A 51,775-nucleotide genomic window follows, 5' to 3' on the forward strand; every position below is an offset into this window, starting at 1 on the left:
CTTCTTTGAGATGCTCTATCTTACTAGCACCAACAATCGGAGCCGTCACACCCGGTTGATGCAATAGCCAAGCTAGGGCGATTTGCGTTGGTTTAACACCGCGTTTTTGGGCTAATTCTACGACGCGATCGACTATTTGGAAATCGGAATCTTGATAGTAGAGATTGTGAGCAAATTCATCGGTTTTAGCCCGTAGTGTCTCGCCATAACTTTCCTTGCTGCGATTCCCCGCCAGAAAGCCTCGTGCTAGCGGACTCCAGGGAATAATCCCAATCCCTTGGTCTAGAGATAGAGGTATGATCTCTCTCTCTTCTTCTCGATAAACTAAGTTGTAATGGTTTTGAATAGATATAAAGCGAGTCCAGCCGTGTTTGTCAGCCGTGTAGAGAGCTTTGGCGAACTGCCATGCGTAAACACTTGAGATTCCCAAGTAACGAACTTTACCTGATTTGACTACATCATGCAGCGCCTCTAGGGTTTCCTCAATTGGTGTCTCGTAGTCCCAACGGTGAATTTGGTACAAATCGACGTAATCTGTTTGTAGCCGCCGTAATGAGGCATCAATGCTATCAAAAATATGTTTGCGAGACAGTCCCCGATCATTGGGGCCATCACCGATTTTACTAAAGACTTTGGTAGCAATGACGACCTGATCTCTTTTTGCAAAATCCTTAAGCGCCCGTCCCAAAATTTCTTCGCTGGCACCTAAAGAGTAAACATCGGCGGTGTCAAAGAAGTTTATCCCCAATTCCAAAGCTAGTTGAATAAACGGGCGACTCTCTTCTTCTTCCAACACCCATTCTCGCAATTTACGAGAACCATAGGTCATAGTACCCAGAGCCAGGCGTGATACTTTCAGTCCACTTTTTCCGAGATTTACGTATGTCGTCATACTGTTTGCTCTACTTTTTGATAACGTTGTGAAAGTTCTAAAGCAAGTTGAGAAGCTCGATGTGCTTCATCGATGTGTCCTAGCTGGCTGTAAGTATTAGCTAATTCCCGCTGTATCACGGGAATATTGCCAGCGATCGCTTGAGCAATATCTCGGTTTACCCATGCTTCAATTGCGGCAACATAAAGCTTTTGGCGATCGTTAGCTCTTTTCAGGTTTGCTTTCGCCACATTGAGATATGATCTCGCCTGGGTTAAGGCAACAGAGCCACCAGCAAACAAATAAAAGGCGGCAATTTGAGTATTAGCGATGGCTACGCCCGCCGTTGGCGTTCGCGTTAGCGTCTCTGAAAGAGAAGCCTCTCGTAGAGAAGGCATCGCACTAGCCGGATCAGCCTCAACTGCTTTGAGAACAACTTGGGCATCGTTACCAACACACAGTAACTGATCAACAAAGCTATTGATGGCATCTACCCCTGCTGATGAATCACTAGTAATTTCGAGTCCAGATAAATCTTTTACCATTGGTTTCCCACAGCATTGCACTGCGACAAGCATTACTTTGCTAAAGCTAGGCTATAAACTACTGTATCTCAATCGTGTTACCGGATTTTAAAATAATTAGATTAAGAATTTCATCCAAAATATACTGTCATGGCGATCGCTTTTCTCAAAATTGAGCAGTTTAGGAGTTGCGATCGCCTCTGAAAACGCCAAGACACACAACTACTTTTGTTGGTATTAGTTTTTTCCAGAAGTTAATTTTTCACCTTCGTAAGCGAGAGCGCGATCGCCTGCTTGGGCAAATGTCTGGGCAAGTTCAATCAACTATTGTCGCTCTTGATCATCAAAAATACCAGCCGGAGGAGGCATCCGTTTCTCTTTGATTTGGCGCACAGTTTCGTGCCGTAAAGAGAGTGCCTGATTGGGATAACTCAAGATTAATAAGGGATTCTGCTTACTGGCGTTGTCAGGACTGTGGCAGACAACACAAGCATTCTGCCGCAGCTTGACCTCAAATGCACGATAAGCAGCATCAACTTTGGCGACGTGTGGATTCGATGGAGAAAATAAACGGGTATAGAGTGTCACATAGGGCTGCTTCTTGCCACGAGCATCAGTCCAAATCCACTTACGATTAGGCATGATATAACCACTAACAAAATGCCAATTACCAAAGTTGGTATAGTGCTTTTCTAAACAGTGAAAGTTTTAAATCGTGACTTTTGTACCATCAAATTTGGTGAATGTGAAACCTTCAAATTTTTCGCGGAACGTTAGCTTTTCATCCTTAAGAATGCCGATAGCGATCGCTTCGCCAAGGGCCAACGACGCTGCTGCATCTGTGCGCCAATGAATCCCAGCACTATCACGACCCAAGCCAATATTCGCCGCTAGTTTGTTCAATTCCCCGCCTACTGTCAGTGGTGGCCCTTCATAGGGAATCAACTTGGTGGGATCTTTGGGATCGGGCACCACTGGATTCGGAATCACATAACTCTCATCAAATAGCGCCTTCAAGATCGTGACGCTGGCACCTGCTGATACCGAAGCGCCCCCTGGATAAGAAGAGTGCAACGGTGCCCCTTCGGGAAAAGCTTGCGGTAGCAGATAGGATTTGTTTTTGCTGAAGAAGCGATCGAGTGCTTCTGACTTGAAAACTTCAGGGTGAATCGGATAGTTCGTTTTATTCACTTTGTTGTTGTGAACCAATCCCCCATAAGCCTCCGCTCGCAGACGACGGTGAACATAATACTTTTGCCAATAAGCCGCTCTAATTGCATGTGGACTAACCCAAGCGATCAGAGATTGTGAATACCCCGGGCCAAATGTCCCAGAACCAGCCGCTTGTGTCTTCGACTTGTTGTAAGGATTACCGGGATTGTAAGGTGAGCCAACGCCACCAACTAGGGGGTCATCCTTAACTGGCTTGGCGAGTAGAATTAGAGCCGCATTTGTATAGACTGGTGGTGGCGTGTGGGCAATCTCTGACTGGTCGCGACCATTGATAAAGTAGCGATGGGTCGAGTCAAACTTAATCGTTCGACCAGAATCACCACCATTTTGTACTAGCAACCACTCGTCATAGTTGGTTTGAAAACTGTTTTCGGGAATAGCTAGGGGAACACGGTTAAGTTGAGCATAACTATGTGTTCCTGCGGGCACAGGACGCAGTAAAAACTGGGAGACGTATGGCCCCACATCTACCCCTGGTAAAGTGTGGTAAATCGTTTGACCAGAGGCATCAACGTAAATCGCGGTGCCTCGAAATAGGAGTTCGGGTGTAACCTGTCCGTTTTGTTTCGGCCCTTTGAATGCTGACAATCGATTCAGATCCTGAACTGCTGCCAGAATCAGCGGGTTAGTTGTATCATTGCGGAACTCGCTAAAGGGTACATCCTGCAAGAGTTGTTGCCAAGCAATTTCGAGGAATTCAGCCCCCTGCTCTGCACTATCGAGGGTGGGTGGCACTGGAATCGTCAATTGGCAAGTATTCACCCCACTCAAGCTAATTGCTAATGGAGTGAGCGGTTGTACCAACTTCCGTTTGCCGCCCAGGATGATCTTTTCATACTCGTTGGGATCACCGGAGTTCAGCGCATTAATCAAAGATTGATAAGCCTTCAGATCGACTTCGCCCAGCTGATTATGGGGCAATCCTCGTGTATCCGTCGCAATTTTGTTGGTATACTTCGCCTCATCTTCGTTGGTGGGATGAGGAGGAATGGGAATTTCCCGATTAACCTTTGCTGCTGTTGTGCGTATTTGAAAAGCTTTTTCACGTAAATTGTTGCCATAGTTAGACTTTGCAGCAGGTTCTTGGGCCCGGACAACATTTCCTCCTTTCTTCAAGGAAAGGGATGAGCTGAAAAACCCTGCCACAACACTAGCCGCACTAAACAAACCGACGCGACCGATAAATAAACGTCTGCTGGTGCGACCGAGGAATAATCTTCTACTACCTGCACTAGTTTGAGGTTGCTTAGTTTTTGTTATTTCACCATGAGCTTGAGCATTTTTTTCAGAGTCTTGATGAGAATTGGGATCTGCTTGCATCTAAGTTGTTCTCCACTGGCAAAAAATAATTCAAAAATCCAGCCATGAGTAAATACATGAACGGCTAAAAGCTAGAATGACTTTGAGCCACACATGGAATATCCACCTCTAGAAAAAGAGGGCAATCTCACTGAATTTGGGATGAAATCTAGGGTTGTTCTACTAGAAGCTAACTTGCGCTGGAGATGCTTCTACTGACAGTCATGTAGGTATTTAGTGCTAATATTCAAGCTTTCATCACATGGCTATTACACTTCCGTAGTCTTAATCAGTCCTATAGCGTGTTGCCAGGATTCAAGCCCAGCTATATTAGCTGTACTTTCTTCCAGTCAAACTGTTAAAATACGGTAACTCGATAGATTTACCGTATTTCTAGATATTAAATCAGACTTTCTCACAAATGGTGATGAAAATCAAGAGGTTTTTACAATCAACTTAGCAAGAGCCGCAGCAATTACGGCAGTGCAAGATGAAGAGTGGGGGAATAAATTTTCATGCCCTCGTTGTGGGCGAACCGCCCGTGGGGGTCTAGCTTGAAAAGACCTTGTTTTTTGCTGCTAGCTGTGTGATACTTTCGTTTAACTTAGAAAATAACATAAATCTCTTACAAAAGGGAAAAAATGATGATATTCAAGAGATTTAGAACGTGGGGTTTCTTGATTGGATTAGGACTATTGACGTTTGTATTTGTAGCTTGTGCTTCTGGTAATCAAACTGCTTCACAAGCACCAGAAAAAGTAACAATTGCCTATCAACCTGGAATTAATTACGCTAATCTACTTATCGTTAAGCAGCAGCAAATTTTAGAAAAAAAATTTACCAAGACACAATTTGAATGGAAAGAATTATCGAATGGTGGAGCTATTAGGGATGGAATTATCGCTAATCAAATACAAGTTGGTGCCGGTGGTCCTGGGTCGTTTCTCGTAGGTTGGGATAAAGGTGTGGGCTGGAGAATATTAGCTTCACTTAACTATAGTGAGTTTTGGCTAATAACGAAAAACCCCAATATCAAAAGTCTCAAAGATTTCAAACCAGGAATGAAAATTGGTTTACCATCTCTAGATGGGGTACAGGCAATTGTACTGCGGAAGGTGGCACAAAAAGACTTAGGAAATCCCGCAGCACTTGATCAAAACCTGCAAGTGATTGCTCACCCTCTAGGGTTGCAGTCTCTGTTAACTGGTCAAATTGATGCACATTTTACAACGCCACCTTTTCAATTTCAGGAAGTTGAAAAAGGTGGTAGGGTAATTATTAAAAGCTCTGATATTTTTGGTAAGACTAGCATAGCAAGTGTATTTACAACTGAAAAATTCTACAATCAATATCCTGAGTTTGGTAAAGCTTTGTATACCGCAATTGCGAATGCTACTAAACTCGTAAATGAAAAACCTGATGAAGCGGCCAAAATTCTCTCAGAAATAGATAGTGGAAAAATCTCACAGGAGCAATATAAAAAGTGGCTCACGAATAAGGCGGTGGCATACGGTATTGAGCCAAGAGCCTTCCTCAAATGTGGAGCATTTATGCATGAAATCGGGATGTTAAACAAGCAGCCCAAATCAATTGATGAATTGATTTTACCGCCGCTTAAAGGTGCTGGGGGAGATTAAATTGATGGTTAATTTAGAATCGTTAATATTAGCAAAAAATGTATACATTAGCTACAGCGAAGGTAAGAATAAATTTCCGGCTGTGGAAGATGTTAGCTTTGCTGTCAAACCAGGAGAAAAGTTTGTAATTATTGGGCCATCGGGTTGTGGAAAGAGTACGCTGTTAAAGGCGATCGCTGGTTTTCAGTCTATCAGTAGCGGAGAATTACTGATGGCAGGTAAACGCATCTCTATTCCCAGTCCAGATCGGATCGTTGTCTTTCAGGATTTTGAACAACTCCTACCTTGGCAGACTGTGGTGCAAAACGTTGTTTATGCCCTTGAGACTACAGGCAAAGCTGCTGGTAAAGCTGCCATTGCTGAAGCTGTAAGATATCTCGACTTGGTGGGAGTCTCAGCAGCTGTCAATAAGTATCCCCATCAGTTATCAGGCGGGATGAAACAACGGGTAGCGATCGCCCGCGCTTTGGCTGTAAAACCTCAAGTTCTCCTGATGGATGAGCCTTTTGGCGCTTTGGATGCGCTGACACGGACTCAACTGCAATACGAACTCAATACTATTTGGCAGAATACAGGGTTGACAATCATTTTAATCACCCATTCCATACAAGAAGCTGTTTACCTGGGACATCGAGTTTTAGTGATGACACCAGTACCGGGAACTGTCAAAGAAATTGTTGATACCGCAGAGATTAATGAGATCAACACTAATAAGTTTGTCGAAGTTGCTGCCTATTTAGAAAGTTTACTCGGTAATGATTCCCGTCGTGAGGCTTTTCGAGTATGAGATTTGTGACTCGAACAACAGCAAATTCCCATAAATTTGAGAAGTTATATGCTGATCTCCAAGCCAGTAGTACTTTCAGGCGCGGAGTAATTTTTTGCGGTCTATTGATTTTTTGGCAATTGTATGTGTGGTTTACCCAAGTTCCCGCCTTACTGATTCCAGGCCCAATAGCAGTCCTAGAAGTACTGTGGCAAGATTTATTGAGTCAAAAACTGCTGCAAGCAACACTCAGCACTTTGTCCGTGTTATGTACTGGTATGGTCTTGGGTGTGATTGTGGGTACGACTTTAGCAGCTTTCGCCAAAGTTTCTCGTTTTGGTCAAGATTTGCTAATTGTGCTGAGTTCGATGCTGAATCCCTTACCTGCGATCGCTATTTTACCCCTAGTGATCATTTGGTTTGGGTTCACTTCTGTTTCGATTATCGTAGTTACTGCCCATGCTACAACTTGGCCCATTGCCCTGAATACAGAAATGGGACTCAGTACCATCAACCCAACGGTTCTGATGGTGGGGAAAAACCTGGGTCTAGATGGTTTTAGACTGATTCGAGAAATTATGCTCCCTGCTGCATTGCCTTACATCTTAACAGGCTTGAGAACTGCTTGGGCTTTTGGTTGGCGCACCGTGATTGCATCTGAGTTAGTGTTTGGTTCAGGGGGTGCTACTAGCGGTTTGGGATGGCAGATTAATAACAGTCGCTACTTCCTGCAAACCGATCGCGTATTTGCCGGATTAGTGGTGATTGCAATTTTGGGTTTAGCTGTCGATTATATTTTTCGATTAATTGAAATCAGAACAGTGCAAAAATGGGGTATGAAACGTAGTTAAAAAGTTGAGAAAATTAGGCCGCAGCTACGCCCGTCGTAGACATCGCTTCCAGACAACATCCAATAAAAGCGGATTTAGCCTTTATTTGACTGTGGAAGTAAGCCCAACTCTGCATAAATTGGATGCACTATTTTTCTTATTTGGGGCAGTTGTCTACTAAAGAAATATGCTCCTAAAATGCAACAAATACCGCCAAAGAATAAAGCATTAGTAACACCAAAATGACCTGCTAATACTCCGAAAAATAAATTGCCAAAAGGCAAGATTCCTAAGAAACCAGTTGTAAATATACTAGTTACTCTACCTCTTTTATCTTCATCAAGAAGAATTGATTGCATAAAGTTACTAATTGAAGCCAAAGTTAGACTATTATTCATGCCAATGATAAACATGAATACTAAACAAATCTCTAAATTCGTTGAGCGAGAAAAAACTATTAAACCTAAACCTAGAATTGCGGCAGAACTTGCTATAATCTTTCCCAATCCTATGACATTTTTTCTAGAGATGAGATAAATACCTGAAACTATGGAACCAAGTGCCGAAGCTGTCATCAAAAATCCCATAGTTTCAGCATTACCTTTCAAAACTTCTTGAGCAAAAATGGGCACTAAATTGACATGAGTCATTCCCATAAAACAGATAATAATTTGGAGTACTAATAAATATTTAATCGGCAAAAATTCGTATGCGTAAATAAACCCTTCTTTGAGGTTTTGCCAAATTTGTGATTTTTGAGTAGATGAATTATTTATAACTGGGTTTACTTTGACAGTTAAAATTGCAGATACAAAGGGTAAATAACTAATACTATCTACTAAAAAACAGGAAGCTGCACCAGACCTAGCAATTAGTAAACCCGCAATCATCGGACTAACAAACTTCGCTGTATTAATCAAGAATGAATGGGAAGCCATCGCACTATAAGTATCTGATTTCTTATCCAAAAGTCTGGGAATAATTACCTGACGGGCTGGTAAATCGAAAGCTTTTACTGTTCCCTGAAGCGTGCCAATGACAATAATCCATGCAACATTAATGTTATCGCTAAGAGTTAGAAAGGTTAGGGTAGAAGATAGCACAATAGATACTAGCTGAGTAGTTAATAGGACATATCGTAAGTTCCAGCGATCTAGCAAGACTCCTACCAAAGGAGTAATAATCAAACCCGTAGCTTGATTTGTAAATCCAGCCACACCCACTAATACAGCCGAATTAGTTAATTGATAAACTAACCATACTAAAGCAATTTGAGTCATCCAAGACCCAAAAAAAGATAAGCTTTCTCCGATAACGAAACAAGAGAAATTTACGGATTGAAGCGCAGACGGAAGTTCAAAAGAAACAAACTTTAGTTTGTCTTTTTGGAAGTTTTCTCTATTACTTGGTAGCATGAGCGTTTCCCTGTTTTGTCAAAATAGACTTAACTTAAAAATATGAACTAGTGGTTCGTAGTGAGTGATTTATCGCTCAATTTCAAGGGCTAGAGCTACTAATTTTTTTGATGGAAAGAGTGTTAGTAAAGCTTAATGTTAGTCAGACAGAAAGTTTGTATGCTTACTATTAGAACAAAAAAATAGCAGCAGTATGAATAGACTACGTATCATACCATGTCTGGTCGAATACCCACAATTCTTGCAAATCAACCCATAACCCCTACCGCCAAGCAGCAAGGGTTTGAGGTGATTGATGCTCAATGAAGCATAGGTTAAATCACAGCCAAGCTCGGTCGTATTGAACAGGCCAGAGTTTATCGTGTCCCAGTTGTTTGGCTGCCAGATGTGGCCAGTAAGGATTGCGGAGTAGTTCACGTCCTAACAGCACTATATCAGCTACTTCTGTGCGAATAATCTCGTCAGCTTGTTCAGGAGATGTAATTAAGCCCACGGCTCCTGTATGAATATCGGCTTCGCGGCGGATGCGTTCGGCAAATTGAGTCTGATAACCAGGTTTAATTGGTATATTAATGCCCGGTATAATACCGCCTGATGAAGTATCGATGAGATCAACTCCTAGAGACTTGAGTTTGTCACTTAAAGCGATAGTTTGCTCAATGTCCCAGCCTTTGTCTACCCAATCGGTGGCGGAGATGCATACCCAAAGTGGATGTGTCTGGGGCCAAACCTCTCGGACTGCTTGAACAACTTCTCTAAGCAGACGAGTCCGGTTTTCAAAGCTGCCACCATAATCATCTTGCCGTTGGTTAGAAAGGGGTGAGAGAAACTGGTGCAGTAGATAACCGTGGGCAGCATGAATTTCCACTACGTTGAAACCAGCTTGCAGAGAACGTTTGGCAGCTTGAACAAAGGCGTCAATAACTTGTTGAATTCCTTCAAGACTGAGGGCTTCTGGAACTGGGCTATCTTTGCTAAAAGCGATCGCACTACTCGAAACCAAGGGACGCCAACCTTCCTGAGATTCATCCAGCACTTTCCCTCCTTTACTCGGTTTGGCAGTGCTGGCCTTTCTACCTGCATGAGCAAGTTGAATACCTGCAACAGATCCAAAGTTATGAATTAATGCTACAGTTTTGGCCAAAGTTTCTATGTGTGCATCTGACCAGATTCCCAAATCTTGGGGGCTAATGCGTCCGCCAGCTTCTACAGCTGCTGCTTCTGTTAGCACTATACCTGCACCGCCAACTGCGCGAGAAGCTAGATGAATAACGTGCCAATCATTAGCATATCCATTTGTACTGGAATATTGACACATCGGTGAAACGGCGATGCGGTTGCGAAAGGTAACTTCACGAATCTTGAATGGTTCAAACAGATGTGCCATTGATATTGATTCCTTCTCTTGCTAGGTAAAAGAAATTGGGGACGGATTTGCAGCATGAACTCCGAATTTGCATTAAACGGCTGTAGATTTTCTGTTACGTACACTGAAATGAGCGATAAACGCCACAGCCAACAAAAAGAATCCCAAAGCACAAACGCCGTTCCACTGCCACAATCCCCAGGTATAAGTACCAAGAAAAGAGCCGAGTGCGCCGCCAGTGTAGTTTGTAACCATGTACACGGTATTCAAACGGCTCTCAGCATTTGGAACTAAGTTGTAGACGCGGATTTGGTTTGAAATGTAACCAGTGTGCATTCCTAAGTCAAGAATAAGCATCCCTAATATAAGACCCATAAAATGAGTTCCACCAGCTATCCAAAGGATCACAAAAGCTGATAGAGATAGAACAACAGCTATTCCAACTAACATTCTGGGGCCTTGCTTGTCTGCTAGCCGTCCAACAATGGGGGTGGTAAAGACGCCAATTAAGCCAACTAAGCCAAATAGACCTGCAACTCGACTGTCGTAATTATAGGCAGGAGATTCCAGCAGAAAAACTAGAGTGACCCACGTAGCATTAAAGGCTGCAAATACTAGTGCAACGTTCAGCGCCGCTTCACGTAATACAGGCTGCTCACGAACGAGTTGTACAAGACTCTGCATCAGTTGCTGGTACGACAGTGTAGACGAAGGCTTGCTTACAGGTATCCGCCCTTGGATCACAAAAGCTAAGACAAGCATCACACCTGCCGAGATGCCATATACGGCTCGCCAACCCAGATATTCGCCAATTATCCCACTGACTGAACGGGCAAGGAGGACGCTGAGGATCATCCCACTGAGTAGCGTTCCGATCGCTTTTCCTCGCACTGAGGGGTGTGTCAGATGGGCGACGAGTGGAATAACTAGATGTGCCACTATGCTACAGAAACCAACTACGAAACTCGACACAGATAACCAGAGGAGATTAGGAACTGTAGCCTCCACCACCAAGGCACAGGCCAGCAAAACTAGCATAGTGACAATTAACCACCGGCGTTCCATCATGTCGCCCAAAGGAACTAACAACAGTAGCCCCACTGCATAGCCAGTTTGGGTGAGAGTGGGAATAAATCCCACCTGCTGGACAGAGATATTCAAGCTACGTCCCATATCAGCCAGTAGCGGCTGATTGTAGTAGACATTTGCCACTGCTAAACCACAAGCGATCGCTAAAGTTAAAACGGTACTTCGCTGCGTCAGCGAATTGCGATCAGTGGTCACAGTGTGCTCTTTAGAACTCATTATGATGCACCAAAATATGGAATAGTAGCTTAAATACTTGTTGAATGAATAGAGTCCTGATCAAGACTTGGATGAATAGGCTGATCATCAGGCTCTTGGGTCTGGAATTCCCAGATATCGCGTTTTCCTAGTTCTTGATCCACTAATAACTGTAGATGATCTGGTAATTTAGTTTTTTGCCAAATTGACCAAATTTCTCCACAAAATAATTCTTTTTCAATTTGTCCGAAAAACATTGCTTGATTCTCCAGTCATGTAACAATTTCAGTTTAGTAACTCCTAATTTAGAAAAGATGAAGTAGCAAAATTTTCATCCTTCATTCTTTCGCCGTCTTTAAAATACAGGTACTATTCGCCCCTGATACTGCTTGTTAATAAAATCTCTCACCTGTGGAGCGTTAAGCAGCTTGTTCAGCTTCTGAATTTTGGGTTCATTTTCTCGACCCTGTAATGTGACTAATGCCAAGACATACTTTTTATCTTTAGCTGTCTCCTGTCCCATAGATTGCGGTATTATTCCTGCTAGAGCAAAAGTCTGAGCCGAGGAAACAATTAAGTCTACATCATTAATAGCTCGAACTACTTGGACTCCTTCTAATTCCTTGATTCGCAAGTTTTTGGGATTCTCAGCTATGTCTCTCTGAGTTCCAAATCCCTTGGTATTTTCCTTTAGTTTGATTAAGTCATTGCTTGCCAGTAACCTTAGTCCTCGATCGTTATTAATCACATCATTGGCAATTGTGACGGTGGCATTTTGGGGAACTTCATTCACAGATTTAAGGTTTTTTGAGAAAAGACCCAGTGTGCTTAAGGAAACTAGATTTAATGGGAATAAATTTATTTTGAGTTCCTTGACAGCATTATTCATGAAAGGTCGATGTTGAAAAAAATTGGCATCGATTACTTTGTCTGTTAAAGCTGTATTCGGTTGTATCCAGTCATTAAAAGTAACAACTTTTACTTCTAATCCTTCCTGATGTGCCAGCTTGGTATTTACAAACTTCAAAATATCTTCAGATATGATTCCCGTCACCTCGACTTGAATGACTTCTTTTTCTGAACCTCTTTGTCCTAAAACACTAAAAATCTCACCTGGTTTAAAAAGCTGCTGTACCACTATTACCTGCTATTGGGCAATTTATTTGTATACTACGATAAATCGATAGGTTTAATGCAGTATTGACTATAAGATTTGCATAGATGAAGATAAAAAACAAGGGCGTTGCTGAATAAAAATATGAATTAAGCGTCACCGATAGCGAAAGCGTTGCGGTGGCGGCAAAACGCACCTCAAGGGAAAAGCTGCTCCGGCAATTCGTGCTTGTTTCTTGTGGTATTACAAAGAAAGGCAGTCTTGCTGAGAGCAGAAGGCAGCTATGTAAGAAGTATTAATAAAAACTTTAGCTCTGAGTATAGAGCCACGTATAAAAAGAAGAATTGTATCGAGATTTGAGCGCGAGATACAAAGCCTAGCCAGTGCGGTCTTGGGATACATCCCAAGACCGCACTAGCGTCGTCCTTGCTTACTTTAGTGGAGTTTAGCTATTAGCCAAGAAATAAATTTCTTGGCGGGAGATGGAACAGATGCAAGATTTGAGTATCAGGTATTTCGTGAAATGGTATCACTCTAGCTTTGTTTCATTCTGAAGTGCGCCCCGCACATGGACTGCTGATAATCAGGCAAATAAAGCATATACACCTAAAACTACAGCGTTAACCTTTATACCTGATTATTCTCTCCCTATATCTAACTGTACTTGCAATCCATCATTGTCATTCCCAGACTGAGCGGGCGCTAAGAAAACAGAAGTGTCTGGCAGTGATAATGATTCGTTAAAGCGGATTTTGACTGGAGTTTTATTGTCTCTTCTATTATTGTTGGAGATGCTTGCTGGATTAGTTTGCTCAAAAAAGCTTTTAAAGTCATTTTGAGATGTTCTCTGATCAATTCCAACTAGAGAATCACCAGTTAATCTGTATTGTTGTCGATTTGAGCTTGATGCAGGTGACTGGGCGTACACCTGGCTTCCTAAGCTTGCAAAGGCTGCCGTAATCCCCAAGAAAGCAATAATGTTGGCGTTCATTTATTTTATCCAAATTATCTTTAATATTGCTTGTCTTTATTCTGTGATCAAATTTTTTTAATTAACTCTATCGTTAGGTTATACAATAATAATTTTATTGCGTATATACTTAGGTTGTCAATGATTCCTGCTCTGTACAAACCTTTAATTATTCGCGCCCACCTACTTATACCAATTCTATGTGAGGCTGCGCTTTATTCACGTAGGGGCAATTCATGAATTGCCCCTACAGCGCGGTTTTGGGTAAGTTCTATAGGCGCATCTTCAAAAAGAAATGGTATTAGTTTGTTGCAGATAACTTAACAACCAATTTGCCGCCGTCGCCCTGCGAGTTTGACGAGGCCCAAATTCACCAATTTTGTAACCTTTGAAACCCAGTTTTTCTTTTAGGATTTGTTTATTTTCAGCAGGAATGGAACGAGTCAACTTGACTGTTGCAGGGCGAGATTCAATGAAATCTGGTGGTTGTGGGTACTCATTCTGCCATTCTGGTGCAACTTGGGTAGTGTCCCATTGTGCAGTTGAGGAATCATAGCGATAGCCTAAATAATGCCATAGCAACTGATTAACTATGGCATCATCAAGTTTCTCGTCAAGAATTGCCCAAATTGTTTCTGTATTGAGTGGGGGCAGGTTAGACATAAACAATTCAAAATTCCAAGTGAAAAAACTGACTACTGATTAAATTACAGCAGTTTTCAGGTATTTAGACTACGACTGGTAGGTGGAATAGGGAGTAGGGAGTGGTGTAGTTCAATTACTTGAAAAGCGCTGTAAATGTATAAAAATTAGTAGGTAGTAAGAAAGACTTTATCATTACTCTATTGCACTCCCAAAGATAGGGATAACTTTATTTTTATCTACACCTGCTGGAAGATTTATCTGCCACAAGCATTAGACGCAGGACTTACGCAAAAAGGTAGTAAAGCCTTGATTTACCGTAGGGGCAATTCATGAATTGCCCCTACATTTCGTAGTTGATGCGTAAGTCCTAAGACAAACTATTAAAGTGACCCTAAATAAGGAGATTCGCCAACTCAAGAGGAAGATTATGAGAATAGGGGATCTGTTCAGAAATATAGTCGGTCGCAAGCAGAAACGACGTGATCAAGAGTAGGATAATCGCGATCGCTAGTACAGAAATCACAATGACGAAGACTAAGATCGAGAGTACAGACATCGCGGCGATGAAGGCGATGACGAAGACCGGGATTAATTTCGCGAGTTAGAGTTAAAAACAGGTTGTGCATACACAAACTAGGTAGACTGGAAATCGTAAAGATTAGACCAGTCTATGCAGAATTCCACAGCACTGCCAAAGATCATCCGCGCCCATGTATTCATTTCTGGCCGAGTCCAAGGAGTGGGCTATCGCTACGCCACAGTGGATACAGCTAGCCAGTTGGGATTAACTGGTTGGGTGCGGAATCTCCCCGATAGTCGAGTAGAAGCAGTCTTTGAAGGGGCGCGAGAGGTTGTAGATGACATGGTTCGCTGGTGTCACTCTGGGCCACCTGGTGCTGTGGTGAAAGATGTTGTGGTTGAGTATGAAGTACCGGAAGAGTTGCGGGGATTTGAAGTTAAGCGGGTTGAGTAGGGAGTTAACAAGGGAACAGGTTATAGGTTACAGGGCACAGGAAAGAAAAACTATCCCCTGCTCCCCTGCCTTCTGTGAATACAGCTAGCCGGTAATGAAGCTAATGATTTTGATCCAGTTGGCTCGTCCAAAGGTATAATCCCGTCTTACAGTACTCCTGAAATCCGATCCGGCGATATACATTTACCCCCATTTCCGTGGCTTGCAATGTTGCAACATGGTATCCAAGAGCATAAGCTCTCTGTAGTGCAGTTAGCACCAGTGCTGTTGCGAATCCATTTCTTCTTGCTTCTGGGATTGTAGCAACAACGTAGATACCTGCTACTTGTGGATCTAGATACAATGCTGATGTTACCACGGGCAAACCTTTCCACCAGCCAATAAAACGGATATATTCTTTGGAATCTATTCCCAAGCTTAACTCTAGGTCATAATAGGCATTGTATTCCCTATCAGGAATTTCAAAGCCCACCGTTGCAACTCGCACCCAATGCTTCAGGGTTTCGTGATCTTTAACCTGTGCGATCGCTAAATCTGCTGGCACAGACAGATCCTTAGCTAAAGCCGACAAATCAATCGCCATCACAGGCAATTCACCTAAACGGCTTAATCCATGAGCTTCTAAATACTTTCCTAAATCCGCTGGTTGGGTTGCTGGCCCTGTCCACCAAAACATTGGTATCTGCTGCGCGGTAAAGTAATTGAGAGTTCCGGTGATGGTAGCATCAATTTGGTCAGGGTAGAGTTGGGCACGGCAAACACCGTTAAAAAACGGAAAAGAAATGCCAGTAGAAAAACGAATCAGGTTAGATTCAGAGTAGAGTTGGCGATGTGGCGCCCGCCCATAGTTCGTCAAGAATGCGAACATATTGTTTTCGAGCGCTGTCACTAAGTTAGGTGTCGATAAATCCTGTAAAACCTGGTTCATATTAAAAGTTTGAGTACAGAATTACACGAGTGAGCCTACCATTTTTAGCTAGACTAACGGTGTGTATATTTCTGTAGAGCAGTACTAGTCAACTACCAAAACCGCTGAACCTGCAATTTTGCCACTACGAAGCGCATCTAAAGCCTCATTTGCTTGAGTTAAAGGAAAAGCATTTACTTCTGTGCGAATCGGAACTTTGGGCGCTAAGGTCAGAAATTCTTCACCATCTTTGCGAGTCAGATTAGCAACAGAACGCAACACTCTTTCTTGCCAAAGAATGTCATAGGGAAAAGAGGGAATATCGCTCATGTGAATCCCAGCACAAACTACGATACCGCCTTTGGTAACTGCACGCAAAGCATCTGGTACTAGCTTACCTACGGAAGCAAAAATAATCGCTGCATCCAAAGGTTCTGGGGGTGATACATCTGAGCCACCCGCCCAAGTTGCACCCAATTGACGGGCAAACTGTTGTCCTTCAACATCACCAGAACGGGTAAAAGCAAAAACTTGACGTTTTTGATAACGAGCCAGTTGTATCAAAATGTGAGCGGCTGAACCAAAGCCATAAAAACCCAGTTTTTGTGCATCACCTGTCATTCTGTAAGCACGATAGCCAATTAAGCCAGCACACAACAGGGGTGCAGCTTGCAAATCAGCATAGCTAGGGTCTAGGGGAAAGCAAAAGCGGTAATCGGCAACAGTGTATTCTGCATAACCGCCGTTAAGATTGTAACCAGTAAACTCAGCATAATCGCAAAGATTTTCACGACCAGAGAGACAGTAACAGCAGCGATCGCCGCAAGTATAACCTAGCCAAGGAATGCCAACTCGTTGACCGACATTAAAGTTATCAACGCCTTCACCCATCGCCTCTACAGTACCCACAATTTGATGTCCAAGTACTAGAGGTAGTTTGGGGTGCGTTAATTCTCCATCAACTATATGCAAATCTGTGCGACAGACACCGCAAGCGTGAACACGAATCAGTACTTGCTCAGAGTTAGGTTTTGGTATCGGTAACTCTGCTAGCTTTAGGGGTTGACGCGGTGTCTCTAAAATCATTGCACGCATAAGCAATTCAAAGTTTTTTAACTAAATGGTAGCAAGTATTATGGCTTTATACAAAATCCAATGTTTATCAAGTGAAAAATTAATCTCGGTTGAAACCACAGCCTAAACAACGCATACAAACAAAGAAAGCCGCTAAAACTGAGATAATCTCAAATACCAATTGAAATGACAAGGGAGCTAGAGAAAATCCCCAACTCAGAGAAATTGTCCCAGTTACCATAGCCGCAATGCGATGAATTTCGTCTTTAGTTCTCAAGGCAAATAAAAAAATTCCTAAACCCAATAGTAATAAGACTAAACTACTCATAAAGATATTCATTACTTAGAAGCTAAAAGTCAATCATCCAAAGCTGCAATGCTGACAAAAATTGTATATGCAATTTTTTGACACTCTCCTTATCTATATTATCTGTACTAACAACCTCTGGACAGCTATGCCTTTACGCCGGATTCCAATATTCACTTTGACAGATGTTACCTCTATCTTGCGGGTTTGGATCTTCACTCCCGCCCCTCAGTGATTATACTCCCTAGCGATCCTGGGGAGCGATCGCAGATCGAATTACCTCGAATTATATTTTTCCTGATGTGAATATTCTACAAGTTCAACTGGTTGCAGCGATCGCGAGCTAATTTGAGTCTGCGATTGTCGGAGTTTCCCACCAGTAGTGCAACTTTTATTACAGCATCTGTGACAATTTTTATTTAGTCTGCATTTGATATTCGGTTGCCACTAGCTAGAGGTCTTACCATTTTTAATTGCCTGTGGCAGTATGTCAATAGTTAACAAAAATATCTTTTCATTTTGCTAGTATCATCTCACAGAGGTAATGCAGGTGAGTTTGGATGGAGAAATTAACTAAACCAGTGCGATTTTGGCTTTGTGCAACTATCATGATTTTGGGTTTGATAGGCTGCGATCGCTTTGTCGGTACTTCTGGAGAACCAGTTGAGCGAGTGAGTGATGGCGATACTTTAGTAGTCAAAGATGCTGATGGCAAAAATTTTAGTGTGCGCTTTGCTTGTATAGATGCGCCAGAAATAGCTCATACTAAGAAAGAAAAGCAGAGTAAAAGCGCTAGCGATCGCAATCAATTTACTTGGGGTGTGAAAGCCCAAGAACGGGTGCAAGAACTGGTGCAACAAGGAGGCGATCGCGTGACTTTGAATATCACTGATAGCGATCGTTATGGGCGTAAAATTGCCGAAGTCCGTTTAAAAAATGGCACTTTTGTACAACAGGTATTGTTGCAAGAAGGTTTAGCAAAAGTGTATCGTCCCTATTTAAACAAGTGTCCTAGTAAAGATTTAGTTCAACAAGCCGAAGCTAAGGCGAAGGAACAACGGCTTGGCGTTTGGAGTGATACTAAATTTGTGAATCCTTGGGAATATCGCAGCCTATATAAGAAGTAGAAACTTGAAAACTCCTACTCTTCTCCCCAAGTTTGCAGTTGCAAATACACTAGTACCAGCGTCACTGCTAGTAACACCGTCGCTGCTGCTGCTGCATAACCAAAATCAAATTGAGCAAAAGCCTCTTGATAAATGTAGTAAACTAGCAAATTAGTCGAATTCAGTGGGCCACCGCCCGTCATCACATAAACTTGCTCAAAACTTCGTAATGTAAAAATCGCGGTAGTGATGATTGCAAATATGACAGTAGGGCGCAATCCAGGCAGAGTAATATACCAAAATTGTTGCCAAGCATTTGCTCCATCCAAATCTGCTGCTTCATAACGACTGGGAGGAATTGCTTGCAACCCTGCTAAAAAAACCACCATATTGAAACCTAATTGTTTCCAAATACTCATAACAATAAGTACCGGCATTGCCCAAAATGTGTCTCCTAGCCAGGGTATGGCTGGAATGCCAAAAAAATCTAAAAGTCCGTTAACTGGCCCTGATGTTTGGAACAGCCAGCGAAATCCCAAACCGGCTGCCACAAGTGAGATAATTGAAGGTAGAAAATAAGCACTTCGCAGGATGCCCCGCAAGGGAATGGAGCGGTTTAATAGTACTGCCAATCCCAAGGAGATAACTAAACTGGGAATGATGGTAGCAACAGTAAAATAAAAGGTGTTACCCAGAACTTGCCAGAAGTCGGGGTTGAGTAGCAAGCGCCAATAGTTTTTTAAGCCTATCCAATAAGTACCTTTTAATGTGAAACTACCAGCAGTGAAACTGAGGTAAAACAAATAGGCGATCGGCCAAATGATAAAAACGCCCAGTAAAATCAGTGCTGGTGTAAGAAAAGTCCACGCGGCTACTGTATCATTATCCAACCACGACTTAGTATATATTTTTGGCATCTATAATTAACCCTCTTAGCTGTTATGACCCTCCGCCCTGATTCTACCCTTAGCTTGGTTTCTCCCAGCATTAGCGAGCGCCAACAAGTCGCCCCTTTAAAATTGGGAATTATGGCTTCTGGAAATGGCAGCAATTTTGATGTAGTTGCCCAAGCTATCCAAGATGGACAGCTAAATGCCCAAATTCAAGTTTTAATTTACAATAACCCCTCGGCGAAAGCAGCCGTAAAAGCAGCTAATAGAGGTGTAGAAGCTGTTTTATTAAATCACCGCAACTATCAAAGCCGAGAAGAGTTTGATGAGAAAATTGTGCAGACATTGCGGCACTACGATGTAGATTGGGTGATTTTGGCAGGTTGGATGCGATTGTTAACGTCAGTTTTCATTAATGCCTTTCCTGAGAGGATTATTAATATCCATCCTAGTTTGTTACCTAGTTTCAAGGGAATCCATGCTGTAGAACAAGCCTTGGCATCTGGGGTAAAAATCACTGGTTGTACAGCACATATCGCTTGTTTAGAAATGGACAGTGGCCCAATATTGATCCAAGCCGCAGTACCAGTGCTGCCGGATGATACAGCAGAAACACTCCACGCCCGGATTCAAATTCAGGAACATCGGATTTTGCCACTGGCGATCGCTCTGGCAGCTTATTCGTCAAAAGTTACACTAAGCCTAACGTAAAAATACATGATGTTGTTGGCGAATTCGTGAGGGGTCAGACCCATGCTTTTTATACTCGAAAGTCACTATCCCCAATCCTAAGACAACTATCAATGCTCAACTGAATGCGCCTAGAAAAAATAATCTCCTTTAGAAATCTTCTAAAGGGGTATTATTTCATATTTACAATAATATAGATAGACATAATTAAACATACAAGAAAATCCTAGTTTGTAGTGAGCGATCAATCGCTTCTTCAGATTTATCAGGACTAAAGTCTTGACTACAAACTTTAATTTATTTATGCCTAACAAGCAGCAACAATGCGCTGTTCACCGGAGTTATGCCGAGATACCTGATCAGGAAGTTGCAACTGAATTTTAAGCTAGAGCTACTACTGGTTGCTGCCAGCGTCCCACCGCTTTACCAATCACTGCTAATTCTTGCATCAAGTTATCAAAACGGTCTGGTGTCAGAGATTGGGGCCCGTCGGATAAAGCTTTGGCAGGGTTGGGGTGAACCTCTATCATCAGGGAATCTGTGCCAGCTGCGATCGCAGCCATTGCCATTGAAGGCACAAACTCAGACCAACCTGTACCGTGGCTGGGGTCAATCATGATTGGCAGGTGAGTCAGCTTTCGCAACACTGGCACTACTGATAAATCCAGGGTATTTCGCGTATACTGGCGGTCAAAGGTGCGTATTCCCCGTTCACACAAGATTACATTGGGATTGCCAGCTGCCAAAATATACTCGGCTGCCATCAACCAATCTTCAATAGTAGCCGCCATTCCCCGCTTCAAGAGAACTGGTTTCGCCTGCGCTCCCACTTTTTTGAGCAAGGAGAAATTCTGCATATTTCTTGCCCCCACCTGGATTACGTCAGCAATTTGGGCAATTTTATCCAGGTCGGCGGCATCCATTACTTCTGTAATAATACCTAGTCCGCTGACTTCCCGCGCCCTTGCCAATAAATCCAAAGCACTCTCGCCGTGTCCTTGGAAGGCGTAAGGTGAAGTCCGGGGTTTGTATGCTCCTCCGCGCAAAAATGTGGCTCCAGCCGTCTTGACGCGCCGCGCTGTCTCCACAATCATTTCTTCATTTTCTACGGAGCAGGGGCCGGCAACGACTACCAAAGGGTGGTGTTCACCAAATACCACCGCTCCATTGGGAGTATTAACCACCACTTCCGAAGCTTCGCCGTGGCGGTACTGGCGGCTGGCGCGTTTGTAAGGCTGCTCTACCCGCAACACCTGCTCAATCCAGGGGCTAAGTTCCTGAATTTGTAGTGGATCTAAGCTGGCGGTTTCACCTACTACACCAATGACTACTTTGTGTTGACCAACAATTTTTTCTGGAGTTAGCCCCCAGCTAATTAGTTCCTCATCAATGCGGTTTATTTCCGCCTCTGGGGAACCACTTTTCATTACTATAATCATCTGAAAGTTCCTGATTAATTGAGTAAAATTTTCTGTAAACGGGTTAATTTTATTGTTGTCTATTGGTCTAATTACGAATAGTTAAAAATAAAATTTATTTACAAAATAAATAGACAAAACATAGCGCTCAGTCAGTAGTTTTACTACTAAATAACTGGATATGGGGTATAAAAAGGATTAGATAATTTTAATTAGTAATGTTGAAGTTATAAAATTTCAACTTCAACATTCACTTCTTCATTTACCCAATATCGCAGTTACGTAATACCTGAGCGCCGTTCATTAAGAGTTTTTTTGCCGAGTTTCGCGCCAAACTGCCACCATTCGTCCCCAATTGGTGTTGAACTCACCCAAACCCAGCAAACTTCCGACTCTTTCTTCATCCCAAGAGGCAGAGAGAACGCCATAAGTTATCCCTAAGACTCCCAAACCAAATAATCCCATGTTCACCAATAACACGGCGATGGGAGGTAGTTGGATGTCGGAGTAGATAGCAAGCAGATAGCTGACAACTAGGGTGCTAATGCCCAAAGCTGTTGGTACACCACAGAACCCAGCTACCCGTCGGATCATCCGCTGGCTGACTACTTGGGGAATAGTCATCTCTTTTTTGGTGTAACGCGTCCTTCTATCAGCCTGTTTGCCAGATTCTTGTGACTGTGCTGCTGGTTTACTTTGACTTTTTGCGGGTTTTTGGCGCTTTTTGTTTGGTTCAAAGGGCAAGCGACTGCGTTCAGATTCTTCAGCAGACATAAGCGGTAGTCCCTATCCACGAATACCGAGGCGAGCAATCAAAGCTTGATACTTTTCCCGACTTTCCTGCGATATATAGGCTAGAAGACGCTTGCGCTGACCAATTAGCTTCAACAGTCCCCGCCGGGAAGAATGGTCTTTTTTATTTGCCTGAAGATGTTCGCTGAGGCGGTTAATGCGCTCAGTTAGCATGGCAACTTGGACATCGGCCGAACCAGTGTCGGTTTCGTGAACTTGGTAGTTGGAAATTATTTCTTGTTTCCGCAGTTGCGTCAGAGCCATGATCGATTCAATTTCTAGTTTTTCTAAATGTATGCAGCAGTCTCCCATAATATCACAGCCCTCAAGCTGGATGTGGAATCATCTTTACTGCTACGACTTGCACTTTAGGAGACTAAGTAAGTCAGGAGCCAGACTCCAGTATCTTCTGGTAGTAGACGCGGTGAATATAATCCATAACTAATTGTATTTGCAGCTGCAACCGCTTCACAATGCTATACCTGCCGGAATCCTGCTATTGCGATGTTCACAGGAATTTATGGACGCTATTAAGTTTTGTAAATTTTGTTGCGCTTCAATTATAGTCTCAACGTCAGGGTGAGAATGCATTACCCAATAAGACACCAAGGGTTATCGTAAATCAAAGGGTTTAAGACCCCAACAATACAGGTAGCGTTATTTTCAGTCGCGGTTTAAATAAGAGTCTGAAAATGTCTTTAATTTTGAATTTTGTTAGCGTAGCGTAAAGCCTTCGGCATAGCTTCGCTTAGAGCGAGTCTGCGAGCGTCATTTTGAATTTTGAATTGTTAATGTCTTTCCTGATGATATTTCACTATTCACGTTGCGATTTAAGCTAGCCTTCCCGGTGGGTAACTGCAAGTTGAAAATTAGACATAGGAGTGAAAATGGCGTAGGCACAATTCATGAATTGTGCCTACCAAGGATTTCGGGCAACGCATAATTAATTTCACCAGATGTCTATTTGGGAAGCGATTCCCAAAACTTCTTGATCCAGCTAAAGGCGATCGCGTAGTGCGTTCGCTTCATTTTTTGCAGGGCAGCCGCGATCGCGCTGTAGGGAATATTGCGCTGAAATTGATCAAATTTACCAGAGATAAAAGCGATCCTCTGCATTTTTCGCCATCAGTTTCAGAATGATATCTGAAACTGGTTTGGGAATTGTTGCATCCCGTTTAAATCACAAATGGTTCAAGTTCGCTATTATACCACTCATCTTCAACACGTTCCGCGATCAGTGGTCTAATGATAAACTTGGGTGGGCTACCATCCAGAACATCAATCCGCACACATGAGTAAGGCAGTCGGTTCTGGAGATTGTAATCATGACGACCCACAAAAAGCATTGAATCTGCAACTTTTCGAGTGGGTTTACCTGCAATTTCCGCAAAAGTTTCCATCAATTCAGTCCCCTCTCGCCGTTGATAGCGGGGACGATGACCACTACCACCAGAGATAATACAGTTAATGTGGGAGTCAGCAAATCCGGTATCAGTTGTGCAAAGATGCTCGAAACAGTGAGCGTGACCATTTAAAATCAAATCGACTATGGGACGCTCTTTAATTAGAGAACCAAGAGTTTGTGCGACTTGTTCAAACACCCAGCGCAAGCGGTGGCGAATCGCCAAGGTTTGTGCCTGATCCCACTTAGTAGCTTCTGTGACGTAGGGTGGATGGTGGAAAAAGATTACACGTCCGCGCACCTGGGAAGTGTTCCAAGATTCGATTAGTCTGCTTCGCAACCATTCAAGTTGTTCAAAGTCGATCGCAGGCATTTTCTCAGATGCCAATTGTTTTTCAATGTCGATTTTGATCTCATTTATTTGGTCTAATTTAGCACTAAGCTCATCAAGTTGTTCTGCGTCGGTGGGTTTATCTGGGTTGAGTTCATCGCATATTCCCAAAATCTGCAATTCTTCTTGATCTATTTCCTGGCGACGCTTTTGCAATTCCCGGCGGTAAATTTCCCCCTCTTGAGTTGCAGGTAGGGGTGATGGTGTATTAAAGGTATTAGAATCTAAAGCGAAAAAATCAATCCCGCCGTAACGGAAAGTGTAATAACGATTGGGTAAGCGGGTAAAATGTCCAGGTTCGTAACGCAAACAGCGCCCTGTGTCAGTCTTAGCAGTATAGTGTTGATCTAAATGACGTTCTAATTCTGGGGAAGCGATCGCCCCTGTATAATCCAAAAACGCCCGTGCATAGGCATTACCTTGATACGATCCATGCCAGCCAATCTCGATATCTTTGTAGCGCAACAGGCGACGTAGTGACGATGTTGTTCCAGTAAATAAACGGTACATCAACGGCACATCGTAGTAATCATGATTACCAAGTACTGGCAAGAATGGCAGATTAAACACCATGCGATCGTAAAGAATGCCTTTCGGGTTGTCGCCACCGACAAGAAATTCGCGGTAAGGCTCAATAAAGTTTGTCGAGTAATATTCTTGGGAACCCACCACATAAATTACATCGCCTGTATGCAACACAAAACTGCAATCATCGTGGTGAGTCAGCATCAATTCGGCAACTTTTCGTTGGGGGTGGTGTCGAGAATGGGATTTCGTGCCGGAATCACCGATAACCATAAACGAAAATTCTGGACTATCCTGCCTGCGATCGTCAATCACCATGCTGGTTTGGTCAATTCCCCGTTGCACAAAACTTGGATGCATCCACCGCACCCGTTCCTTCATCTTTTGAATTTTTACAGGAATCGGTGGATCGGAAATCAATTTCATGGCTGATAACTCTTGAATGCCTAACGCACATGCCGATTGTAACGAGATAATAAGGGTTTTATTTTAAATCTCGTTTCTAGACACTGCTAAACACAAAGTTTCTCTTAGTGCCTTTGCACTTTAGCGTCAAATTTACTACTCATAAATGTATTACAAACATAAGTAGTCTACCTTCAAGCCGAAACGGTCTACATTTAAACAACTAAGCGAGATAATAAAGGGCGATCGCACTTGGACAATCTTATGAATCACCCCAACTACTCAAAAATTCCACTTGATTCTGCATATTTTATGCTGGTTTAGGCGCAATTAACTTTAGCAAGCGGCGCATTTGTTCGCCTACGGAGTAACCTGGCTGTGCCAAAATAATTCCTGCATGGAACTCTCCACGTTCCAACAAAGTCGTATGCAACTGATAAAAATCCTTAAGATTAAAGCTGTAAATTACTCGCTGATTCTCTAATGCCCAATTCAATTGTTCTTCGTCACTCCGAGATAGCATTCCCGCTTCAGCAACAGTAATCACATCTACACTACGAGCGCGTAAAGCTGAATAAAGCTTATGACTGCATCCTCATCTAGGTACAAACGAATATTGCTCATTAGGAACGTGGATTAAATAAAATGCAAAACTTCATTCTGTCTCTAGCTTCCCTCTCCAATATATCGGAGAGGGATTGAGGGTGAGGTAAGCCAGGGACATAAATTGGATGTTATTTAATTCTTATTCCTTATTGAATCTGAACTTTCTTTGCGTGTAGTGCTGCTAATCGTTCATACTCTGCTTGTTCTGATGCTAAATCAGCCTCAATTTCCTCTCGGTTCGCGTGATAGTAGGTTAGTGCTGCATAAATCTGTACTAAGGTTAGATGATCCAGATCAGCTGCAATTTCTTCTGCGTTGTCACCTTGTTTATATAAAGCAGCTATGCGACGGACTGATGTACCTGTCCCCGCGATAATAGGACGACCCGCACGCAGTTTAGGATTTCTTGTGATTAGTGTACCGATATCGGTAATAGTCGCCAAAACTTCTTCTCCCAAATGTCTTACACTAACTATTATTGTATGGGCTTGTATTGCTACTAAGCTGATTAAATCTGCATTTCGTAAAGCCTACGTTGAACAATATCATAGAGAACCACCCCAAGTAACCGCTCAAGCTTTTACTGCCTTACAAGTATTTAACCGAACTGTATTGCGTGTAGTTGCGGTTTCTAATCGCCCTTTTAACGTTAAGTTGACTATTTGGTATTACTCATCACATATTTTTTGGCAACTATATGTATTGATATTACCGAATTTTTTCGCTTCACAGTAGAAACAAGCCGTATTTTTCAAATGCCTTGATAAATTCAGATTTATTTGCTACTTTCGACCATCAACTACTCACTAAGTAAAAAAAATTAAAGCCAGATGATAAATATTATTCTATATATCCTATAATCCTTATAATTACGGTATTCGCCTAGAAATACCGTAGATTTAGGGGTGAATTCTGATGAGCGAGTCGCAACAACCAACACAAGTGGGTAAATTTCTAATTGAAGGGATGCAAGTTTATGCTGTGAAAGCTTTGCAGTCCATACAGCTTTGGTATCAACACACAATTAGAAGTTGGTTGAATGGACGCAGTGTGCAAAGCTTTGTGAGTCTGTTTCTCATCGGTACTTTTTTGAGTGTAGCAGTTGCCTCCTGCTCTGGAAGTAGTTCAGCTACCAAGGGTGATGTCAAGCTAAAACTCGTTTCTTTCTCTGTCACCAAAGCAGCTCATGACCAGATAATTCCCAAATTTGTCGAAAAGTGGAAGCAAGAACACAACCAAAACGTCACATTTGAGCAAAGTTATGGAGGTTCTGTAGCTCAAACGGCTGCTGTCATTGCAGGTTCGCAAGAAGCAGATATAGTACATTTGGCACTTCCCCTGGATGTCAACAAAATTCAGCAAGCGGGTTTAATTAAATCAGGTTGGGAAATAAAATCACCGAGAAGTGGTATTGTTAGTAGATCGGTTGCTGCGATCGTCACGCGCGAAGGCAATCCCAAAGGTATCAATACTTGGGCAGACTTAGCAAAAGATGGCGTGAAAGTAATTGCGGCTAACCCAAAAACTTCTGGTATTGCTATCTGGGAATTCTTGGCTTTTTGGGGTTCGGTCAGTCTGACAGGCGGTGATGATACGAAGGCATTAGATTATGTCACCAAAGTTTATAAAAACACCCCTATTCTGACAAAAGATGCCCGTGAAGCAAGCGATTTATTCTTCCAAAAAGGTGAAGGAGATGTCTTAATTAACTACGAAAACGAGGTAATTTTGAGCGGGAAAAATGGCACGAAGTTGCCTTATATTATACCCCAAGTCAATATTTCTATTGATAATCCTGTTGCAGTAGTCGATAAAAACGTTGATAAACACCGTACAAGAGAAGTTGCACAAGCATTTGTTGATTTTCTTTACTCCACAGAAGCTCAACGGGAATTTGCAAAATTACAATATCGTCCTGTTAACCCCACCGTTACCCAAGAAGTCGCATCACAACATCCCCCAATTCAAACTTTATTCACATCTCAAGATTTAGGTGGCTGGGATATTATCCAGAAAAAGTTTTTTGCAGATGGAGCAATTTTTGACAAAGTGCAAGCTGCGAAGAAAGCATGATATCTTTTTTCTAATGCAGGATTCTCTACTTGCAGATAGGCAAGCATAAGCAATTCACAGTAACTTCATCTCAATTGATAATTTATGAGCTTTCGTCGCAGATTTAAGAATAGTATTTTCCTGACATTTTTAATGATTATTGCCAGCAGTATCACTGCTTGTAGCAGTAATGAGGAAAAGAAAAGTCAGGTGAGTATTGATGGTGCAGCTGTAGGTTTTCCTATTTCTTTAGCAGTTGCAGAAGAATACGGTAAAGTCAAACCTGAAGCGAAAGTAAGCGTTGCCTCAAGCGGTACTGGTGGTGGTTTCAGTAAATTTTGTAATGGCGATCTTGATATAGCTGGTGCTTCTCGTACCATTAGAGATGAAGAAATCAAAAAATGTAAAAGCAAGAATATTGAATTTGTCGAGTTGCCTATAGCTTTAGATGGCATCGCTGTGATTGCTAACCGTAAAAATAACTTCGCCAAATGTCTAACTATTAAGGAACTGGGTACGATTTGGGGTGGCAAATCAGACGGCAAAATCTTGACATGGAATCAAGTTAATCCCAAGTTTCCTAACCAAAAGCTGAAGCTGTATGCACCATCTTCTGATACGGGAACATTCGATTATATGACTCAAGCGGTGACTGGTAAAGCCAAGAATGGCCGTACAGACTACACTGCCACTCAGAATCAAAACCTTCTCGTACAAGGAGTGTCAGGTGATGTATCAGCTTTGGCTTATGTAGGGATATCTTACTACATTCAAAATCAAGATAAACTCAATCTAGTTGCTGTAGAAAGTCTTAAAGGGAAGTGTGAAAAACCAGTTCCAGTGGATAATGTAATTAAAAATATCTATACACCTTTGTCTCGTCCTCTGTTCATCTATGTCAGTAAAAAATCCTTAGATACTAAGCCAGCAGTAAAAGAATTTGTGAATTTTTATCTAGAAAATTCTTGGAAGTGGGTAGATAGTGTTGGTTATGTAGCATTACCTGATGAAGCTTACGTCAAAGTCAAACAAAAATTTGCTACTGGTGAAACTGGGACAAAGTTTAAAAAAGCAAAACCAGGTGAACCGATCACAAACTTTATTTAAATTAAGTCTTAGGCATTGTAGTCTGAGTGTAGTTAAAACTTAACTGTTTATGCAAAATACCAATTTTCAAGACGATCCTTATCTATTATCCAGACAGTCACTAGAGAAAAATGCATCTGAAGATATCTCAGAGAAGATTGTTGCGGCGATTTTATTTGCTTGCGCTTTAGTCTCGGTTTTGACTACCTTTGGTATTGTCGTAATTATCTTTCAGGAGACATTCGGTTTTTTCCAAGAAGTTTCCTTTGCCCAATTCTTTCTTGATACTAAATGGACACCGTTATTTGCCAATAGACATTTTGGTGTTTGGCCGTTGATTAATGGCACTTTCTTGACTACAGCTATTGCAATGGCAGTTGCTATTCCTCTAGGTTTATCTTCTGCGATTTATTTAAGTGAGTATGCCCAACCCAAAGTAGCAGCAATTTTACGTCCAGCAGTGGAACTTTTAGCGGGAATACCTACAGTAGTATATGGTTACTTTGCGCTGTTGTTCCTTACACCATTGCTGCGGAATTTTATCCCTCTGGAAATATTCAACGCTTTGAGTGCAGGGTTAATGATGGGGGTAATGATTACTCCTACTGTTGGTTCTATCAGCTTAGATGCTATTCGAGCAGTTCCACGCTCTTTGCGAGAAGGATCTTATGCTTTAGGTATCACTAAACTGGAAACCATTTTTAAAGTAGTTCTACCAGCCGCGCTTTCTGGAATCATCGCTTCAATTATATTGGGTATTTCTCGCGCTGTGGGTGAAACAATGACAGTCCTCATTGCCGCCGGACAACAACCAAGACTAACTGTTAATTTTGCGGAATCAGTAGAAACAATGACAGCCTATATGGCACAAATTTCTGGGGGAGATAGTCCGCGTGGTAGTCTGAATTTCAAGACATTATATGCTGTAGGCGCTGTTCTGTTTCTACTTACCCTTGCTTTGAATATTGTTAGTTACTGGATTGCTAATCGCTTTAAAGAAAAATACGACTAAATAGATATGGCTACAAGTTATCAACAAGATGATTCTCTAGATTCTGCGGCAGAATTTACCGATAATGTTGAGAGTAGGGAGACATTAGGGAAAGTATTTGAAGGACTTTTTTTGTTAGGATTGCTGATTGGTTTATTTATCCTAGCATTGCTACTTTTTGATATTTTTCGAGACGGATTAGGCAGATTTTTGTCACCCGGCTTTCTCACGGAAACTCCTTCTCGTTTTCCTGACCAAGGTGGTATTCGTCCTGCGATTATCAGCAGCATTCTTTTGGGATCTGTTGTAATTTTCGTCACTGTCCCCATTGGTGTTGGAGCAGCTTTATATCTAGAAGAGTACGCACCTAAAGCTTGGTGGACAGCGATTATTGAAATTAATATCAGTAATCTGGCGGGTGTGCCTTCTATTGTCTATGGATTGCTGGGTTTAGGAGTTTTCAATTATTTGCTTGGGTTTGGCCCCGCTTTGATTTCTGGAGCGTTGACTTTATCTTTGTTGTCTTTGCCAGTAATTATTGTGACAGCTAGAGAAGCAATTCGCGCCGTCCCGGATTCCTTGAGAAATGCTTCTTACGGATTAGGTGTCACCAAATGGCGAACTATCAGCAATCATGTCATACCCTATGCTGTTCCTGGTATTTTGACGGGGGTGATTATCTCTGTATCCCGCGCTATTGGTGATGCAGCCTCTCTGATTGTTGTAGGTGCTGTGGGTTTTCTCACCTTTAACCCTGGTTTATTTCAGAGGTTTATGGCATTACCCATTCAAATTTACAGTTATATAACTCGTCCTGAACCGGGTTTTGCTAGTGCAGCAGCAGCGACAATTATTGCGTTGTTACTCTTGATTTTAGTTTTAAATGGTGTAGCAATTTATATTCGACAACGCTTCTCAATAAATTAGGTAATTAAATATCTAATTAGATATATTCACAGATATTAGGAGTTCAGCCAAATGACTTATAGCAATAGTAGAAGTCAATCAGATAGTGCCATAATCGACCAAGAGAAGGGCGTATTTAATGTTGAAGGTGTGAAAGTTTTCTATGGAGGATTTCTGGCACTTTTAGATGTCTACCTAAAGATTCCTGAAAAACAAATTATTGCTTTTATTGGGCCTTCAGGATGTGGTAAAAGTACCTTACTGCGTTGCTTCAACCGCATGAATGATTTAATTCCAGGAGCTAAGGTTGAAGGTAGACTGAATTACCGCGATCGCAACATTTACGATCCTAAGATAAATTCTGTAAAATTAAGACGACAAGTCGGAATGGTTTTTCAAAGACCGAATCCTTTTCCTAAGTCAATATACGAAAATATTTCCTTTGGCCCGCGTGCTAACGGTTATAAAGGTAACGTTGATGAATTGGTGGAAGATTCTCTCAGACGCGCTGCTATCTGGGATGAAGTCAAGGATAAACTTAAAGAGAAGGGAACTGCATTGTCTGGCGGACAACAGCAACGGCTTTGCATAGCCCGTGCGATCGCCATGAAGCCAGATGTATTATTGATGGATGAACCATGTTCTGCTCTCGACCCAATTTCTAGCCGCCAAGTAGAAGAACTCTGCTTAGAACTCAAGGAGCAATACACCATCATTATGGTGACTCACAATATGCAGCAAGCTTCTAGAGTGGCAGATTTCACCGCTTTCTTCAATACAGAAATTGACGAGCATGGCAAACGTCGCGGAAAATTAGTTGAGTTTAATCCTACAGCCCAAATGTTCAGTTCTCCTCAAACCAAAGAAGCTGAAGATTATATCAGTGGACGTTTCGGTTAAAGAGACATCACACCGGAGGGGGAAAGGTAAAAGCCAAGTTCAGTAACTATTTGCAGTAATCCAGTTTTGGTCTAAAAACCTGGATTAATCTCTCCTTAAACAAGAGGAGGGAACTGATTTTTCTGTCTACAAATTCCCCCGTACAAGCTGAGACTAGGTAAAATACATATATCTAACCATGAATAAAAGATATACAGTAGTGGAAATTCAAGAATTAAAAGCATTGATTAAAGAAACTATGCGTGAAGTTTTGCAAGAAGAAAGACTTCGCCTCTGCCAAATTCTTATTCCTTACATAAGTGATGATGAGCAACGCGAACTTGAAGCCGAGTTTGGTGTACCTTCAGATGATGCTGAGGATGAAGTAATTGATCTGACCGATTGGGTAAGATATGGCAATAAAATTTCGCAAAAAAGCGATAAGATGTCGAAAATATTCGGGAGCAAATAAAATAAATTGTGATTGCTGTCGAAGACCAAGGCATTATCCCGTTTACAGAACTAGATATCAAAAAGATGAAAGGTGATTGGGAGGGATTTTACAGACTACGTATAGGTAAAAACAGAATTATTTTTACAGTCGATATTGATTCCAAAGACATCGAAATTTACGCCATTGGTGCGAGAGGAGATGTTTATAAAAAATAATTCGTAATTAGTAGTTCACTAACTGAGAATTACCAAAGTAATTCTGGAAAATATACTGAGGCTTGACAGTAATTAATTGAAGTAAAATTTCAGTTTAGTACTTATATTGTGTATTATGTTTAAGCCTCTGTCATTTGCTTTAGTTGGAGCTACCATTCTAGTTGCATCAATCAATAATCCCAGTGCTACCTTAGCTCGAACTTGTGCTTCTAAGTGTGGTTCGCACCCAATTCAGTTTACACCTGGGCAATACATCCGAGTTGAAGTTATAAATAGCACACCGAACCTGATTAAAATCCAAAAACCCTCTGGGACTGATGCAATATCCTTGAATCCAGGGCAGAAATTAAATTTAGAACAAATAGAGGGTACAGAACCAAATACATCTCTGATATTTTGGAGCGAAACAGGTTTATCACTACAAGCAATTGTCTCGAAACCTAACTTTGGTACATTGCGGCTGGAACTCCGTCCGACTTTGCGTTCTTCGGGCGATCGCTCGTTATATATTATGGATGATGGTAGGATAAACGTGTTTTAGATCGCAAATAATGTTATTAGTTATGAGTTAAGAAACAAGTTTCAATTCAACACTCATAACTGAAAACTTCTAACTTTATATTGTGCTAGACCGACCTGTATCTGAACTCTCAAAGCCTCGCAGGCGCTTACCCGATCAGCGCTGGCAAATTTATCCACAAAAACCAGAATTTGCCCAAAATCTGGCAGCTTTGACAAATCTTTCACCCATTGTCAGCCAGTTGTTGATTAATCGGGGTATGGAAACACCAGAACAGGTACAAGCATTTTTAAATCCAGAGTCTTTAGTCTTACCTTCGCCGTTGGAAGATTTCCCAGATTTGGCGATTAGTTTGGAGTTATTGCAAAATGCGATCGCTTCTCAAACTAAAATTGCTATTTGTGGTGACTACGATGCTGATGGGATGACCAGCACTGCTCTACTTTTACGTAGTCTCCGCACTTTAGGCGCACAGGTAGATTATGCTATCCCCAGTCGGATGCACGAAGGCTATGGCATTAATAAACGCATAGTTGAAGAATTTCACGGCGAAGGTGTAGGGCTAATTCTGACTGTAGATAATGGCATCTCTGCGTTTGAACCAGTTGCTAGAGCTAGAGAACTTGGTCTAGCAGTGATTATCACCGATCACCACGATATCCCCCAAAAATTACCGCCAGCTAACGCTATCCTCAACCCCAAACTAATAGCTGAATCCTCACCTTATCGGGGTGTTGCTGGTGTTGGCGTTGCCTACATTTTAGCAGTGTCTCTAGCACAACAGCTAGGGGAGACTAAGGGGTTGATCCAGCCGATGCTAGCACTATTTACACTGGGAACGATCGCAGATTTAGCTCCCTTAACTGGCGTAAATCGCCGTTGGGTGAAACGTGGTTTACAGCATTTACCCAAATCCAATTTACCTGGGGTGCGGGCATTAATTCAGGTAGGTGGCGTCCAGACGAGGGAAAATGAGAGAGCAGGAGGAGATGAAGAAAAACTTCAAAATCCAAAATCCAAAATCCAAAATCCAAAATCACTAAAGCCTGAAGATATCGGTTTTCGCCTGGGGCCGCGAATTAATGCTATTGGGCGGCTTGGTAATCCCCAGACTGTGATTGAATTGCTGACTACAGATGATATGGGGGTGGCGCTGGAACTCGCAATGCAGTGCGAACAAACTAATACTAGTCGCCAGTTAATGTGTGAGCAAATTGAACAAGAAGCGATCGCTTATGTAGAGACAGAATTTGTTGCATCTCTACAGCAAGACCGTGTATTAATTGTTGTTCAACCCAATTGGCATCATGGCGTTATTGGGATTGTCGCCTCCCGCTTGGTGGAACGTTACGGTGTTCCCGTATTTATCGGTACTTATGAGGATGAGCAACATATACGCGGTTCTGCACGCTCAATTCCAGAGTTTCATGTGTTTGAAGCTTTGGAATATTGTCACGATTTACTAGGCAAATTTGGTGGACACAAAGCAGCCGGGGGATTCTCTCTACCCGCAGAGAATTTACAGATGGTGCGATCGCGTTTAATTGAGTTTGCTAACCAGTGTCTTGAACCCCAGCATCTCAAGCCTCTGCTCAAAATTGATGCCGAAGTCAACCTCAATCATATCAATCAGCAGCTTTATCAACAGCTTAATGCTCTACACCCCTGCGGTATGGACAACCCCGATCCAGTTTTCTGGACACCTAATGTCCAAGTGGTTGAGCAAAAAATTGTTGGCAAGGGTCACATTAAACTGACAATTGCCCAAACTGTCGATAATCAGGAGTATAAAATCAAAGCGATCGCTTGGCGTTGGGGCGACTATTTCCGCTTACCACCACGAGTGGATCTCGCTTACAAACTGCGAGAAAATTACTTTAACGGTAACACCACCATTGAGCTAGAATTAATCGGTGTCAGACTGCCAATTCAGCTTCAACAATTTTTTGCTTCGCCACCTATTCCGTCAAGCACCACCTTTGAGTACAACCAGCGACATTTCACTTGTGGTTTCTATAAAAACGGTATTCAAGCAGAATTAAGAATTAAAAATTCTGAAGGCAAAGTCTTAGCGATGCAGCCAGGACATATAATTGGTTTGCTAGGCACTAATCGTCAAAACGCCAAAGAAGTTGATATCTCTCAACCACAATATGACAATATTATCCAAGCTGCTCTTCAGGCGTTATCAGTTAAGAGTTAGGAGTTAGAAGTTAGGAGTTCTTAATTAACTTATCACTTGTAACTGTGACACTGTGAGTGCTGATTTATGAGTATGAGTTGAGAATAAAATTTAATTCCTCACTCCTAACTCTCAATCAGCACTCACCAATCTTATAGGTTGCCGTTGCGAAATGCCAGCACAAAGATTACTGCTGGGCCAGCAATCACGATTAGCGCCACGGACAACAATTGGAAAATAACTTCCCAATTGATACTGGTAAAAGCGTTAAACAAAGTGTCAAACATTTTTCCTCTTCTCCTGCCAATAGTCTTGAAAAATTCAATAACTTAGTTACAAAACCCGCAATCGATTATATCTGGCTATGGCCTGTTAGATTTAATTTACTTAACAAAATTATAAGAAAAGATATAAAAATGTAAAATAGGGGGACTGGGAAAAATTTTTCTCAATCCCCAATCCCTAAATCCCCAGTCCCTAATACCTAATCCAAAATGTCAACTTGGCAATGTGTAAAGCAATGTGGAGCCTGCTGTAATCTTGATCCAGCAGAGCGTCCAGATTTGGAAGACTATCTCTCACCACCAGAACTAGAACTCTACCTCAGTATGGTAGGCGAAGACGGATGGTGCGTTAATTTCGACCATACCACGCGAGAATGTCGCATCTACTCAAATCGTCCTCGCTTCTGCCGTGTGGAATCAGAAGTGTTTCAAGATATGTATGGGGTTGAGCCAGAAGAAGTCAACGATTTTGCTATTGACTGCTGTCGCCAGCAAATAGAGGGAGTATATGGCGATCGCAGTTTGGAAATACTACGCTTCAATAAAGCTGTTGGGCTTTGACACTCCACCGCTTCTTTTTGTCTATAGGGTTGCAATTTATTACAAGAATCTGAGAAAATGATAGAATTATGAAAACAACCTAGCAACAAAACTACACTACTGCTTGTGAAACTTGACTCTGCATCTTTGGATATTTCTGGCATATCTCAGACTGAGATCGAGCTAGAACTGAAAGACAGGACTGATTTGAACTTAACTCCTGCGATCGCCCAGCCAGTTGAGCCTGTAGTTGTCGGTAGTCCTCAAAAGCAGCAATCAGCGCTAGTAGTTTTTGGTACAACTTTTGTAACTATTTTTCTAGCAGAAATTGGAGATAAAACCCAGCTATCTACCCTGTTAATGAGTGCAGAATCTCATTCGCCGTGGGTGGTATTTATCGGATCTGCGGCGGCGCTGATAACCACCAGCTTATTAGGTGTACTTTTAGGTAGTTGGATAGCCAGCCGACTCAGCCCGAAAACTGTAGAAAAATCAGCAGGGGTGATGTTGTTGGTGATTTCCGTAATGCTGTTTTGGGATGTATTCCAAGGTTAGTTAGGAGTTAGAAGTTAGGAATTAGAAGTTAGCAGTTAGTAGTTATTTTCCCTCATCTCCCCCTTGCAAGAAGCTAAATCTACATCTCTCCCAGTCTTGATTTTGAATTTTGAATTGATTTCTCCCCCTTAATCATATGGATTGGCATCTTTTAGGACTGAGCTTTATTACAGTTTTTTTATCAGAATTGGGTGACAAAAGTCAGCTAGCAGCGATCGCACTTTCAGGGCGTTGTAATTCTGGGCGTGCAGTATTTTTTGGCGCAGCAGGCGCATTGCTGTTAACAAGCCTGTTGGGAGCATTAGCAGGGGGTGCAGTAGCCGAATTATTACCTACACGCTTGTTAAAAGCGATCGCTGCTATGGGATTTGCCATCCTCGCTGCACGTTTGCTGTTATTTAACAAGGAACCATCGGCAGATTCTGAATAAACATCATAACCAAATCACCTAGTTTGCACATTCAGATAAATTTTGAAACCAGACATTAGGGACTGACAAATAAAAAAACATCCCAAATTTTATTGTGGGATGGGTGTCCGCACTACGTGCCGCTACGCGAACACCCATCCCATATTCAGGGCGGGCTTTCCTGCCAACCCCACAACAAGATGGATAATTTATTTCTTGTCAGTCCTTATAAAGGTTCCCAACCGGTTCCTTTGTAGCCGTATTGAAAAATTTCTGGATGCAAAATTTCTGCCAAAATTTCTAGAGAATCTACCAGTCGCGGCCCTGGACGATTGAAGTAAGAATTACCATCAGTGATGTAGACCCTACCAGCTTGGGTAGCGTGCAGTTTTTCCCAGTCTAAATGTTGAGTTAACAAATTGGCTTCTTGGCGAGTGCGATTTAAATCAAACCCACAAGGCATAAAAGCAATTACATCGGGATTAGTTGTTAATAGTGTTTCCCACGGCAAGATCGGAGAAGACTGACCTGTAACACAAAATAGAGAGTGTCCTCCTGCTAAATTAACTAATTCAGGAATCCAGTTGGCGGCGACCATCAAAGGATCAGTCCACTCAATGCAGGTGACAGTAGGCACTTCATTTAAAGAAAGTCCTTGGATTCTGTGCTGACAAATTTTGACGCGAGCTTCTAAATTTTCTAAGATGTTTACCGAGTCTACGCCAAAGATGTTGCCGACTCGCTCAATGTCAGCCCAAACATCGTGGAGAGTATTGGGTTGTAAAGAAATAATCTGAGGTTTACTGTCAATGAGTGTGGCAACTGCCTTTTCAACTTCGTGTAAGCTGACAGCACAAACATCGCACTGGTCTTGAGTGAGAATGTGGGTAGGCTGCAACTGCTCTAAAACATCTGTTTTGATTTCATAAATACTGAGAGCAGATTGCAATAAATTGTTCACCTCATCGTTAATTTCGCTACTGGAGGCATTGGAATTTAAACGTGCTTGGGTACAAATGGGGCGGTTTTGGATTTCTGGAGGGTAATCGCATTCGTGCGATCGCCCCACAATAGCATCAACCAACCCTAGTGCCGCTAAAATCTCTGTTCCACCGGGAATCAGAGAAACAATTCTTAGATTACTATCCGTCATCGCTCCACCTCCACAAAAGCTGCCTTTAGCTTAATTTTGGCAAAATTTAAGTCTTTAGACATCTTTCTCTAGGAGAATCAAGGCTGTTTTGGTAGTCAACACTAAGCAATAAATTGACTTAAGACTTACGCAAAAAGATTTTTGTGGGCGAGTCTGCGATCGTTGGAGTCCCACACCAAATTTTAAGAGTCCCCCAATTCAAAATACTATACTACTTCATAGTAGAATTACTTGATAGTGGAATTATTTGAAATGCTAATTATACCCTGGCATAAATTGCTGGCATGATGTAATAAAAGTGATTAGCAAAATCTAGCTTGGAACTCGTTATCCAGAATCATCAGATTTGAGTAAAAAAATATACTTTCCGGTTATGAAAAACCATATCAAGTAATTGTAGTTATACAAAGACGGTTTTACTTTTTCCGTAGAACTGTAAGGCAAAATTATTTCTTCTTGAGGGCAACTAATGCAGGTGCTGTCGGCTAGAGATATTACAGAGCAGAAGCAGGCCCAAGAGGCTTTGCAAATTAGAGAAAATGGTCGGCAAAAACAAAGTCAGAAGCTGCTGCAACTGGCAAGGAGCAAGACATTTCAGCAAGGCAATCTTAACGCTGTGTTAAGGGAAATCACAGAAACTGCTGCTCGGACGCTCTTAGTGGAGCGAGTTGGGGTGTGGTTATATAATAAAGAACGTTCAAAAATTGAATGCATCGATTTATATAATCTGAGTACTAAGGAGCATACCTTTGGTAAGTCGCTTTTAAAAACAAATTATCCGGCTTATTTCCAGGCTTTAGAAGAGGAACGTAGCATTGCCGCACATGATGCTAAAAACGATATAAGAACCCAAGAATTATCCGAGTCTTATCTTTCAGTTTTGGGCATCACATCCCTGCTGGATGCACCGATTTGGGTAGAGGGTCGCTTGGTAGGCGTAGTCTGTCACGAACACATAGGCGAAGGTCGCCAATGGACTTTGGAAGAAGAAACTTTTGCTGGCTCGATTGCAGATTTCGTGACGCTGGCTATAGAAGCGAGCGAGCGAAACGTCGTGCAGGAAGCACTGCGACAGAGTGAGGCGCAATTCCGGGCGATTTTTGAGCGTTCCTCTATCGGCATTGGACTTATAGATATGAAAGCACAGATAGTCGATACTAATCTGGTACTGTGCGAGATTTTAGGATACAGCCGAGAAGAAGTATACGGCAAGCGCTTTACAGATTACATTTCCACAGAAAGGGGGGATTTAAAACTTTACAAACAACTGATGTCAAGAATTCGCACAGACTTAAAGAGAACTTCGAGGGTGGGCTTCCAACCCTCTGAACATCAGGAACAGCTTGTCGATAGACATCGCATTGAGATGGAAAGACGCTGTTTGCATCAAGATGGTAACTTAGTTTGGACTCATATCTCTGTTTCTGTTATACCAGACAGCAATGGTGAACCTGAGTTTTTTCTAGCGATGATTGAGGACATTACTAAACGCAAGCAAACAGAGTTGAAACTGCGTGCCTCTCAAGAAGCAGCAGAAGCCGCCAATCGGGCAAAAAGTGAATTTTTAGCAACCATGAGCCATGAGTTACGGACGCCTCTCAATGCGATTATGGGTTTGTCACAATTACTGCAACAAGAAATAGTTGGCTCACTCAATGAAAAGCAGAACGAATATGTAAATTCTATATATAGTAGTGGTGAACATCTGCTAGCACTGATTAACGATATCCTTGATTTATCTAAGGTAGAAGCAGGCAAAGAGGAACTGTTACTCTCATCTTTGCTAGTGTCAGATTTATGTAATTATGCCATCTGGACAGTGCGCGATCGCGCTTTAGAAAAGGGATTGCAACTCACACATGAAATTGACCTAGAAGCGGATATTTGTATTGCTGATGAGCGGCGCATCAAGCAAATGCTACTCAACCTGTTGACTAATGCCATTAAATTCACCCCAGCCGGTCAGGTATCGCTGGTAGTCAAAAAAGTACCGCAAGGGATAACCTTTACAGTTTCAGATACTGGAATTGGTATAGATTCAAATCAGTTTCAATTTCTATTTGAACCGTTTCAACAGCTTGACAGTCAGTTAAATCGCCAGTATGAAGGCACTGGTTTGGGTTTAGCTTTAACACGCAAATTAGCGCGTTTGCATGGTGGAGATGTGACCTTTACATCGACTTTGGGAAAGGGTAGTCAGTTCACTCTGTTTCTACCAAATTCAGTGTATTCGGGAGATGAGGGAGCAGATTTTACCTTGTTCTCCTCTTCCCCTGCCATCTCCACAAATAAAACTATTTTGCTTGTGGAAGAAGAGGAAAACACTGCCACAGTGTTGCAAGATTATCTCCACACAATTGGCTACCAAGTTAAGTGGATAGATAATGGTAACGACTTTTTGAAACAGGTGCAAAACCTCCAACCGGATTTAGTTTTTTTTGATTTCCAGTTAATCAGGGATGTTAGCATCTTGAATTTGCTGAATGTTCTTAGACAACAGCCTTCTTGGGAAGATTTGCCGATTGTAATGATGACCTTAAGCGAACCTTTAGAAGAGGAAATTACCATGCTGCCAGGTAATGCTAATGACTATCTTGTAAAACCAATTCGGATAGTCCAGCTAGAGTCAGTACTGATGCGATATTTGAGTTAATTGGTCATAAAAATACATTTTTTCATGACCAATTCTATCATATCCGGCTGATTAGTTGTCAGATCGCAAGTGATTAGGTGGACATGATATTAGTGAAAAAATATACTATATATTTTTACTTTGACTGTGAGAATTTTTTTCTCATTTTCACATGGGGAATACTGGCTTCTTCAAATATTTCTCCTTCTTCTACAAAATCCAATTTTTTGTATAAATCTTTCACATATTCTTGAGCATGAATCACTACTTCTAGAATATTTTTGTTAGCTATCACTTGTAGGGCATTTTCCATAATTTTCTTACCAATCCCCTTCCCTCTAGCTGTAGACAAAACAGCAAGCCTTTCTATTTTGGCAGTTTTATCATCTAAATATCTAATTCTGGCAGTACCCACAACTTCCTCATTGAAATAAGCAATTAGATGATCAGATATTTCATCTTTGCCATCAAATTCTAAAGCGGAGTCTACCCCTTGTTCTTCCTGAAATACTGCTATCCTAATTGCTCGAATTGCTGGAAATTCTTTAGGCAGTTCAGCAATTTTTATAACTAAATTGGTCATAAAGCTTTATTTATATTCTTTAATTTATTTGCAGTTTAATTTAGTAAACTTGAGTTTACATGACATTTTGAATTTTGAATTGTTTATTGGTAGTTTAATAACAAAAAAGGTGGGCAATGCTGCCCACCTTACCTGTTTTAATCTGCGCCTTCAATTGGTGCAAAACCTTGGCGCTGAATATTTTCTGTGACTGCGCGTGGTTCCAGGAATTGTAGGAGGTAATCAGGGCCGCCTGCTTTAGAACCTACTCCAGAAAGTTTGAATCCACCAAAGGGTTGCCGTCCAACGATCGCTCCGGTAATATTGCGGTTAATGTACAAATTCCCAACTTCAAACTCTGTCTGCGCTTGCTGAATGTGCGAAGGCGTTCTAGAATAAAGTCCGCCAGTTAAGGCGTAATTTGTACCGTTGGCGACTGCTAAGGCTTCCTGGAAATCTTTCACCCGAATTACCGCCAGCACAGGCCCAAAAATTTCTTGCTGGGAAATTACCGCATTTGGCGATACTTCACTAAAGATCACTGGGCCGATAAAATATCCTTGTTCGGTTGCTGGTAATTCCAACGCTACTTCTGCTTCTGCCTTACCCTTCTCAATATACTCCCGGATGCGATCGCGGGCATTAGCATCAATTACCGGCCCAACTTGTGTACTCGGTAACTCTGCTTCCCCAATGTTCAAGGATTTTGTCGCTTCCACTAACCGTTGCACAAAGGTATCATAAATCGGTTGCAGCACAATCACCCTGGAGGCGGCAGAACATTTCTGGCCGCTATAACCAAATGCCGACTGCACTACTCCCACAACGGCTTGGTCTAAATCAGCACTTTCATCGACAATGATCGCATTTTTGCCGCCCATTTCCGCAATCACCCGTTTCATGTGCTTCTGTCCAGGTTTCAGCGTTGCTGCTTCTGCGTAAATTCTACAGCCTACTTCCTGGGAACCCGTAAAAGCAATTACATGAGTATCTGGATGATTTACCAAATAAGCGCCGACTTGGGAACCCTTACCAGGTACGTATTGAAATACACCTTTAGGAAAACCAGCATCTACCAAGATTTCTGTGAGTTTCGCTGCAATCACAGAAGATGTTTCCGCAGGTTTCAGGAGAGTACAGTTGCCTGAAACTAAAGCTGCAACAGTCATTCCACAAGCGATCGCTAGCGGGAAATTCCAGGGAGAAATTACCACAGCAATACCTCGTGGCTGGTAAATATAACGATTAGTTTCACCAATAATGTCGTAATTTACACCTTTATCCAACCGCTCTATCTCGTCAGCGTAGTACCGACAGAAGTCTATCGCTTCAGAAACCTCTCCATCAGCTTCCTTAACTGGTTTCCCAACTTCCAAAACTATCCAAACTGAAAGTTCAGCGCGGCGGAGTTCCATCAAATCACCCGCTTTCCGCAAAATATCAGCGCGTTGTTTAGCTGGTGTTTTCTTCCACCCAGGAAATGCCGCTTTGGCAGCTTGCATCGCCTGTTCCGCCTGTTCAACGCTAATCAACCCAACTTTACCAACTACCTCACTGAAATTAGAAGGATTCAGAGAATCAACAAATTCGGGCGTATTAACATACTCGCCATTAATCAGCGGTAAATAAGTTTTACCCAACTGTTGGCGAACGTTTTGGAAAGCTTGAGCAGATTTTCTTGTCATCTCTTCCACCGCATAATCGGTATCAGCAGCACCAAGGAAATGAGAGACGCGATTAATCGCGTCTCTACTTTGGAGAGACGCGACGCCAGTCGCTACAACGGGGGGAACCCCCGCAACGCGCTGGCTCATTAATCGCGTCTGTACGTTCTCCTCTTTGACAATCGGCGGCGCTAATAATTCCTCAATCGGTCGATTTTCGAGATTTTGCCGTAAAAAAGAACTATTAGCCGTATTTTCCAACAACCGCCGAATTAAATACGCCATTCCAGGTAATAATTCACCGTAAGGACAGTAAACTCTCACCCGATAACCCCTGTCAACCAATGCCTTGGCAACTTTATCACCCATACCGTAGAGAACTTGTAATTCAAAGCGACGGCGAGGGACATTTAAACTTTCAGCGATGGCAATGGCGCGAGAGTGCGATCGCACATTATGGCTACCAATGGCAGAATACACATATTGATGATTTTCTAGCAATAATTGAGTGATGGTTTCAAAGTTAGCATCACTTGCCGCTTTCTCGTTGTAAACTGGCTGTGGCCAATGCTTTTGGGCTGCTTTGATAGTTTCCTGATCCCAATATGCGCCTTTCACCAAGCGGATTGTCAGGGGATAACCGCGTTGTTTCAACCAAGAAATTAGGTCTTTGGTATCTTGCTCACTATCACGCAGATATGCTTGAATTGTCATGCCAATATCTGTGCGTTGCCGAAACTCTTCTTCTAGTAACAGTTTTTTCAGGATGCTAAGAGTGATATCCTTATAGGCATACTGTTCCATATCAAAATGCACAGCTGCGCCTAATTCTTTGGCACGACGTAAGAGAATACGAATGCGATCGCTAACTCGCTCCTCACTACCTTTAGCATCTAATGGGTCAAATTGGGAATAAAAGGCGGTTAACTTCACAGAAACCTGAACTTTTGGTATTGATTCGCCATCAGCCTCATCAATAGCCGGGATAGCTGCCCAATTCTTCGATGCTTCCACCAATTGTTGCATTAATTCTAGATAGCGTTCTAGATAAGACTGCGCTTCGGCTTCGGTAATTACTGCTTCACCAAGTAAGTCAATGGTAAAAGCCATTTTCTCTTTTCGCAGTCGTTCAACTGTTTTGATGACTTGTTTAATATTTTCCCCAGAAATATATTTATGAGCAAGAGTCTCAACCGCAGTACCAACAGTTGTAGCAGCAACTTGTCCTGGCATAGAGTCGGGGTTAGCAAAATTGAGCATTCCCTTCAAAGCTGCCGGTAATTCTACAGACTCATCTCCGAGATATTCTTGTAAATGTGAGGCAATTTCTGATTTACTGTGCAAAGCAGGTAGCGTATCTATAAAGCGAAATAGTTGCACCCGCAACCCCGGATTACTCATCGCCCAAGCTAGTAATTTATCATCCCAACGCATTTGATCCCGCAGGGAAGAAAAAAACGAACGATTTTCCTGCGTTGCTGCAAGAAGTTGTTTCGCAATTTCTTGGGTTTTAGCTTCGTAGGTGCTTGTTTGTACTTGTAATACCACTGATCATAAACTCCGTTAATCAAGGCAAGGCTTTTTGTACAAAGCCTATGTCTTCTATTTTGACGCTTTCATATATTTAGTGGGGAGTAGGGGAGATGAGGGAGATGAAGAAGCAGAGGGGAATAATCAATGCCCAATGCCCAATGCCCAATTCAATCACAAGTGTTATCCTTTTGTTGATCTATTTCTAACGTCATATTAAGAGTGTGAATACTATTGTGAATACTATGTTTATGCCTACAGAAAACCTCACGCATATCTTATTTTCTAACTGGCACCACACACTCCAACCCTTTGGTGTTGAACAGGTAGCGTCTGAGAAAGCCTTTAATTGCTTGGTTGCAGCTTACTCTACCCCTGGTCGCTACTACCATACACTGAAACACATTGATCAGGTTCTCAGCACAATTGAGATTTTGCAAGGCTACACCAACAACTTAGCTGCTGTTCAACTAGCTGCCTGGTTTCACGATGTAGTGTATGACACTGAAGCTCAAGACAATGAAGAACGAAGCGCAGACTATGCTTTTGAGTTGCTGAGTAATTTGGGTATTCCAGAAAGTACCATAACTATTATTACCCGTCTGATTCTGAACACTAAAAACCACCAAGCTGCGGTGGATGACTATGATAGCCAAGTTCTACTTGATGCAGATTTAGCGATCTTGGCTACTAACCTAGTCCAATATCCAGAATACGCCCATGCCATTCGCCAAGAATATGGCTGGGTGGCACAGGCAGAGTATATCACAGGTCGTCGGCAGGTTTTAGAGCGACTTTTACAGCGATCGCGTATCTACTCTACGCCTTTAATGTTAGAGTTCGCCGAACCATCTGCCCGTGGCAATATCCAGGCAGAAATTCAGTCTTTATTGTCTGATTAGTTCTACAGCGATTCTTATTTGGATGCAACACGCGCTAGGGGCGCAAGTCCCAGCGAATGGAATTCGCGGCTAGACAAACAAAGTCCACCTCCCTGGACTAAGAGAAAATTAAGGTTTTTTAACCCACGGAGGTGGGTTTTGCCTCGTGTAGACGAGCCAGTGCGTTGGGGAGCCACTAGCCTCTCCCTTTGGGAGAAGGGGAGACGCCAAGGTGATAGCGCAGCGTTAGCGAGTCCGCGAGCGTCTGGGGGTTTCCCCCATGAGCGACTGGCGGCGGCTTTGCCGACTTGTTCGCTCTTAGCGTTCCCGCAGGGTAGCAACTGGCGTGCGCTTTCTAACCGCCCTTTTACTATTCCATGCAATTGGACTCGGCGAGAAATTTTGAATTGCTTAGGAATAAGAATTAAATAACATACAATTTATGTCCCTGGCTTACCTCACCCTCAATCCCTCTCCTTATAAAGGAGAGGGAGGCTAGAGACAAGATTGAAGTTTTGCATTTTATTTAATCCACGTTGCTTAACGTCTGCCAGCACCACGATAAGGCACTTCAGGCACTTCAGTCTCTTCTAGCTTTCTTTTAGGTGCAAACACTTCTTGATGTTGTTGCTGCTGAATTTTTTGCTGTGCGAACTTTACACGGGTGCGAACTCCGAGATCGGCATCTGTATCGAGCATTTGCTGAAGTTGATTTGTAATCCGCGACGCTTGATCGGGTAAAGTGACTGCTATGGCGTTGCCGCTTTGCGGGTTGTCGCCAGACATCGCTAGTGTTTCTAAACTCGTCACTGCTGCATAGCGCACTACCCACTCTGGATCTTGAGAAATTAATAATAGCGCCTCTAATACCTGAGTCTGAATAGAGTCCAGTTTCTCAGACGGTACTTGATGCCAGCGCAAAGTGCCTAATCCCCTGGCAGCTGCCCGCCGCACACTCAGGGAAAAATCGGTTTTTGCTGCCTCTAATAACGTATCCAGCGCCCGGACATCGCCAATTCCCGCTAAGGCACGAATAGCCCAGGCTCTAGCACCGTAGTTGTAGTCATCAATTAGTTCCAATAGTGGCGGTACTGCGGCTTGCCCAATCGCAATCAGTCCATCTACCGCCGCCACCGCTGCCCCTGGATTGTTGTAGCCCAAAGCTGCAATCAGAGTGGGAACAGATTCCTCTATGCCAGCTGCTGCTAACTCTTGAACTGCGTCTACTAGGCGCTCCGAGGAATCTGCTTCTTCTACAGCACGGATTAATATTTGGGCAAGCTCACTGTTATTCATAATAATTTTTCATGGGTCATTAGTCGTCAGCCAATTGTAGCTTAAGTTATCCGTAGTTTACATCATACATAAACCCCCTAGCCCTGATTTTGCAGTTGGGTTGGGGGTTTATGTGTGCTAAACATTTGGTTTAAACGTATTAATGACAACTCATTATCTAGAACTTAGGACTACAACAGCGAGTCCATCAAATTCATCACTTTAATTGCACCTGCTGAGAAAGTGCTTGTTGCTGTATGCTTAACTTGATGTTCTAGTAATCCTTTAAGAGAAATTAGCTTCAGGCTATTTTCGGCAAGAGTCTCGGCGATCGCATCTGCTGCGGGTAGATATCCAATCGCTCCCAAATCTGCTAACACTGCTCGACGCAATTGCAATTTATCTCCCGCCAGAGCTTGCACCAACCGTTCTCCATAAACTGGTTCTTGAGTTAATTGATACATGGCTCGTGCGGCAGCATATTGCACCAATTCGATTGGATGCTCTAAGAATGGCTTTACCAAAGGGATACACTCAGTCGCCCTCAAGGTTCCCAAGGCTTCTAAAATAGCGTCGTAGGGTTGAGATAAATCAGGCTGTTTTGATATGATCTGCTCTCCCTGCAAGCCTACCTGTAATAGCTTGATCAGGGCAGGAATACAAACCGGATCACCTAGCATTTCCAAAGATTGTGCCGCCGCTTCCCGGACATAAAAATCTGAGCAGTCTAAACACCCAATTAAAGGTGATACTGCCTGGCGATCGCTTAGTTTCCCTAAGGCCCTAGCTGCGTTCCGTCGCAGAGGATATCCGCCTTCTGGTGTCCTATCGGCTTCATCCTCTAAAGCTGCGATCAATCCTGTAACCGCAGCTGCCTCACCTATCCGAAACCTACCCAACCACCAGGCAGCATAAAACCGCAGACCTAAATCTGCACTCTCAAGATTAAGTAGAGCTTGCTCTACCGTTAAAGATTTACCGTCGCCAAAGTCACCTGTCGGTGATAAATCTTCAAATTTCTGCGGACTGGAATTCATTATCAAGAAGGAGGATTGCTTTATTCGCTATCTGTTTTAGCTTCAGCGTTCAATGGCTGAATGCTGACTATTTTGCCACCCAAGCGAGTAATCCGCTGCATTTCTTGATTCATCCGGTTCTCAGGTACTGTGAAAAACACAGTGGCACTAGAACGAATGGGATAGTTGGTTTTTTCAGTTTCTTCGCTTTGGCGTAGACCGACTACTTCATACCGGAAGTAGCGACTACTTGTTCTACTACTAATTTGTCCAAGCATAAAATTAATTCCCAATACTAAATTGTCATTAGTCCTTAATAATTACTAATGACTAATGACCATTGACAAATGACACTAAAGTGGCTTCACACTGGCTATTTTACCACCTTGTTTTACCACTCTTTGGAAGTAACTAGATAGTTCTTCATAAGGTATAATCACAGCCTGATTAACACGGCGTGTGCTAGGATACCCCGCTCCAAAAACGCCTGCCACTTCAATGCGGTAGAGTCTGCCTTCTTTACCAAAAGTTCCCGCACCACCGAAAGTACTGTTGGGGGTAACGCCTCTTTCAGAAGCAACGTATGAAAAGCCTGAGGGACCACCAGAGGGAGGAACAACGATGGATGCACTATTGCGACCTAGTTCGCTAGCAAGGCGTGAGGACTTGCCTTTGAGTTGGGAGGTATCGCTACTGGCATAGCCGCGATAAAGTTGGAATATTCGGCTAAATCCTACAGTTTTCTGTCCTGTTTGGGTTTTAAAGCCACGATAGTAAGGCACAATATTTTCACCAAAGCTAGATTGATACTCTGGCGAATCAATATAAGAATCAATGTCGGCTTCATATCCCTTGTTTTGGTACAAGTCTAAGTGATAGACCACATCAGACTCATCATAGGGGGCACGACCCAACAAATGTTTATAGTTCAGTTCGATGACGCGAGTTTGGAAATTGTCGTAGAAAAACTTGGATTTGTACAGTTCCGATTTAGCTACTTGACGCACAAACTCTTGCACTGTATTTTTTCCATCGCGCAAGATAGATTCAGCACTTGTAAGGCGGTCAGATGCCAATATGTAGTTGTTGCCCAACACCTGACGATAGACGGCAGCAATTACTCTTTCAATATCTTCTTTGGTTGCATTTGGACGCAATTCTACAGGAGCCTGATCACTAAAAGGCTCTGTCCCCAGACGGGACGCTGCTGTTGTAATAGCCATTGGTAATTTTCCTTTTGTAATTCGTAATTGGTAAGGGGAGTGGGGAATGGGAAGTAGGGAGTGGTGAAATTCCCTACTCCCTACTCCCTACTCCCTACTCCCCACCCCAGTCCCTATTTATACGGACGTAATGCTAATCACCTTACTGCCCTTGCGATTCAACTGCTGTAATTTACTAGAAAGTTGCTCGTAGGGTACGATCAATTCCGCAGTACCGCGCCGCACTACAGTTGAGTTCGGGGAAGCTGCTTGTAGCACTCTGATGCGGTATGTTTCCCCACGACCACCTGTAGAGAGTCCTGTTAAGGCTCCGGCGGAGACTGGGTAAATGGGTGAAGCCAGATTCTTAGCCACTTCCCAGGTTAGCCGTCCTTGTTTTTGTCCTTGAGCGCGATCGCTATTGGCATAACCCCGATAGAGTTGGAATAGTCGGCTAAATCCAACGTTTTTCTGTCCTACTTGACTTTTAAAGCCTCGATAGTAGGGCACAAGATTTTCGCCAAAACTTTCTTGATATTCTAATGAGTCAATGTAAGAATTAATCTCAGCTTCATAACCTTGTGAGTTGTAAAGCTCAACATGGTACGAAATCTCTGACTCATCTTGTGGGGCACGCCCCAATAAATGCTTATAATTCAACTCGATAAAGCGAGTTTGGGAGTTGGAGTAGAAAAACTTATCCCGATAAAGTTCCGATTGAGCAATGGCTAGCACAAATCCCCGAACTGAGATTGCACCTTGCTGCAACAGTGATTCTGCACTCTCTAGACGGTCTCCTTCCAGTAGATATGCATTACCCAAAACCTGACGGTAAACCGCCCGGATAATCACTGCCACATCCGCTTCTGTTCTATCGGGACGTAGTTCTACCAGTGCTGAGTTTTCAAATGCTCCAATCCCTAATCTTGCTGCTTGTCCCAAAGCTGCCATCTTTTACCTCCTCAGTTTTAACTGCAAAACTGAAAACTTTTTAGAAAAATTTTTTCTAGTCTTTTAACAGTCTTTTGAAAATAAAACTGCCCGGAGAGGTAAACAACTCATAGAACTTACTTGTCATCAGAGCTGATTTCCTCTCCGGGCTAAAGAAACACTCTAGCTTAGAGTATTGATTACATAGTCGATGTAAGAATTGGCTTCAACAGCTGGATCGCCGCTTAGACCGTGGTTAGCTTTGATGTACTTGAGAGCTTCAATGTACCAGCTAGGAGACAGATCAAAAGTCCGGTTGATTTCAGCCAAGCCAGAAACCAAGAAATCATCCAAGGGGCCTGTGCCACCTACAACTAAGGCGTATGTGATAATCCGCAAGTAGTAGCCGACATCACGTACACACTTGCCTTTGCCGCGTGCATCAGACGCGAAGTTGGGGCCTTGTTGTTGAGTGGTGTAAGGGAACTTGTTATACACTGCTTGAGCTGCACCTTCGGTCAACCGTTGAGCATTGCCGCTCAAGGCTTTTGCTGCTTGTAAGCTAGCTGGCGCTTGACGGAAGCGACCAAAAGCAACTTGAATTTCGGTGCTGCTGAGATAGCGGCCTTGAGAATCAGCCGATGCAATTGCTTCAGTTAGAGGTGTTTTTGTCATTTTGGTATTTCCCTTTTACAAACTTTTGGTTGAAATTTTGTTTTGTCCTAATGGACAATTATCTCAGTCACTAGCAGCAATATCTGCCTTAAGCTACTGCTGAAGCTGCACGATCAAAATAGCCAGCTATTTCCGCTGCCAGAGCGCTGCAATCTCCTCTGGTGATGTTGTTTGTATCGTTGACAATGGCCAGGGAAGCTTGTTTCAGCTTCTGAATACCAACAGCAACTGATCCTCCTGGAGTTCCCAATGCTAAATAGGTTTCCCGCAAACCATTGAGGGCACGGTCATCTAGCACGCTGGAATCGCCAGCAAAGATCGCATAGGTGATATAGCGAAGAATGATGTCCAAATCTCTGATGCAAGCAGCTGCGCGACGGTTGGTGTAAGCATTACCACCGGGAGCGATCAATTGGGGTTGTTCTGCCCACAAATCACGAACCGCACCGGCAACAAGAGCAGACGCATTGCTGGTAATCCGGTTAACAGCATCCGCGCGCTTGTTACCATCTTTGACTAGTTCGCTCAAAGCATCCAATTGTGCATCGGTTAGATATTCCCCACGTGTATCAGCTTGGGTAACTACTTTTGCAAATGCATCTAAAACCATTGCCTTAAATCTCCTAAATTGCTTGGTTAAGAATAATTGGACTCAAAACTGAATGGTTCAGTTTATTTTTGATGTCAGCACTGCCTGACGAGTTACGAAAGGTTTAAAACAGACATCTCAAGAAATAAGTTTACGATCTCCAGGCTTTCAGATTAAAACTTTTGTTAGAAAACTTCAAACTTCTGCGAACGACTGGAAAACCTGATTAAGATGTTGTTTTTTACTTCCAAGTTCTCTTTATACAATGCTGCCGCATCATTATTTATTACAAATTATTATTATGTTTGTTAATTTAATTTACATAAGTTCACATTCTTGCCTCTGTTGGTTTATGAGAAGTTAGTACAGCACGGCAGAATTAACAATTCAAAATGACGCTCTCTACGAGACGCCTGAATTCTAGGTTAATACGGATAGCTTCGAGTGATTAACAAACAAGCTAACCAAACCATATTGAATTTTCTGCATCCCCAAGGATGGGATAATTTATTTCTGGGAAATCACTTAAAGAATGAATGCGATGCCTGGGTTGGGCGTAGCTGCGGCACACTGAATTTGTGTAGCATTGGCTACTTTCTAGCTCCTGCCAAGGGCACGCGCCATATTTTGCGACTGCATTGCAGCCGTGGATTTATAGCCGCAGTCAACCATGCGATCGCCGCACTTACGATTATTATTAGTAGTTTGTCAAGCTAGTAGTGAAGGGTTTATTTATCTTGTAAAAACTCTATAATCCGCTTAAATGCTTGCGGGTCTTGGTAGAGAAAGCGATGACCACCCTCGAATAACTCTAAATAAGCACCTGGTATCTGTTTGTGTATTGCCTCAAGATTGGCAGGAGGAGATATGCCATCGTAACGACCGCCGCAGATATAAACGGGAAGATGCAGCTGAGAAAGTCGATTATACGTATCGTGAGCAGCACGAGCCTCAAGCTGGCGACGACGCCCAACTTGGCGACTTGGTTCGTCTAAACCTTCTTTAAAAGTTGCTAGCGTCTGCTTCACTAGTTCCTCAAATTGTGTAATTTTGCTAGAGAGCCAAGCCTCGTCTTGCCAACGGCGATCAGAAACTGTTATCTGCCGACGAGCCAGTTCTTCACTAGGAAGGTTCACGAGTTCATGTAGTGGAT

General features: G+C 42.6%; 57 protein-coding genes. 21 read left to right on the forward strand and 36 right to left on the reverse strand.

Annotated features, from left to right (window positions below; translation table 11 throughout):
• The 4 genes from HWQ41_RS23995 to HWQ41_RS24010 all read right to left on the reverse strand — a co-directional run.
• Positions 1-892: aldo/keto reductase (locus HWQ41_RS23995; RefSeq protein WP_292768516.1), on the reverse strand; the 892-nt coding region annotated here is incomplete at its 3' end.
• Entirely contained in the window at positions 889-1,416 is a 528-nt protein-coding gene (locus HWQ41_RS24000; protein WP_292768519.1) for a hypothetical protein, read from the reverse strand. The genes HWQ41_RS23995 and HWQ41_RS24000, both read right to left, overlap by 4 nt.
• Positions 1,417-1,719: 303 nt before the next feature.
• Positions 1,720-2,037 (reverse strand): hypothetical protein, encoded by a 318-nt coding sequence (locus HWQ41_RS24005; RefSeq protein WP_292768521.1) that lies wholly within the window; start codon positions 2,035-2,037, stop codon positions 1,720-1,722.
• 66 nt (positions 2,038-2,103) lie between these two features.
• Positions 2,104-3,948: a vanadium-dependent haloperoxidase gene (locus tag HWQ41_RS24010; protein WP_292768524.1), complete on the reverse strand. Its 1,845-nt coding sequence runs from the start codon at positions 3,946-3,948 to the stop codon at positions 2,104-2,106.
• Positions 3,949-4,622: 674 nt separating this feature from the next.
• Here HWQ41_RS24010 and HWQ41_RS24015 point away from each other — a divergent pair.
• The 3 genes from HWQ41_RS24015 to HWQ41_RS24025 are packed head-to-tail and all read left to right on the forward strand — an operon-like array spanning position 4,623 to position 7,181.
• The gene (locus tag HWQ41_RS24015; RefSeq protein ID WP_292768527.1) at positions 4,623-5,564 is read left to right on the forward strand and encodes an ABC transporter substrate-binding protein; all 942 of its coding nucleotides are present in this window, start codon (positions 4,623-4,625) and stop codon (positions 5,562-5,564) included.
• Positions 5,565-5,568: 4 nt separating this feature from the next.
• Positions 5,569-6,351: an ABC transporter ATP-binding protein gene (locus HWQ41_RS24020; RefSeq protein ID WP_292768530.1), complete on the forward strand. Its 783-nt coding sequence runs from the start codon at positions 5,569-5,571 to the stop codon at positions 6,349-6,351.
• A 5-nt stretch (positions 6,352-6,356) separates the two neighbouring features.
• On the forward strand, positions 6,357-7,181 hold the full coding sequence (locus HWQ41_RS24025; RefSeq protein WP_292768532.1) for an ABC transporter permease: 825 nt from the start codon (positions 6,357-6,359) through the stop codon (positions 7,179-7,181).
• Between the two features lie 74 nt (positions 7,182-7,255).
• On the opposite strand, the gene HWQ41_RS24030 is transcribed toward HWQ41_RS24025, so the two are convergent.
• The 8 genes from HWQ41_RS24030 to HWQ41_RS24065 form a co-directional block, all read right to left on the reverse strand.
• Positions 7,256-8,575, reverse strand: a complete 1,320-nt coding sequence (locus HWQ41_RS24030) for an MFS transporter (protein WP_292768536.1) — start codon at positions 8,573-8,575, stop codon at positions 7,256-7,258.
• Between the two features lie 319 nt (positions 8,576-8,894).
• Positions 8,895-9,962, reverse strand: a complete 1,068-nt coding sequence (namA, locus tag HWQ41_RS24035; protein WP_292768539.1) for an NADPH dehydrogenase NamA — start codon at positions 9,960-9,962, stop codon at positions 8,895-8,897.
• Between the two features lie 72 nt (positions 9,963-10,034).
• A complete protein-coding gene (locus HWQ41_RS24040) occupies positions 10,035-11,225 on the reverse strand; it encodes an MFS transporter (RefSeq protein ID WP_292768542.1) in 1,191 nt (396 codons plus the stop codon).
• Between the two features lie 50 nt (positions 11,226-11,275).
• Positions 11,276-11,482: a hypothetical protein gene (locus HWQ41_RS24045; protein WP_292768545.1), complete on the reverse strand. Its 207-nt coding sequence runs from the start codon at positions 11,480-11,482 to the stop codon at positions 11,276-11,278.
• Positions 11,483-11,580: 98 nt separating this feature from the next.
• Complete coding sequence (locus tag HWQ41_RS24050) at positions 11,581-12,363, reverse strand: MetQ/NlpA family ABC transporter substrate-binding protein (protein ID WP_292768547.1); 783 nt, start codon at positions 12,361-12,363, stop codon at positions 11,581-11,583.
• Positions 12,364-12,976: 613 nt separating this feature from the next.
• On the reverse strand, positions 12,977-13,330 hold the full coding sequence (locus HWQ41_RS24055) for a hypothetical protein (protein WP_292768550.1): 354 nt from the start codon (positions 13,328-13,330) through the stop codon (positions 12,977-12,979).
• Between the two features lie 264 nt (positions 13,331-13,594).
• Positions 13,595-13,972, reverse strand: coding sequence for a DUF1823 family protein (locus tag HWQ41_RS24060; protein WP_292768552.1), 378 nt, complete (start codon positions 13,970-13,972; stop codon positions 13,595-13,597).
• Between the two features lie 428 nt (positions 13,973-14,400).
• Complete coding sequence (locus HWQ41_RS24065; RefSeq protein WP_292768554.1) at positions 14,401-14,580, reverse strand: hypothetical protein; 180 nt, start codon at positions 14,578-14,580, stop codon at positions 14,401-14,403.
• Positions 14,581-14,624: 44 nt separating this feature from the next.
• Between HWQ41_RS24065 and HWQ41_RS24070 the strand changes: the two genes are divergently transcribed.
• Positions 14,625-14,927 (forward strand): acylphosphatase, encoded by a 303-nt coding sequence (locus tag HWQ41_RS24070; RefSeq protein ID WP_292768556.1) that lies wholly within the window; start codon positions 14,625-14,627, stop codon positions 14,925-14,927.
• Between the two features lie 100 nt (positions 14,928-15,027).
• Here HWQ41_RS24070 and HWQ41_RS24075 read toward each other — a convergent pair whose 3' ends face one another.
• From HWQ41_RS24075 to HWQ41_RS24085, 3 genes are all read right to left on the reverse strand, one after another.
• Complete coding sequence (locus HWQ41_RS24075) at positions 15,028-15,855, reverse strand: GNAT family N-acetyltransferase (RefSeq protein WP_292768559.1); 828 nt, start codon at positions 15,853-15,855, stop codon at positions 15,028-15,030.
• Between the two features lie 84 nt (positions 15,856-15,939).
• Complete coding sequence (locus HWQ41_RS24080) at positions 15,940-16,929, reverse strand: zinc-dependent alcohol dehydrogenase family protein (protein WP_292768561.1); 990 nt, start codon at positions 16,927-16,929, stop codon at positions 15,940-15,942.
• Positions 16,930-17,008: 79 nt separating this feature from the next.
• A complete protein-coding gene (locus tag HWQ41_RS24085) occupies positions 17,009-17,236 on the reverse strand; it encodes a hypothetical protein (protein ID WP_292768564.1) in 228 nt (75 codons plus the stop codon).
• A 539-nt stretch (positions 17,237-17,775) separates the two neighbouring features.
• Between HWQ41_RS24085 and HWQ41_RS24090 the strand changes: the two genes are divergently transcribed.
• Positions 17,776-18,342 carry a thermonuclease family protein gene (locus tag HWQ41_RS24090; RefSeq protein WP_292768567.1) on the forward strand — a complete coding sequence of 189 codons (567 nt, stop codon included), beginning with the start codon at positions 17,776-17,778 and terminating at the stop codon, positions 18,340-18,342.
• 14 nt (positions 18,343-18,356) lie between these two features.
• Here HWQ41_RS24090 and HWQ41_RS24095 read toward each other — a convergent pair whose 3' ends face one another.
• Positions 18,357-19,238, reverse strand: a complete 882-nt coding sequence (locus HWQ41_RS24095; RefSeq protein WP_292768569.1) for a carbohydrate ABC transporter permease — start codon at positions 19,236-19,238, stop codon at positions 18,357-18,359.
• A 24-nt stretch (positions 19,239-19,262) separates the two neighbouring features.
• On the opposite strand from HWQ41_RS24095, the gene purN reads away from it, so the two are divergent.
• A complete protein-coding gene (gene purN, locus HWQ41_RS24100) occupies positions 19,263-19,922 on the forward strand; it encodes a phosphoribosylglycinamide formyltransferase (protein ID WP_292768571.1) in 660 nt (219 codons plus the stop codon).
• A gap of 359 nt (positions 19,923-20,281) precedes the next feature.
• On the opposite strand, the gene aroF is transcribed toward purN, so the two are convergent.
• The 7 genes from aroF to HWQ41_RS24135 all read right to left on the reverse strand — a co-directional run bounded on the left by aroF (position 20,282) and on the right by HWQ41_RS24135 (position 25,883).
• Complete coding sequence (aroF, locus tag HWQ41_RS24105) at positions 20,282-21,340, reverse strand: 3-deoxy-7-phosphoheptulonate synthase (RefSeq protein ID WP_292768574.1); 1,059 nt, start codon at positions 21,338-21,340, stop codon at positions 20,282-20,284.
• Between the two features lie 282 nt (positions 21,341-21,622).
• Positions 21,623-22,093: a PAM68 family protein gene (locus HWQ41_RS24110; RefSeq protein ID WP_292768577.1), complete on the reverse strand. Its 471-nt coding sequence runs from the start codon at positions 22,091-22,093 to the stop codon at positions 21,623-21,625.
• A gap of 12 nt (positions 22,094-22,105) precedes the next feature.
• On the reverse strand, positions 22,106-22,375 hold the full coding sequence (gene rpsO, locus HWQ41_RS24115) for a 30S ribosomal protein S15 (protein ID WP_041565894.1): 270 nt from the start codon (positions 22,373-22,375) through the stop codon (positions 22,106-22,108).
• Between the two features lie 696 nt (positions 22,376-23,071).
• On the reverse strand, positions 23,072-23,227 hold the full coding sequence (locus HWQ41_RS24120; protein ID WP_292768581.1) for a hypothetical protein: 156 nt from the start codon (positions 23,225-23,227) through the stop codon (positions 23,072-23,074).
• 59 nt (positions 23,228-23,286) lie between these two features.
• Complete coding sequence (locus HWQ41_RS24125; protein WP_292768584.1) at positions 23,287-24,855, reverse strand: metallophosphoesterase; 1,569 nt, start codon at positions 24,853-24,855, stop codon at positions 23,287-23,289.
• A gap of 289 nt (positions 24,856-25,144) precedes the next feature.
• Positions 25,145-25,381: a DUF5615 family PIN-like protein gene (locus HWQ41_RS24130; protein ID WP_292768586.1), complete on the reverse strand. Its 237-nt coding sequence runs from the start codon at positions 25,379-25,381 to the stop codon at positions 25,145-25,147.
• Between the two features lie 205 nt (positions 25,382-25,586).
• Positions 25,587-25,883, reverse strand: a complete 297-nt coding sequence (locus HWQ41_RS24135; protein ID WP_292768589.1) for a DUF433 domain-containing protein — start codon at positions 25,881-25,883, stop codon at positions 25,587-25,589.
• A 472-nt stretch (positions 25,884-26,355) separates the two neighbouring features.
• Between HWQ41_RS24135 and HWQ41_RS24140 the strand changes: the two genes are divergently transcribed.
• The 9 genes from HWQ41_RS24140 to HWQ41_RS24180 all read left to right on the forward strand — a co-directional run bounded on the left by HWQ41_RS24140 (position 26,356) and on the right by HWQ41_RS24180 (position 34,746).
• The gene (locus tag HWQ41_RS24140; RefSeq protein WP_292768592.1) at positions 26,356-27,513 is read left to right on the forward strand and encodes a sulfate ABC transporter substrate-binding protein; all 1,158 of its coding nucleotides are present in this window, start codon (positions 26,356-26,358) and stop codon (positions 27,511-27,513) included.
• 84 nt (positions 27,514-27,597) lie between these two features.
• Positions 27,598-28,599 carry a PstS family phosphate ABC transporter substrate-binding protein gene (locus tag HWQ41_RS24145; RefSeq protein WP_292768595.1) on the forward strand — a complete coding sequence of 334 codons (1,002 nt, stop codon included), beginning with the start codon at positions 27,598-27,600 and terminating at the stop codon, positions 28,597-28,599.
• A 49-nt stretch (positions 28,600-28,648) separates the two neighbouring features.
• Positions 28,649-29,590: a phosphate ABC transporter permease subunit PstC gene (gene pstC / locus HWQ41_RS24150; RefSeq protein ID WP_292768598.1), complete on the forward strand. Its 942-nt coding sequence runs from the start codon at positions 28,649-28,651 to the stop codon at positions 29,588-29,590.
• A gap of 6 nt (positions 29,591-29,596) precedes the next feature.
• A complete protein-coding gene (gene pstA / locus HWQ41_RS24155) occupies positions 29,597-30,496 on the forward strand; it encodes a phosphate ABC transporter permease PstA (protein ID WP_292768601.1) in 900 nt (299 codons plus the stop codon).
• A 51-nt stretch (positions 30,497-30,547) separates the two neighbouring features.
• On the forward strand, positions 30,548-31,375 hold the full coding sequence (pstB, locus tag HWQ41_RS24160) for a phosphate ABC transporter ATP-binding protein PstB (protein WP_292768604.1): 828 nt from the start codon (positions 30,548-30,550) through the stop codon (positions 31,373-31,375).
• 199 nt (positions 31,376-31,574) lie between these two features.
• On the forward strand, positions 31,575-31,826 hold the full coding sequence (locus tag HWQ41_RS24165; RefSeq protein WP_292768607.1) for a hypothetical protein: 252 nt from the start codon (positions 31,575-31,577) through the stop codon (positions 31,824-31,826).
• Between the two features lie 8 nt (positions 31,827-31,834).
• A complete protein-coding gene (locus tag HWQ41_RS24170) occupies positions 31,835-32,023 on the forward strand; it encodes a hypothetical protein (RefSeq protein WP_292768610.1) in 189 nt (62 codons plus the stop codon).
• 115 nt (positions 32,024-32,138) lie between these two features.
• Positions 32,139-32,564 (forward strand): hypothetical protein, encoded by a 426-nt coding sequence (locus HWQ41_RS24175; protein WP_292768613.1) that lies wholly within the window; start codon positions 32,139-32,141, stop codon positions 32,562-32,564.
• A gap of 82 nt (positions 32,565-32,646) precedes the next feature.
• Positions 32,647-34,746, forward strand: a complete 2,100-nt coding sequence (locus HWQ41_RS24180; protein WP_292768617.1) for a DHH family phosphoesterase — start codon at positions 32,647-32,649, stop codon at positions 34,744-34,746.
• 131 nt (positions 34,747-34,877) lie between these two features.
• Here the strand turns inward: HWQ41_RS24180 and HWQ41_RS24185 are convergent, their stop codons facing one another.
• The gene (locus HWQ41_RS24185; RefSeq protein ID WP_292768620.1) at positions 34,878-35,012 is read right to left on the reverse strand and encodes a photosystem II reaction center protein Ycf12; all 135 of its coding nucleotides are present in this window, start codon (positions 35,010-35,012) and stop codon (positions 34,878-34,880) included.
• A 207-nt stretch (positions 35,013-35,219) separates the two neighbouring features.
• Between HWQ41_RS24185 and HWQ41_RS24190 the strand changes: the two genes are divergently transcribed.
• From HWQ41_RS24190 to HWQ41_RS24200, 3 genes are all read left to right on the forward strand, one after another.
• Positions 35,220-35,570: a YkgJ family cysteine cluster protein gene (locus HWQ41_RS24190; RefSeq protein ID WP_292768623.1), complete on the forward strand. Its 351-nt coding sequence runs from the start codon at positions 35,220-35,222 to the stop codon at positions 35,568-35,570.
• Between the two features lie 105 nt (positions 35,571-35,675).
• A complete protein-coding gene (locus tag HWQ41_RS24195; RefSeq protein WP_292768625.1) occupies positions 35,676-36,104 on the forward strand; it encodes a TMEM165/GDT1 family protein in 429 nt (142 codons plus the stop codon).
• A gap of 136 nt (positions 36,105-36,240) precedes the next feature.
• Entirely contained in the window at positions 36,241-36,534 is a 294-nt protein-coding gene (locus HWQ41_RS24200) for a TMEM165/GDT1 family protein (RefSeq protein ID WP_292768628.1), read from the forward strand.
• A 205-nt stretch (positions 36,535-36,739) separates the two neighbouring features.
• On the opposite strand, the gene HWQ41_RS24205 is transcribed toward HWQ41_RS24200, so the two are convergent.
• Entirely contained in the window at positions 36,740-37,666 is a 927-nt protein-coding gene (locus HWQ41_RS24205) for a cobalamin-binding protein (RefSeq protein WP_292768631.1), read from the reverse strand.
• Between the two features lie 469 nt (positions 37,667-38,135).
• On the opposite strand from HWQ41_RS24205, the gene HWQ41_RS24210 reads away from it, so the two are divergent.
• On the forward strand, positions 38,136-40,319 hold the full coding sequence (locus HWQ41_RS24210; protein WP_292768634.1) for an ATP-binding protein: 2,184 nt from the start codon (positions 38,136-38,138) through the stop codon (positions 40,317-40,319).
• A 115-nt stretch (positions 40,320-40,434) separates the two neighbouring features.
• Here the strand turns inward: HWQ41_RS24210 and HWQ41_RS24215 are convergent, their stop codons facing one another.
• Complete coding sequence (locus HWQ41_RS24215; protein WP_292768636.1) at positions 40,435-40,881, reverse strand: GNAT family N-acetyltransferase; 447 nt, start codon at positions 40,879-40,881, stop codon at positions 40,435-40,437.
• 137 nt (positions 40,882-41,018) lie between these two features.
• A complete protein-coding gene (pruA, locus tag HWQ41_RS24220; RefSeq protein ID WP_292768638.1) occupies positions 41,019-44,072 on the reverse strand; it encodes an L-glutamate gamma-semialdehyde dehydrogenase in 3,054 nt (1,017 codons plus the stop codon).
• Positions 44,073-44,305: 233 nt separating this feature from the next.
• Here pruA and HWQ41_RS24225 point away from each other — a divergent pair, with 233 nt between their 5' ends.
• Positions 44,306-44,956, forward strand: a complete 651-nt coding sequence (locus HWQ41_RS24225) for a hypothetical protein (protein ID WP_292768715.1) — start codon at positions 44,306-44,308, stop codon at positions 44,954-44,956.
• A gap of 14 nt (positions 44,957-44,970) precedes the next feature.
• Here HWQ41_RS24225 and HWQ41_RS24230 read toward each other — a convergent pair whose 3' ends face one another.
• The 8 genes from HWQ41_RS24230 to HWQ41_RS24265 all read right to left on the reverse strand — a co-directional run bounded on the left by HWQ41_RS24230 (position 44,971) and on the right by HWQ41_RS24265 (position 50,643).
• Positions 44,971-45,318 (reverse strand): hypothetical protein, encoded by a 348-nt coding sequence (locus tag HWQ41_RS24230; RefSeq protein WP_292768641.1) that lies wholly within the window; start codon positions 45,316-45,318, stop codon positions 44,971-44,973.
• 157 nt (positions 45,319-45,475) lie between these two features.
• A complete protein-coding gene (locus HWQ41_RS24235) occupies positions 45,476-46,231 on the reverse strand; it encodes a HEAT repeat domain-containing protein (protein WP_292768644.1) in 756 nt (251 codons plus the stop codon).
• A gap of 170 nt (positions 46,232-46,401) precedes the next feature.
• On the reverse strand, positions 46,402-47,247 hold the full coding sequence (locus HWQ41_RS24240; protein WP_292768646.1) for a HEAT repeat domain-containing protein: 846 nt from the start codon (positions 47,245-47,247) through the stop codon (positions 46,402-46,404).
• A gap of 20 nt (positions 47,248-47,267) precedes the next feature.
• Positions 47,268-47,504, reverse strand: a complete 237-nt coding sequence (locus HWQ41_RS24245; protein WP_292768649.1) for a phycobilisome linker polypeptide — start codon at positions 47,502-47,504, stop codon at positions 47,268-47,270.
• Between the two features lie 75 nt (positions 47,505-47,579).
• Positions 47,580-48,449: a phycobilisome linker polypeptide gene (locus HWQ41_RS24250; RefSeq protein WP_292768652.1), complete on the reverse strand. Its 870-nt coding sequence runs from the start codon at positions 48,447-48,449 to the stop codon at positions 47,580-47,582.
• A 117-nt stretch (positions 48,450-48,566) separates the two neighbouring features.
• Positions 48,567-49,379, reverse strand: coding sequence for a phycobilisome linker polypeptide (locus HWQ41_RS24255; RefSeq protein WP_292768654.1), 813 nt, complete (start codon positions 49,377-49,379; stop codon positions 48,567-48,569).
• Between the two features lie 162 nt (positions 49,380-49,541).
• Positions 49,542-50,033, reverse strand: a complete 492-nt coding sequence (gene cpcA / locus HWQ41_RS24260) for a phycocyanin subunit alpha (RefSeq protein ID WP_292768656.1) — start codon at positions 50,031-50,033, stop codon at positions 49,542-49,544.
• 88 nt (positions 50,034-50,121) lie between these two features.
• Positions 50,122-50,643, reverse strand: coding sequence for a phycocyanin subunit beta (locus HWQ41_RS24265; protein ID WP_292768658.1), 522 nt, complete (start codon positions 50,641-50,643; stop codon positions 50,122-50,124).
• A gap of 423 nt (positions 50,644-51,066) precedes the next feature.
• Between HWQ41_RS24265 and HWQ41_RS24270 the strand changes: the two genes are divergently transcribed.
• On the forward strand, positions 51,067-51,339 hold the full coding sequence (locus HWQ41_RS24270; RefSeq protein ID WP_292768660.1) for a hypothetical protein: 273 nt from the start codon (positions 51,067-51,069) through the stop codon (positions 51,337-51,339).
• 11 nt (positions 51,340-51,350) lie between these two features.
• Here HWQ41_RS24270 and HWQ41_RS24275 read toward each other — a convergent pair.
• On the reverse strand, positions 51,351-51,775 hold a 425-nt coding region (locus tag HWQ41_RS24275; protein WP_366931702.1), incomplete at its 5' end, for a hypothetical protein.

The sequence above is a fragment of the Nostoc sp. NOS(2021) genome (assembly GCF_017115025.1).
GTDB lineage: Bacteria > Cyanobacteriota > Cyanobacteriia > Cyanobacteriales > Nostocaceae > Nostoc.

What these genes read in the sequence shown, in the direction of transcription:
- HWQ41_RS24000 (WP_292768519.1), bottom strand. Translation starts at nt 1,416, where the DNA reads ATGGTAAAAGATTTATCTGGACTCGAAATTACTAGTGATTCATCAGCA.
- HWQ41_RS24005 (WP_292768521.1), bottom strand. Translation starts at nt 2,037, where the DNA reads ATGCCTAATCGTAAGTGGATTTGGACTGATGCTCGTGGCAAGAAGCAG.
- HWQ41_RS24010 (WP_292768524.1), bottom strand. Translation starts at nt 3,948, where the DNA reads ATGCAAGCAGATCCCAATTCTCATCAAGACTCTGAAAAAAATGCTCAA.
- HWQ41_RS24020 (WP_292768530.1), top strand. Translation starts at nt 5,569, where the DNA reads ATGGTTAATTTAGAATCGTTAATATTAGCAAAAAATGTATACATTAGC.
- HWQ41_RS24030 (WP_292768536.1), bottom strand. Translation starts at nt 8,575, where the DNA reads ATGCTACCAAGTAATAGAGAAAACTTCCAAAAAGACAAACTAAAGTTT.
- namA (WP_292768539.1), bottom strand. Translation starts at nt 9,962, where the DNA reads ATGGCACATCTGTTTGAACCATTCAAGATTCGTGAAGTTACCTTTCGC.
- HWQ41_RS24045 (WP_292768545.1), bottom strand. Translation starts at nt 11,482, where the DNA reads ATGTTTTTCGGACAAATTGAAAAAGAATTATTTTGTGGAGAAATTTGG.
- HWQ41_RS24055 (WP_292768550.1), bottom strand. Translation starts at nt 13,330, where the DNA reads ATGAACGCCAACATTATTGCTTTCTTGGGGATTACGGCAGCCTTTGCA.
- HWQ41_RS24060 (WP_292768552.1), bottom strand. Translation starts at nt 13,972, where the DNA reads ATGTCTAACCTGCCCCCACTCAATACAGAAACAATTTGGGCAATTCTT.
- HWQ41_RS24065 (WP_292768554.1), bottom strand. Translation starts at nt 14,580, where the DNA reads ATGCACAACCTGTTTTTAACTCTAACTCGCGAAATTAATCCCGGTCTT.
- HWQ41_RS24070 (WP_292768556.1), top strand. Translation starts at nt 14,625, where the DNA reads ATGCAGAATTCCACAGCACTGCCAAAGATCATCCGCGCCCATGTATTC.
- HWQ41_RS24075 (WP_292768559.1), bottom strand. Translation starts at nt 15,855, where the DNA reads ATGAACCAGGTTTTACAGGATTTATCGACACCTAACTTAGTGACAGCG.
- HWQ41_RS24080 (WP_292768561.1), bottom strand. Translation starts at nt 16,929, where the DNA reads ATGCGTGCAATGATTTTAGAGACACCGCGTCAACCCCTAAAGCTAGCA.
- HWQ41_RS24085 (WP_292768564.1), bottom strand. Translation starts at nt 17,236, where the DNA reads ATGAGTAGTTTAGTCTTATTACTATTGGGTTTAGGAATTTTTTTATTT.
- HWQ41_RS24090 (WP_292768567.1), top strand. Translation starts at nt 17,776, where the DNA reads ATGGAGAAATTAACTAAACCAGTGCGATTTTGGCTTTGTGCAACTATC.
- HWQ41_RS24095 (WP_292768569.1), bottom strand. Translation starts at nt 19,238, where the DNA reads ATGCCAAAAATATATACTAAGTCGTGGTTGGATAATGATACAGTAGCC.
- purN (WP_292768571.1), top strand. Translation starts at nt 19,263, where the DNA reads ATGACCCTCCGCCCTGATTCTACCCTTAGCTTGGTTTCTCCCAGCATT.
- aroF (WP_292768574.1), bottom strand. Translation starts at nt 21,340, where the DNA reads ATGATTATAGTAATGAAAAGTGGTTCCCCAGAGGCGGAAATAAACCGC.
- HWQ41_RS24110 (WP_292768577.1), bottom strand. Translation starts at nt 22,093, where the DNA reads ATGTCTGCTGAAGAATCTGAACGCAGTCGCTTGCCCTTTGAACCAAAC.
- rpsO (WP_041565894.1), bottom strand. Translation starts at nt 22,375, where the DNA reads ATGGCTCTGACGCAACTGCGGAAACAAGAAATAATTTCCAACTACCAA.
- HWQ41_RS24120 (WP_292768581.1), bottom strand. Translation starts at nt 23,227, where the DNA reads ATGCAGAGGATCGCTTTTATCTCTGGTAAATTTGATCAATTTCAGCGC.
- HWQ41_RS24125 (WP_292768584.1), bottom strand. Translation starts at nt 24,855, where the DNA reads ATGAAATTGATTTCCGATCCACCGATTCCTGTAAAAATTCAAAAGATG.
- HWQ41_RS24140 (WP_292768592.1), top strand. Translation starts at nt 26,356, where the DNA reads ATGAGCGAGTCGCAACAACCAACACAAGTGGGTAAATTTCTAATTGAA.
- HWQ41_RS24145 (WP_292768595.1), top strand. Translation starts at nt 27,598, where the DNA reads ATGAGCTTTCGTCGCAGATTTAAGAATAGTATTTTCCTGACATTTTTA.
- pstC (WP_292768598.1), top strand. Translation starts at nt 28,649, where the DNA reads ATGCAAAATACCAATTTTCAAGACGATCCTTATCTATTATCCAGACAG.
- pstA (WP_292768601.1), top strand. Translation starts at nt 29,597, where the DNA reads ATGGCTACAAGTTATCAACAAGATGATTCTCTAGATTCTGCGGCAGAA.
- pstB (WP_292768604.1), top strand. Translation starts at nt 30,548, where the DNA reads ATGACTTATAGCAATAGTAGAAGTCAATCAGATAGTGCCATAATCGAC.
- HWQ41_RS24175 (WP_292768613.1), top strand. Translation starts at nt 32,139, where the DNA reads ATGTTTAAGCCTCTGTCATTTGCTTTAGTTGGAGCTACCATTCTAGTT.
- HWQ41_RS24185 (WP_292768620.1), bottom strand. Translation starts at nt 35,012, where the DNA reads ATGTTTGACACTTTGTTTAACGCTTTTACCAGTATCAATTGGGAAGTT.
- HWQ41_RS24190 (WP_292768623.1), top strand. Translation starts at nt 35,220, where the DNA reads ATGTCAACTTGGCAATGTGTAAAGCAATGTGGAGCCTGCTGTAATCTT.
- HWQ41_RS24200 (WP_292768628.1), top strand. Translation starts at nt 36,241, where the DNA reads ATGGATTGGCATCTTTTAGGACTGAGCTTTATTACAGTTTTTTTATCA.
- HWQ41_RS24205 (WP_292768631.1), bottom strand. Translation starts at nt 37,666, where the DNA reads ATGACGGATAGTAATCTAAGAATTGTTTCTCTGATTCCCGGTGGAACA.
- HWQ41_RS24210 (WP_292768634.1), top strand. Translation starts at nt 38,136, where the DNA reads ATGCAGGTGCTGTCGGCTAGAGATATTACAGAGCAGAAGCAGGCCCAA.
- HWQ41_RS24215 (WP_292768636.1), bottom strand. Translation starts at nt 40,881, where the DNA reads ATGACCAATTTAGTTATAAAAATTGCTGAACTGCCTAAAGAATTTCCA.
- HWQ41_RS24225 (WP_292768715.1), top strand. Translation starts at nt 44,306, where the DNA reads ATGCCTACAGAAAACCTCACGCATATCTTATTTTCTAACTGGCACCAC.
- HWQ41_RS24235 (WP_292768644.1), bottom strand. Translation starts at nt 46,231, where the DNA reads ATGAATAACAGTGAGCTTGCCCAAATATTAATCCGTGCTGTAGAAGAA.
- HWQ41_RS24240 (WP_292768646.1), bottom strand. Translation starts at nt 47,247, where the DNA reads ATGAATTCCAGTCCGCAGAAATTTGAAGATTTATCACCGACAGGTGAC.
- HWQ41_RS24245 (WP_292768649.1), bottom strand. Translation starts at nt 47,504, where the DNA reads ATGCTTGGACAAATTAGTAGTAGAACAAGTAGTCGCTACTTCCGGTAT.
- HWQ41_RS24250 (WP_292768652.1), bottom strand. Translation starts at nt 48,449, where the DNA reads ATGGCTATTACAACAGCAGCGTCCCGTCTGGGGACAGAGCCTTTTAGT.
- HWQ41_RS24255 (WP_292768654.1), bottom strand. Translation starts at nt 49,379, where the DNA reads ATGGCAGCTTTGGGACAAGCAGCAAGATTAGGGATTGGAGCATTTGAA.
- cpcA (WP_292768656.1), bottom strand. Translation starts at nt 50,033, where the DNA reads ATGACAAAAACACCTCTAACTGAAGCAATTGCATCGGCTGATTCTCAA.
- HWQ41_RS24265 (WP_292768658.1), bottom strand. Translation starts at nt 50,643, where the DNA reads ATGGTTTTAGATGCATTTGCAAAAGTAGTTACCCAAGCTGATACACGT.